We start from the raw sequence: 56,307 nt of genomic DNA, 5'->3' as shown, positions 1-56,307 counted from the left end.
TCGCTGGAAGTCAGCTGCGTCGGCCGCTCCCTGGGCATGCGCGTGGGCGAAACCCTGCGCAGCGCCCTGCCCGACTGGTGCGATCCCAGCGACCTGGGCATGGTGGTGCAGTCGGCCTGCCTGGCCCATGACATCGGCAACCCGCCGTTCGGGCACTCAGGCGAAGACGCTATCCGCCACTGGTTTCAACAAGCGGCCGGCCGCGGCTGGCTGGACGACATGAGCAGCGCCGAGCGCAATGACTTCCTCAACTTCGAAGGCAATGCCCAAGGCTTTCGCGTGCTCACTCAATTGGAATACCACCAGTTCGACGGCGGCACGCGGCTGACGTACGCCACCCTAGGCACCTACCTCAAATACCCCTGGACCGCCCGCCACGCCGACTCCCTGGGTTACAAGAAGCACAAGTTCGGCTGCTACCAGAGCGAGCTGCCGATCCTGGAACAGATCGCCCACAAACTCGGGCTGCCGCAACTGGAGGACCAACGGTGGGCGCGTCACCCGCTGGTTTATCTGATGGAGGCCGCGGATGACATCTGCTACGCCTTGATCGACCTGGAAGACGGCCTGGAAATGGACTTGCTGGAGTACGCCGAAGTCGAGTCGTTGCTGCTCGATCTGGTCGGCGACGACCTGCCGCAAACCTACCGTCAATTGGGGCCGCAGGACTCACGCCGGCGCAAACTGGCGATCCTGCGCGGCAAAGCCATCGAGCACCTGACCAACGCCGCAGCGCGCGCGTTCGTCGATCAGCAGGATGCTTTGCTGGCCGGCACCCTGCCCGGCGACCTGGTCGAACATATGCACGGTCCGGCCAAACGCTGCGTGTTGGACGCCAAAGACATGGCGCGCAAGAAGATCTTCCAGGACAAGCGCAAGACGCTGCACGAAATCGGCGCTTACACCACCCTGGAAATTCTCCTGAATGCGTTCTGCGGCGCCGCACTGGAGCAACATGGCGGGCGCACGCCGTCCTTCAAGAACCGGCGCATTCTCGATTTGCTCGGCAACAACGCACCGGACCCGGCATGGCCGCTGCACACGTCGTTCCTGCGCATGATCGACTTCATCGCCGGCATGACCGACAGCTATGCCACTGAAATGGCACGAGAGATGACCGGTCGCTCCAGCCCTCAATAACCGCCCCGATCAAGCCGCCTGCCGATTGAGCAGAATCTGCCTACACACGGAACAGAGCGGCCTGATCGAATTCGCACAGATACACGGGGAATAATCGCGCACGCTCCGGGCACAGTCATCGAACAGCTCCTACATGCCCCCCTTCGACGCTTGAATCATCGTGTACTTTTTATGCCCAGTAACCCTCTTTGCATCCTGTTGGTGGAGGACCATCCCTTTCAACTGCTCGCCACTCAGTGCCTGCTTCGCAGCTTCGGCTTCGAGCGACTGACACCATGCGAAAACGCCGCGCAGGCCGTCCATCTGATGACCCAGGCGGACATGCCTTTCGACATCCTTCTGTGTGATCAATGCCTACCCGATCTACCCGGTCTGGAGCTGATTGAAATCGCCAGCCGTCAACGCTTTATCAACGCCGCCATCCTGCTCAGCGGGCTGCCCATCGCAGAGCTGTCGGCGTTGCATGTTCAGGCGCTGGAGCGTGGATTACCCATGCTCGGTTACTTGTCAAAGCCGTTGAACAAAGAAGAACTTTCACAGTTGCTCTTCCCATTACCTGCCTTGTAAAAACAAGACTTGGAACCCTATATATCGACCAAGATCATGCCGCCTGCTCCTTCTCAGCACCTGATGCATGGATTAAACCTACAGAACGGCGAAACGTTGTCATCTCGCTTCACAATTCCTTAGCAACCAGTAGGCTTTTACCTTTTTTGATGTAGGAACTTTCCTGTTTTATATTTGTTCCCCCTCCGCTTCATGCTCCTGCATCCGCTTCTGAGCTAATGTGCCCGCTTTATTTGCACTTGCACGGAAATGTAAACATGAACACAGTTTTTATAATTGATGATCATCCGGTTATAAGGCTCGCCATCCGAATGTTGTTGGAACACGAGGGCTACAAAGTAGTCGGCGAAACCGATAATGGATGCGATGCCATACAAATGGTCCGTGAGTGCCAACCGGACCTGATCATTCTGGATATCAGCATTCCAAAACTCGACGGGCTTGAAGTGCTCTGCCGCTTCAATGCCATGAGCACTTCAATGAAGACCTTGGTGCTGACGGCTCAATCCCCAACTCTATTCGCCACCCGCTGCATGCGCTCGGGCGCCGATGGCTATGTGTGCAAAGAAGGGGACCTGAGCGAGTTGCTCAGCGCCATCCGTGCCGTGTTATCAGGTTACAACTACTTTCCCAGCCAGGCTCTGAATGCCAATGGAGTGGACACCACGATTTCAAAGGAACTTGAACTATTCAAAGCGGTAAACGATCGCGAACTGATGGTATTGCAACTTTTTGCACAAGGGCGGACTAACAAGGAAATCGCCAAAGGTATGTTCTTGAGTAACAAAACAGTAAGCACCTATAAAAAACGGCTCATGCAAAAACTTCAAGCCAAGTCCTTGGTAGAACTTATCGAGATGGCAAAACGAAACGCGCTAGTGTGAGAAAGCGGATGCCCAGGCGTATAAAGGACTATCTGATTTTATTGAGTGCCGGTTTGTGCTTCAGCATTGCCGTGCCTGCCGCCCCTCCAACGGGCCCGGAATATTTCAATTTATTGAGTCGTGCAGGCTCGGTACAACTGGAAACCCACCTGAACAAGGCTCAACGCCAATGGCTGCAGAACAAACGCGAACTGGTACTGGGCACTGCGGCCCCTGACTACCCCCCTTTTGATCTCACCTCCAGCGGCCGCGATTACGAGGGCCTCACCGCCGACTACGCCGGGCTGCTGGCCAAGGCGCTGGCATTGCCGATCAAAGTGGTGCGCTACCCCTCCCGAGAGGCGGCCATTCGCGCCCTTGAGTCCGGGGAGATCGACTTGCTGGGCTCTTCCAACGGGTTCGAAGCCGCCAACCCCAACCTCACCCTGTCAGAACCCTACGCGGTGGATCAACCGGTGCTGGTCACCCGCGAGGGCGAAACACGCAGCCTCAGCGAGGGCTTGGCGGGGATGCGCCTGGCCCTGGTCTATCACTACCTGCCTCTGGGCGAAGTGGAAAAGCTCTACCCCAACGCGATCATCCGCGCCTATCCCTCTTACCAGAATGCGTTGAATGCAGTGGCGTTCGAACAGGCGGACGTGTTTCTCGGCGATACCATTTCCACCCATTACCTGATCAACAAGGGCTACCTGAAAAACGTGCGCATGGCCAACTTCGGTAAGCACGAAGCCTACGGCTTCAGCTTTGCCCTGCCGCAGCACCAGCACATCCTGCTGAGCATCGTCGACTCCGTCCTGATGGCTGTGCCCATCTCCGAGCGAGAAACCATTGCCAAGCGCTGGAGTGCCGGCAGTGACATTCTGTTGACCGATCAGAAGCTGCAACTGACCCCGCGCGAGGAGCGTTGGCTGAAAGACAACCCAGTGGTCAAAGTCATCGCGAACGAAACCTTCGCACCGCTGACATTCTTCGATGCAGACGGCAACTTCCGCGGCATCACCGCCGACCTGCTGGAACTGATTCGCCTGCGCACCGGCTTACGCTTCGAGATCCAGCGCGGACGCAATGTGAACGAGATGATCGAGCAGGTGGAGGCCGGTGAAGCAGATGTCATCGGCGCGATCGCCCCCAGCCTGCAACGCGAAGGACAGTTGAACTTTACCCGCCCCTACCTGGAAAACTCCTACGTAATGTTGACGCGCAAGGAAGACCAGGCGCCCACCAGTCTGGAACAAATGGCTGGCAAACGCGTGGCGGTAACTCAAGGCAGCCCGCCGATCAAATTCCTGCGCGAGCACTTTCCGCAGATTCAACTGGTAGAAACGGGGGACACGTTCAAGGCAACCGAACTCCTTGCACAAGGCCATGTGGAGGGTGCGGTCAATACCCTGGTGGTCGCCAACTATTTCCTGTCTTCACCGATATTCCAAGATAAGGTCCAGACCAGTTTCAGCATTGGCACCACGCCGGCCACCTTTGCCTTGGCAACGTCCCGGGGGGCCACCGAACTCAGCTCGATTCTCGACAAGGCCCTGCTCAGCATCGCTCCGGACGAGCTGGGGGTGATCAACAGTCGCTGGCGCGGCTATACCGCCGCCTCCGACAGCTACTGGCGCAATTATCATCAATTGATTGCGCGCATCATCATCGGCACCGGCCTGTTGCTGCTGATTTCCCTGACCTGGAACGCCTACATGCAGCGCCAGATCAAGCACCGCAAAATGGCTGAGCGCGCTCTCAATGACCAGTTCGAATTCATGCGCGCCCTGGTCAACGAAACGCCGCACCCGATTTACGTGCGCGACCGCAAGGGCCTGCTGCAGACCTGCAACGACAGCTACCTGCAGGCGTTCGACGTCAAGCGCGAAGAGGTGATCGGCAGGAGTGCGATGCAAATCAGCACCGCCATGGCAGAAGAGGCCGCGCAATACCACGCCGATTATCAGCGTGTGGTGGCTGAGGGCAACCCGCTGATCCTGGATCGCACCCTGCACATACGCGGCAAAAAACTCACGATCTATCACTGGATCTTGCCGTATCGCGATTCCGTGGGCGAAGTCCAGGGCATCATCGGCGGCTGGATCGATATCAGCGAGCGCCGCCAATTGTTCGATGAGCTGCGTGCCGCCAAGGAACGCGCGGACGAGGCCAATCGCGCCAAAAGTACGTTCCTGGCCACCATGAGCCATGAAATCCGTACGCCCATGAACGCAGTGATCGGCATGCTCGAATTGACGCTCAAGCGCGCGGACCAGGGCCACCTCGACCGCCCCGCCATCGAAGTGGCCTATAACTCGGCCAAGGACTTGCTGGAGTTGATCGGCGACATCCTCGATATCGCGCGGATCGAATCCGGCCGCCTGAGCCTGGCGCCGGAACGTGTGAACCTGCGGGAAGTGATCGAATCGGTGGTACGTGTGTTCGACGGCCTGGCCCGCCAGAAAACCCTCAGCCTGATACTGGAGTTCAAGACTGACCTGGACGACACCGAAGTGTTGATCGACCCGCTGCGCTTCAAGCAGGTGCTGTCGAACCTGATCAGTAACGCGATCAAGTTCACCGAGCGCGGTCAGGTCAAAATAAAGGTGGACGTGCTGCCCACCGATCTTGCCCAGCAAGTCGAGATGAAACTGGTAGTGGAAGACACCGGCATCGGCATCAGCCGCGACGATCAGATGCGCCTGTTCGAACCCTTTGCCCAAGCCGACAACTCCGGGCAACTGGCCAGGAGCGGCGCCGGCCTGGGGTTGGTGATCTGCCGCAGCCTGTGCGCCATGATGGGTGGGCAATTGAGCCTCAGCAGCGTGCCCATGGTCGGCACCCAGGTGCATGTCAACCTCAAGATGACACGCCTGCAGCCTGAGCTGGCCGAGGACGAACACCAACCCGAAAGGCCGACCACCGCGCCAGTGCTCAATGTACTGGTGGTGGACGATCATCCGGCGAACCGCCTGTTGATGTGCCAGCAACTCGGCTATCTAGGCCATCAGTTCACCGCAGCGCAAAACGGCGCGGCGGGTTTCCAGGCCTGGCGTCAGGAGCGTTTCGACCTGGTGATCGCCGACTGCAATATGCCCATCATGAATGGCTATGAACTGAGTCGTTCGATCCGCGAATACGAACAGCGTGAAGGCCTGACGCCCTGTGTGGTACTGGGCTTTACCGCCAACGCCCAACCCGAGGAGAAGCAACGCTGCGCACAGGCAGGCATGAACGATTGCCTGTTCAAGCCCATCAGCCTCACGGCCCTGGAACGGCATTTGGCGCAGATCGGCACGCACCCTGCCGACCAGATCCTAGACCTCGGTAATTTCGAAGCCCTGACCGGCGGCGATCCACAGATGAGCCGACGCCTGCTGGAAGAACTGCTCAATAGCAGCCGCCAGGACCGTCAGGAGCTGATCGCCCTGATGAACGCGCAGGCCTCCTATGAGCAGATCACCGAACAGGCCCACAAGATCAAGGGCGCCGCCCGCATCGTTCAGGCCAATGCGCTGGCGTCACAGTGTGAAACCCTCGAACAGGCCTGCGGCCGCGATGATGATCGGTCTTCGATTGACGCCGGTGTGAAGGCCCTGGAAAAGCTGATGCTGGAGTTTGAGAGGATGCTGCAAGTGCAGCTTCACGCGCTGGATAACCCATAAGGGGGCGGGTCCGCCCCCTCTGGCATCAGCAGTCGGTCAAGCGCAGAAAAATCGCAGCCAATTGCTCGATGCCCTGCTGGTCTTGTTGGGTAAAACGGGCCATCAAAGGGCTGTCGAGGTCAAGAACACCAATCAATTGGCCGTTCTTGACCAGCGGGACCACCAGCTCACTGTTGGAGGCGCTGTCACAGGCAATATGCCCAGGGAAGGCATGCACATCCTCGACGCGCTGGGTTTGGCGCGAGGCTGCTGCAGCACCGCAGACGCCCTTTCCGAACGGAATACGTACACAGGCGATCTGCCCCTGGAACGGGCCGAGCACCAGTTCTTCATTGCGATTGAGGTAAAAACCGGCCCAGTTCAGGTCATCCAGTTGGTTGAACAGGAACGCAGAAAACTGGGCACTGTTGGCGATAAAGTCGCGCTCATCGGCCAACAGCGACTCCAGCTGCGCGCAGAGCATGGCATAGCCATCCAGGCCTGTACCGGCGTGTTGCAAATCGATCATGGTTGACGCTCCAGCAATTTGAGGCCCACCCAGTAACGGGCGAACTGATACGCGCAACGTCCGTTGCGGTTGCCGCGCCCGGTGGCCCAGCGCACGGCGAGAATATCGAGCGCTTCGTCACGCTGCCATTGCAAACCGGCTTTGCCTGCCAGTTCGCCGATCCAATGCTCCACCACATCCAAGAAATGTTCCTGGGTGAACGGGTAGAACGACAGCCACAAGCCAAAGCGGTCGGACAAGGCAATCTTGTCCTCCACGGCTTCGCTGGGGTGCAGTTCGCCGTCCACGCGCTTCCAGTTATCGTTGTCGCTCTGGTTTTCCGGCACCAAATGGCGACGGTTGGAGGTGGCATAGAGCAGCACATTTTCCGGCGCCTGTTCCAGGGAACCGTCCAGCACGCTTTTAAGCACGCGGTAGTCGCCCTCACCGGCTTCGAACGACAGATCATCACAGAACAGGATAAAGCGCTGTGGCAGTTTGAGCAGTTGCTCGACCACACGTGGCAGATCGGCCAAGTGATCACGCTCGATTTCGATCAGGCGCAAACCGGCGTTGGCATGCTGGGCCAGCAGGGCACGCACCATGGACGACTTGCCGGTGCCGCGCGAACCCCACAGCAGCGCATGGTTGGCGGGCAGGCCGTCGAGAAACTGCTGAGTATTGCGCGCCAGTTGCTCGCGCTGCTTGTCGACACCGATCAAGTCGGACAGGCGCATGTCCAGACTGACCTCCAGCGGCAACAGAAACCCGGTGCGCCCCTCGCGTTGCCAGCGCGCAGCCAGGCACTGGTTCCAGTCGATGGCCTGTCGGGGCGCTGGCAGCAGGGGTTCCAGGCGAGCAAGTACTGCATCGGCCCGCTCAAGAAAGGCATTCAATCGAGAATCCACGGATATTCCTCTGGCAAGTTCTTGCAAAAGATGGCGTATTGGCAACCCTGCGACAGACCGCAAGGGGCTGCGTATAAAACGATTCATGCCGGGCAGGCCAGAGCCTGTGGATGTTCAGCTATGCTTGCCGGGCGAAGGGAAACGTGAAGTGGTTCAACACTCGATGGATATCAAGTTCGCCCACCGCTTGTCTTATAAACAAGCCCGATTGACTGTGCTGGTAGGTTTCGTCTTGGGAACCTTGCTCAGTCTGATCCAAATCGGCATTGATTATGCCAGCGAAGACGCATCCATCAACCGTGAAATTCGCTCGCTGATCGAAATCAGCCATAACCCGGCATCACGTATTGCCTACAACATCGACGCCGAGCTGGCACAGGAACTGACCTTGGGCCTGCTGCACTCCCCCGCCATCATTCGCGCGCAGTTGATCGACAACAATGGCCTGGTGCTGGCCGATGTACAGCGGCCGCGCAAGGAAAGCACCTACCGCGCCCTCAGCGACCTGATGTTTGGCGCCAATCGCCAATTTGAGGACCGGCTCTACCTGAGCCATATGCCCAACGACTCCTTGGGTGTGCTGCGTCTGGACGTCGATACCTACGCCTTCGGCAGCCGCTTCCTGCGGCGCGCCGAGATCACACTGCTCAATGGCTTTGTGCGCAGCCTGCTGCTGACCGGCATCCTGCTGGGGCTGTTCTATGTGATGCTGACCAAACCACTGGTACGCATCATTGGCGAATTGAGCACGCGCAAACACACGCGTCTGGACTACCCGCCCGGGCACGAGAACGACGAAATCGGCGTACTGGTCACCGTGGCCAACCAGCAATTCGAAAACATGCAAACTGAAATCCAGCAGCGCCGCCACGCCGAAGACCGGCTGACCGAATACCTGGGCCAACTGGAAGATATCGTCTCCGCTCGTACCCTGGAACTCAAGGCCAGTAACCAGCGGCTGAGCCAGTCCAACGACGAGTTGGAGGCGGCCAAGATGAATGCCCTGGGCATGGCTCAGGCCCGCGCGGCGTTCCTGGCGAACATGAGCCATGAGATCCGCACCCCGCTCAACGGCTTGCTGGGCATGATCGCGCTGTCGCTGGACAGCAGCTTGAACGCCGAGCAGCGTCAGCAACTGTCCATCGCCCACGATTCGGGCAAAGTGCTGGTGGAGTTGCTCAACGATATCCTCGACCTGTCCAAATTCGATGCCGGCCAGTTGGAACTGGAGCGCATTCCATTCGATTTGGGCGCGCTGGTGGAAGACACCGCCAACCTGCTGTCGCAGAACGCCGCGCCAAGCGTGGAGCTGACCTGCTTGATCGACCCGAGGTTTCCGGCCCAAGTGCTGGGCGACCCGACGCGCGTGCGGCAGATCGTCAGTAACTTGCTGTCCAACGCCCTCAAGTTCACCCGCTTCGGGCGCGTGGATGTGCGTCTCAGCGTTCAGGAGGGCAAGGTCCACATTGAAGTCTGCGACACCGGCATCGGCATTGCGCAGGAAGCCCAAGCGAAAATCTTCCAACCGTTTACCCAGGCTGGCGCCGGCATAACCCGCCAGTTTGGCGGTACGGGCCTGGGCCTGGCACTGACGCGAAACCTGTGTGAAGCCATGCAGGGGCGCTTGAGCATCAGCTCGGAGGTCGGCTTTGGCAGCCAGTTCCGCGCCGAGCTACCGCTGCCGGCTCATTCGCCGGCGGTGCAGCCGCCGCCGCTCAGCGGTGACGTGATCGCCATCACCAACGCCAGCAGCGGCCTCACAGAACTGCTGACCACGCTCCTGCCCTACTGGGGGCTGACGCCGCGCTGTTACGCCCAGGACCATGATTTGAGCGGAGAAACCCCAGACCTGCTGATCACTGATTGCCCGGAGTGCCTGTTCCGACTGCGGCCGGGCATTACCGCACCGATTCTGGTGGTGACGGCCTACGGCAACTTTATGCCCAGCGAAGAAGTGGCCGCACTCGCGCCATTGCAGCAACAGGCCCGCCCCCTGAGCCGCAACGCGCTGTATCAGATTCTGCGACGCACCTTGCGCAGCGATGGGCACTTGATCCTCGATCCGATCCAAGTGGAAGCCGCGCCTGTAGCGCACCGCGCGCGCATCCTGTTGGTGGAGGACAATCCGGTCAACCAACTGGTGGCCAAGGGCATGCTCAGCAAGTTGGGCTGTGAGGTGGTCGTGGCCGGCCATGGTGGCGAAGCGCTTAAGTGTCTGGAAGAGCAACACTTCGATATGGTGCTGATGGATTGCAATATGCCGGTGATGGATGGCTACGAGGCCAGTCGGCAGATACGCAGCAGTGGACGCTGGCCGGACCTGCCGATCGTGGCGTTGACCGCCAATGCTATGTCCGAAGAGCGCGAACGCTGCCGCGCCGCCGGGATGAACGACTACCTGGCCAAGCCTTTCCGTCGCGAAGAACTCAATGCCCTGCTGGATCTGTGGGTGCCGAAGACGACAGCGCTCTGATCTGCCCCAGCAATTGGTCCAGGCCATCGCGCAGGTCGTCCGCCTGGTTCAGGTCGATGCCGCTGTCGCACAACAGTCGCGTCTTCATCCGGTAAGTCCGCTCGCGCAGATGCACGCCGGCCTCACTCAAGCTCAAATGCACTTCCCGCTCATCCCTGGTACTGCGCCGCCGCTGCACCCAAGCCAGTTGTTCAAGACGTTTGAGCAACGGCGTGAGGGTGCCCGAGTCGAGCATCAGACGGTCCCCCAGCGCCTTGACCGTAGGCTGCGCCGGAGGGGCGTCATGCCACTCCCACAACACCAGCATCACCAGGTATTGCGGATAGGTCAGGCCCAATGGATCCAGCATCGGCTTGTAGGCACGGGTTACCGCCCGCGAAGCCGCGTAGAGCTTGAAACACAATTGGTTGTCCAGGGCCAGGGACACAACGGGTGGGTTAGTCATTTGAGCAGGGCTTCGATCTCTTGGGTCAAGTCCTGAGGTTTGGTGGTCGGGCCGAAGCGCTTGACCACCTGACCATTGCGACCGATCAGGAACTTGGTGAAGTTCCATTTGATGCCCTTGGAACCCAGCAAACCGGGGGCCTGCTGTTTCAATTGCACAAATAAAGGATGGGCATCGCTGCCATTGACGTCGATTTTCTTGAACAGCGGAAAGCTGACACCGTAGTTCAGCTCACAGAATTCAGAAATCGCCCCTTCGTCACCTGGCTCCTGCTTGCCGAACTGGTTGCAAGGGAACCCCAATACCACCAGCCCCTGGTCTTTGTACTGCTGCCAGAGTTGCTCAAGGCCCTTGTACTGCGGGGTAAAGCCGCATTTGCTGGCGGTGTTGACCACCAGCACGGCCTTGCCGGCGAAATCGGCCAAGGTCTTTTGCTCACCCTTGATGGTGGTGCAGGGAATACTCAGCAGGTTGTCGCTCATGGCTGTGCCTCGTGTCGGGGGAAGAGCCCACAACATAGCGAGCGATTCAATTGCACACAACTTAATTGAGCGCATTGATCATGCTCGATCACGTTTATGACTGGGAGCGAGCCATCTCGCCACTCACTCCCGACGCGCTACCTACTCACTTCAACGAGGCACCAGATCCAGGCACACCGAATTGATGCAGTAGCGCAAACCGGTCGGTGGCGGACCATCGGGGAACACATGCCCCAGGTGCGCATCGCACTTGGCGCAGGTGACTTCGGTACGGATCATGCCATGGCTGACGTCCCGGATCTCGATCATGGCGCTGTCGGCGATCGGCTCGTAGAAGCTGGGCCAGCCGCAGCCCGAGTCAAACTTGGCCTTGGAATCGAACAGCGGCTCATTGCAGCAAATACAGTGGTACACGCCGTCCGTTTTGGTGTCGTTGTACTTGCCGCTGAAAGGTCGCTCGGTACCTTTGAGGCGACATACGTTGTACTGCTCCGGATCGAGCATCGCTTTCCATTCTTCAACGGTTTTCTGCAACTTATCCATCGATACACCTCGGCAACTGAAAAACCCTGATCTGTGTCTTTTCCATGGATCAGGCGGCACGTATGATTGCGCCTCTTCAAAACGCCAGTCTGGCACCCGCGCTACCGGCATTCAAACGTATTTCTGGGTGCGGGCCTCGCAGCCTTCACAGTACGGTAGTGCCCACACCGTCTGGATCGTTCATTTTCAGGATCACATCGCCATGCAGGTCAGCAAATCGAACAAGCTCGCCAACGTCTGCTACGACATTCGCGGCCCAGTGCTCAAGCACGCCAAACGCCTGGAAGAGGAAGGCCATCGCATCCTCAAGCTGAACATTGGCAACCCGGCGCCGTTTGGTTTCGAAGCGCCGGACGAAATCCTCCAGGACGTGATCCGCAACCTGCCCACCGCCCAAGGCTACAGCGACTCCAAAGGCCTGTTCAGCGCGCGCAAGGCGGTGATGCAGTACTACCAGCAGAAGCAGGTGGAAGGCGTCGGCATCGAGGACATCTACCTGGGCAACGGCGTGTCCGAGCTGATCGTGATGTCTATGCAGGCCTTGCTCAACAACGGCGACGAAGTGCTGGTACCTGCGCCCGATTACCCATTGTGGACCGCCGCCGTGACCCTGGCCGGCGGCCACCCCGTTCACTACCTGTGTGACGAAGGCGCCGACTGGTTTCCGGACCTGGCCGACATCAAGGCCAAGATCACCCCGAACACCAAGGCACTGGTGATCATCAACCCGAACAACCCGACCGGCGCGGTGTATTCCAAGGAAGTGCTGCTGGGCATGCTCGAATTGGCGCGCCAGCACAACCTGGTAGTGTTCTCCGACGAAATCTACGACAAGATCCTGTACGACGATGCCGTACATGTGTGCACCGCCTCCCTGGCGCCGGACCTGCTGTGCCTGACCTTCAACGGCCTGTCCAAGTCCTACCGCGTGGCGGGTTTCCGCTCCGGCTGGATCGCCATCTCCGGCCCCAAGCACAACGCCCAGAGCTACATTGAAGGCATCGACATACTGGCCAATATGCGCCTGTGTGCCAACGTACCGAGCCAGCATGCGATCCAGACCGCCCTGGGCGGCTATCAAAGCATTAACGACCTGGTACTGCCACAAGGCCGGCTGCTGGAACAGCGCAACCGCACCTGGGAGCTGCTCAACGCCATCCCTGGCGTCAGTTGCGTCAAACCCATGGGCGCGCTGTACGCCTTCCCACGGATCGATCCGAAAGTCTGCCCGATTCTCAACGACGAGAAATTCGTGCTCGACCTGCTGCTGTCGGAAAAACTGCTGGTCGTACAGGGCACGGCATTCAACTGGCCGTGGCCGGATCACTTCCGCGTCGTCACCTTGCCGCGCGTGGATGACCTGGAGATGGCCATCGGTCGCATCGGCAACTTCCTGAAGTCTTATCGCCAGTAGTGAAACGTCGCTGTACGGCCGAGATCCGGTCGTACAGCGAGCATCTGGCAACACTTCTATACCGCCGCCCTCCCCGCTCAGTGCTTTAACCTGTTATTTGCCCCATCGCCCTGTAATCACGGGGAAATACGGCAACGAAAGACAGATATCGAGCGGTATTTCATGTGGGAAAATCCCTTCAAGGCTCTACATTCATGCTGTAGGACACAGTTTGAAATAGTCGCTCGGTTGAATCGCCCCATGGCGCACCATATATACCCCGCAGTACGCAACATATTAAGCATGAGGAGAACTCTACAACCATGATGCGCATCCTGCTGTTTTTGGCCACTAACCTGGCGGTCGTGCTGATTGCCAGCGTCACCCTGAGCCTTTTTGGCTTCAACGGGTTCATGGCGGCCAATGGGGTTGACCTGAACCTCAATCAGCTGCTGATTTTCTGTGCGGTCTTTGGTTTTGCCGGCTCGCTCTTCTCGCTGTTCATCTCCAAGTGGATGGCGAAGATGAGTACCAGCACCCAGGTCATCACTCAGCCCCGTACCCGCCACGAACAATGGTTACTGCAAACCGTTGAACAGCTGTCCCGCGAGGCGGGCATCAAGATGCCTGAAGTCGGAATTTTCCCGGCCTATGAAGCCAACGCCTTCGCGACCGGCTGGAACAAGAACGACGCGCTCGTTGCCGTGAGTCAGGGCATGCTCGAACGCTTCTCGTACGATGAAGTGAAGGCTGTGCTGGCCCACGAGATCGGTCACGTGGCCAACGGTGACATGGTCACCCTGGCACTGGTCCAGGGCGTGGTGAACACCTTCGTGATGTTCTTCGCACGGATCATCGGTAACTTCGTCGACAAGGTGATTTTCAAGAACGAAGAAGGCCGTGGCATTGCCTACTTCGTGGCGACCATCTTCGCGGAAGTGGTACTCGGCTTCCTGGCCAGCGCCATCGTGATGTGGTTCTCGCGCAAACGCGAATTCCGCGCGGACGAAGCCGGTGCGCGCCTGGCCGGCACCGGGGCGATGATCGCAGCACTGCAACACTTGCGTTCCGAACAGGGCCTGCCGGTGCATATGCCGGACAGCCTGACCGCCTTCGGCATCAACGGCGGCATCAAACAGGGCCTGGCTCGCATGTTTATGAGCCACCCACCGCTGGAAGAGCGCATCGACGCCTTGCGTCGTCGCGGCTGACGCCAACCGGCAATACCGAAAGGGGCGAGCTGATCGCCCCTTTTTAGTGGGCGCGATTTACACCCTGGTCAGTCGGTATGCGCGTTCGTCCAGGCGCGGCACGCCGTCCTGCACGAATTTCCAGCTTTCGTCCAGAATGTCTCGCTCCTCCAGCACTTGCAGCGTCCAGTGCGACGCGAGCAACACCCTCACCTCATCCTGCGTGACCGCAAAGGGCGGACCGGCTTTCAGCGTCTGGTCGTAATCCAAGGTGATCAACAGGCCCTCACAGCCCGCACGCAGGCAACGATTCAAGTGCGCTGCATAGCGTGCCCGCATCAACGGCGGTAAAGCGATCAACGCGGCACGGTCATACAACGCCGCGCAGTCGGCCAACACCTCGGCGTCCAATGCAAAGAAGTCACCGCACCACACCTCGATCAATCCAGCCTGATACACCGTGAACACGCCATGCTGATGAATTCGCGGGTGCAGCCCCTGCTCACTGAAGAACGTCTGCACAGCCTGTTCCGATAGTTCCACCCCAAGCACCCGATGCCCCAGACTGGCCAGCCATATCAAGTCCAGGCTCTTGCCGCACAGCGGCACCAACACCTGAGCACCGTGAGCCAGGGTCAGTGAGGGCCAATGCCGCAGCAAATAAGGATTGATGTCGGACTGATGGAAGCCGATCTGGTTGTTCGCCCAACGGTCATGCCAAAACTCAGGTTCCATAGATCACCCCGAAAATTCGATCAAATACTGCTAAAACTTATATTAGATTTAGATCAATGATCTGATTGAAGATGGGCCCATGTTAACGCTCAGGACCCTTCAAATGCTCCCTAGCCTGTTTATCTCCCATGGCTCACCCATGCTGGCCCTGCAACCCGGCGCCAGCGGTCCTGCTCTGCAGCGCCTCGCCGAGCAATTGCCCAGACCGAAGGCCATTGTAGTTGTGTCGGCCCACTGGGAAAGCGAGGAATTGCTGGTCAGCGGCAGTGCCGCCCCGGAAACCTGGCACGACTTCGGCGGTTTTCCCCGCGAGCTGTTCGCCGTGCAGTACCCAGCGCCAGGGAACCCGCAGTTGGCCAGCGAAGTTGTCGCATTGCTCCACGCCGACGGCTTGAATGCGAGCATCGATGAGCGCCGCCCTTTTGATCATGGCACTTGGGTGCCGCTCTCGCTGATGTACCCGGCAGCCGACATCCCCGTGGTGCAAGTTTCCCTGCCCAGCCGTATGGGCCCTGCCCTGCAAACTCGCATTGGCCACGCCCTTGCCGGCCTGCGCAGCCAAGGCGTGTTGCTGATCGGTTCCGGCAGCATCACCCATAACCTGGGTGAACTGGACTGGCACGCGGGACCGGAGAGCATCGAGCCCTGGGCGCGGGAGTTCCGCGATTGGGTGGTGGATAAACTGGCGGCCAATGATGAAGCGGCCCTGCACGACTATCGTCGCCAGGCGCCCTATGCCGTGCGCAGCCATCCGAGCGACGAACACCTGTTGCCGTTGTTCTTCGCGCGTGGCGCCGGCGGCACGTTCGGTGTGGCGCACCAAGGCTTCACGATGGGCGCGCTCGGCATGGACATCTACCGATTCGACTAACCGTAAAGTCAGGCAAAAAAAATCCCCGAACCAGTCGGGGATTTTTTTATTTTCGATCAATCAGCCCAAGGGCCGATCAATCTTCGCGGTAGCGACGCAGCTTCAGCTGCTTACCGGCAACGCGAGTGTCTTTCAGTTTGGCCAGCAGTTTTTCCAGACCGTCTTCCGGCAGCTCCACCAGGGAGAAGCTGTCACGGACCTGAATGCGACCGATAGCCTCACGCGCCAGGCCACCCTCGTTGAGGATAGCGCCCAGCAGGTTCTTGGCAGCGATACCGTCACGCGCACCCAGCGCGGTACGGCAACGGGCACGGCCTTCGGCCAATGGCACCGGAGCGCGACGCTCACGATCACCACGGTCCGGACGGTCGCCGGAACGCTCTGGACGATCACCGCGCGGGGCGCTGTTCGGAACCAGTGGGCGTTCTTTCTCGATGGCGGCCAGGGTCAGCGCCTGACCGTTGGTGGCCTTGCGCAGCAGTGCGGCGGCCAGAGCACGCGGGGTGCAACCGATATCGGCGGTCAGGCGGTCCAGCAAGTCGCCGTGGGTCGATTCAGCGTCAGCCACCAGGGGTGCCAGGCTGTTGGTCAGTTTCTTGATGCGGGCATCGAGAACGGCCTGGGCATCCGGCAGGCGTACTTCGGCCACCTTCTGACCGGTCACACGCTCGATCACTTGCAGCATGCGGCGCTCACGCGGCGTCACCAGCAACAAGGCACGACCTTCGCGACCGGCACGGCCGGTACGGCCGATACGGTGAACGTAGGATTCCGGATCGTACGGCATGTCAACGTTGAACACGTGAGTGATACGTGGAACGTCGAGGCCGCGAGCAGCAACGTCGGTCGCCACAACGATGTCCAGACGGCCATCCTTGAGGGAGTCGATCACGCGCTCACGCTGGTTCTGGGCGATGTCACCGTTCAGCGCAGCGGCCTTGTAGCCTTTGGCTTCCAGGGCACTGGCCAGATCCAGGGTCGCTTGCTTGGTGCGCACGAACATGATCAGGGCATCGAAGTCTTCGACTTCCAGCAGGCTCAATACAGCCGAGGTCTTCTGGTCAGCGTGAACCAACAGGTGAGCCTGTTCGATCGCGGTAACGGTCTGAGTCTTGGTCTGGATCTTCACGTGCTCCGGATCGCGCAGGTGGCGTTCGGCGATGGCACGGATCGACTGAGGCAGCGTGGCCGAAAACAGTACGGTCTGACGGGTCGCTGGCAGAGCCTTGAAGATGACTTCCAGGTCGTCCATGAAGCCCAGCTTCAACATTTCGTCGGCTTCGTCGAGCACCAGATGGTTCACGGTCGACAGGACTTTCTCGTCACGACGCAGGTGGTCGCACAGACGGCCCGGGGTAGCGACAACAATCTGTGCGCCATTACGGATGGCTTTCAGTTGCGGGCCCATCGGCGCGCCGCCGTAAACGGCCACAACGGTTACACCAGGCATTTGCTTGGCGTAGGTTTCGAAAGCGGTTGCTACTTGCAGCGCCAACTCACGGGTTGGCGCCAGGATCAGGGCTTGCGGTTCGCGCTTGGCAGGATCGATGCACTGCAGGATAGGCAGGGCGAACGCGGCGGTTTTACCGGTACCGGTTTGCGCCTGGCCAATCATGTCCTTACCGGCCATGATGATTGGGATCGATTGCTGCTGAATAGCCGAAGGTTCTTCATAGCCGGTCGCTGCGACGGCTGCAAGAATGTTCGGATTAAGATTAAAAGCGGCGAAGCCGCCGGTTTCCTGGGTCATGGGTCTGCCTCTGAGTGCATCCGCAAAGACCCATGCTCCAAAGCTGCGCATGCCGTGTTGAGACTCAAGAGTCGCCCTGGCTGCTTTGTCGGCGGGGATTTGCGAAAACGAATGAATGAAAAAGATTCGTCAAGGGAGAGTCCGCTGTGCGGACGTGCAGCCGAAGCTGACTTCGGGGAATTGCGCTACCTAAACGCGGCCCGGTTAAAGGCCGGCGCGCACTATACCGGAAATAGCTGAAAAAGGGAGCTTTTTTTATCGGAGAACACCGATAAACCGCAGTGCCTCACCACTTTTGCAGATCACACCGGCAGGGTCTATTTTTCAGAGGCCCGGTCCTGCTGGTCAGAACGCTTAAACGGTTCACCTGACCTTCAGGCCCCTTCGGTCTGAAACCTTCCTCCACACCCGAGGGTTCGTCCCATGAATCAAGCCAGCAGTAGCCGCGTCAGTCGTGAACTTCTGGGACATGTCCTGCTGCTGGGGCTTGACCGGGTGGCCAAGCGCAACGCCTTTGATCTGGATCTGCTCAATGAGTTGAGCCTGGCCTATGGCGAATTTGATCGAAACGACCAGGCACGAGTGGCGGTAGTGTTTGCCCACGGCGAGCACTTCACCGCCGGCCTGGACCTGGCCAATGTCAGGGCGGTGATGGCCGGCGGCTGGCAACCTCCGTTGGGCGGCTGCGATCCCTGGGGCGTGTTCGCCGGCCCCAGGGTGAGTAAACCGGTCATCGTCGCAGCACAAGGCTACTGCCTGACCATAGGCATCGAGCTGATGCTGGCGGCGGATATCAACCTGTGCGCAAGCAACACGCGCTTTGCGCAAATGGAAGTGCAACGTGGGATCTTTCCGTTCGGCGGTGCGACATTACGCTTCCATCAGATCGCCGGCTGGGGCAACGCGATGCGCTGGTTGCTCACTGGCGATGAATTCGACGCCCACGAGGCCCTGCGCCTGGGTCTGGTGCAGGAGGTCATGGCCAGCGAAGACCTATTGCCCCGCGCCATCGAGCTGGCCAACCGCATCGCACGCCAGGCACCGCTGGGTGTGCAGGCCACCTTGATGTCGGCACGCCAGGCGCGCATCGAGGGCGAAACCGCTGCCGCCGCCGCGTTACCACCGCTGGTCGACCAGTTGCTCAACAGCGAGGACGCCAGGGAAGGCGTGCGCGCCATGCTCGAAAAGCGCCCCGGCGTGTTCAAAGGTATGTAGACGACTAAGTAGCCGGCCGAATCGCCTTGATCAGCGGCTGCAACGAGTACCCCAATCGCACTGCCAGCGCTTCGGCGCGAGCCGAGAGTGCTTGCATGTCCAGCTCTTGATCCAATTCCGACGGCACCAACAGGATGACGTTGCCCTCCTTCACCGGCAATTCCCAGTAATGCCGGTGATACAAACCGCGCAGCAACGCCGCGCCCAGCGGTTTGCCGTCGTCGGTGGCCCACTGGTTGATCACCAGCCAGCCGCCGGGGTTGAGTTTCTTCTGGCAGTTCTCCAGAAAGGCCCACGCCAGGTGCCCAACGCCGGGGCCCACATCGGTATACAGGTCGACGAACACCAGATCGGCCGGTTCGGCGCTTTCCAGCAACTCCAGGGCATCGCCGATGCGGATATACAGGCGCGGATCGTCGTCCAAACCCATGTATTCGATGGCCAGGCGCGGCACATCGGGGCGCAGTTCGATGGCTTCGACATCCTCCAACGGCAGGAACTTGAGGCATGCCTGGGTCAGCGTACCGGCGCCCAGGCCAAGGAACAGCGCGCTCTCGGGCTGCTCGTGGCACAACGCGCCGATCAGCATGGCGCGGGTGTAGTCGTACTCCAGCCAGCTCGGGTCGGCGGTGAACACACAGCTTTGCTCGATGGCATCGCCGAATTCGAGAAACCGGTAGTCGGCCACTTCGAGCACTCGGATCATGCCGAAGTCATCATGGACCTCGGCCAGCACGCGCTCGACACGCTCCTCTGTCATCACTGCTCCTAAAGGGTTTACCGCTGGGCAAAGGCGCGATTGTCGGCCAACCGGCGGCAACAGGTCACGCACTAATTGCTGATAACATTGGCGCCCGACCGCCAATCAGCCAATCGAGTTCAAGATGAGCCAACCGTGGAGCCCCGAGAGCTGGCGCGCCCTGCCGATCCAGCAACAACCCCAGTACCCGGATGCAGCGCACCTGTTGCAAGTGGAGCAAAGCCTGTCCAGCTACCCGCCGCTGGTGTTCGCCGGGGAAGCCCGCGAGTTGCGCCGTCAGTTTGCCGAAGTGACCCAAGGCCGCGCCTTCCTGTTGCAGGGCGGTGACTGCGCCGAAAGTTTTGCCGAGTTCTCCGCCGCGAAAATCCGCGACACCTTCAAGGTGCTGCTGCAGATGGCCATCGTCATGACCTTCGCTGCCGGTTGCCCGGTGGTGAAAGTCGGGCGTATGGCCGGTCAATTCGCCAAGCCGCGCTCGGCCAACGATGAAACCATCGATGGCATCACCCTGCCCGCCTACCGAGGCGATATCGTCAACGGCATTGGCTTCGACGAAAAAAGCCGCGTGCCGGACCCGGAGCGGCTGCTGCAGTCCTACCACCAGTCCACCGCCACCCTCAACCTGCTGCGCGCCTTCGCCCAGGGCGGGTTTGCCGACCTGCACCAAGTGCACAAGTGGAACCTGGACTTCATCGCCAACTCCGCGCTGGCCGACAAATACAGCCAACTGGCCGACCGCATCGACGAAACGTTGGCGTTCATGCGCGCCTGCGGCATGGACAGTTCGCCGCAACTGCGCGAGACCAGCTTCTTCACCGCCCACGAAGCGCTGCTGCTCAATTACGAACAAGCCTTCGTGCGCCGTGACAGCCTGACCAACGATTACTACGACTGCTCGGCCCATATGCTGTGGATCGGTGACCGCACCCGTCAGTTGGATGGCGCCCACGTCGAGTTCCTACGCGGGGTGAATAACCCGATCGGCGTCAAGGTCGGCCCAAGCATGGACCCGGACGATCTGATCCGCCTGATCGACATCCTCAACCCGGACAACGACCCCGGCCGCCTCAACCTGATTGCGCGCATGGGCGCCGGCAAGGTCGGCGACCACCTGCCCAATCTGATCCGCGCCGTACAGCGCGAGGGCAAGCAAGTGCTGTGGAGTTCCGACCCGATGCACGGCAACACCATCAAGGCCAGCAGCGGCTACAAGACCCGGGACTTTGCGCAGATCCTGGCGGAGGTGAAGGCATTCTTCCAGGTGCATCAGGCCGAGGGCACCTATGCCGGCGGGATTCATATCGAGATGACCGGGCAGAACGTCACCGAATGCATCGGCGGCGCCCGGCCGATCACCGAGGATGGTTTGTCAGACCGCTACCACACCCACTGCGACCCACGGATGAATGCCGATCAGTCGCTGGAGCTGGCGTTCCTGATTGCCGAGACGTTGAAGCAGGTCAAACGCTGAGACTGGGCCGACGCCCTCGTGGGCAAGCCCACTCCCACAGGGAATGCACTGCAATCGAACCTGCATTCCAATGTGGGAGTGGGCTTGCCCACGATGAGGCCCTAACGGCCAACATCCAAGCCGATCATCGCACTGCGCAATCGGTCGGCACTGGGCCTCTGGCAATTGAGTTGTACCTGCTGCAACCCCAGCCAGTCGGCCATCTGGCGCAAATTCACGGCCAACGCCTGCATCCCCTCCTCGTCCAGACCTGGCGCTTCTTCGTGCACTGCATGCACCGCCAGGCGTGAGTGGGCGCGTTCGGCGCGCAGGTCAACCCGGGCGGCGATGCATTCATTGTGCAGAAACGGCAGCACGTAGTAGCCGTACACGCGCTTGTGTTGCGGCGTGTAGATCTCCAGGCGGTAACGGAAATCGAACAGCCGCTCGGTGCGGCTGCGCTCCCAGATCAGCGAGTCGAACGGCGACAGCAAGGCACTGGCCGGTACTTTGCGCGGCACGGTTGGGGCTGGCAGGCAGTACGCCGGTTGCTTCCAATCCTGCACCCGACAATTGAGCAACTGGCCCGCTTCCACCAGTTCGGCAACGCGAATGCGGCTGTCGGCGGGGTCCAGACGAAAGTAATCGCGCAGGTCTTTTTCAGTACCTACCCCCAGCGCGGTGGCGCTGTGCAACAACAGGCCACGTTGCGCCTCGGCTTCACTCACCTGGGTGTTCAGGATGGCGTCGGGGATCACCCGTTCAGGCAAATCGTAAAGGCGCTCGAACCCACGCCGACCGGCAACGGTGACCAGGCCCGCAGCAAACAGCCATTCCAGCGCGTGCTTTTCGTCACTCCAGTCCCACCACGGGCCGGCACGTTCCTCGCGGGTCGACAGACTGCCGGCACCCAGCGCGCCCTGTTGTACCACCGTCTTCAGCACGCGCTGGATAACGGCTTGCTGTTCGCGGCCAAAGCGCGCCATCTGCGCATAAATGCCCTGCCCCTGCTGCGCCCGAGCCATGCGCCAGCGCAGCAACGGATACAACGCCATGGGCAGCAGTGAGGCTTCGTGCCCCCAATATTCGAACAGCGAACGTCGCCGCCCCTGGCTCCAGGCGGCGTGCTCCAGCAACACCGGTGAGTACTGGCCTAGCCTGGAAAACAATGGCAGGTAATGGGAACGCACCAGCGCATTGACCGAGTCGATCTGCAACACCCCGAGTCGCTCGATCAAGCGATTGACATGGGAGGCCTTGACCAACGTCGGCGGCTGACGCCCGGAAAACCCTTGGGCAGCCAGCGCCAGGCGTCGCGCTTGTTTGAGGGAAAAACACAGGTCGGCAGGCATGGCAGTCTCCGTGGAGCTCGCCGCCTACCCTACTGCATCCATGGTTATTTTCGCAGCGGGTCCTGCCAGAAATGCTGATGACGCTCGCGCTCCACATCGGCGCGGTTGAGGCCGATGTCCTTCAATGCGTCATCGCTCAAGCTCGCCAGCAACCGACGCTCCTGATGCAGTACCTGCCAACGGCTCAGCACCTGAAATAGCCCGGCAAACGGGCGTTTCGCCAACAGCACAAAACCTTTCTGACCTTTCATCTCGTCACCCTCCCTTGGGGATGACGCCAGTGTGTGCTTGGCCCTATGATCAATCCAACGAATGTTTCTTATGCAATCCATCTCGGAGATTGATCAATTGTCCGGTTACCCAAGCATTGATACGGATGTGCTGCGCACCTTCGTCGCCATCGCCGATCACGGCGGGTTCACCCGCGCTGGAGAGCTGGTCAACCGCACGCAGTCGGCGGTGAGCATGCAGATGAAGCGCCTGGAGGAAGACGTGCTGCAGCGCAAACTGTTCGAGCGCGATGGCCGCCAGGTGCGCTTGACGCCCGAGGGCCAGGTGTTGCTGGGGTATGCGCGACGCATCCTCAAGCTGCACAGCGAAGTGTTCAACACCTTGCGCGAGCCGCATATGGTGGGGCTGGTGCGCATCGGCACGCCCGACGACTACGTAATGCGGTTCCTGCCGGGCATTCTCAAGCCGTTTTCCAAGGCATACCCGTTGATCCAGATCGAGATGCACTGCGAGTCGTCCACGGTGTTGATGCAGCGCCGGGACCTGGCATTGACCGTGGTCAGCCGCGAGCCGGGCCATGAAATCGGCGAGCTGCTGCGTACCGAACGCATGGTGTGGGCGGCATCGCCGTGCTTTTGCGTGGACGAACATGATGCGCTGCCGCTGGCGGTCTCCGGCACCGATTGCGTCTATACCCAATGGACCTGCGCCGCGCTGGAGGCGGCCGGACGGGACTACCGCCTGGCGTATCACAGCTCCAACGTCGCGGCGATTCAGGCGGTAGTGAATGCCGGGCTGGCGGTGATGATCTGCATGGAAAGCCTGGTGACCGAGGAACTGCGCGTACTGGGCAGCGACGAAGGCTTCCCGCCGCTGCCGTCGATGAACCTGCACCTGTTACGCAACGCCAGCATGACCTCGCCGATCACCGAGTGCCTGGCCGATTACATCCGAGAGGGATTCAGACTTTAAACGTCAACATCACCGCGCACACCACCAAGAAGGCGCAGAACAGGCCGCGTAGCAGGCGTTCCGGCATGGCATGGGCGACCTTCACGCCCCAACTGATGCTGAGCAGGCCGCCGATGGCCAGCGGCAAGCCGATCATCCAGTCCACTTCGTGGTGCCAGGCGTAGGTCACCAGGGTCACGCCAGTGCTGGGCAGCGCCAGCGCCAGGGACAATCCTTGGGCGACCACCTGCGTGGTGCCGAACACGCTGGTCAGCACCGGCGTGGCGACCACGGCGCCGCCCACTCCAAACAAGCCCCCCATGGACCCGGAAGCCGCGCCCAGCACGCCAAGCCAAGGCCAGCCGTAGCGCATCTGCGCCGTTGCTGGTGCGTTGCGCGTGAACATTCGCACCAGGTTGTAGGCCGACAGCACCAGCAAAAACACGATAAAGCCGATGCGCATCGCTCCGGCGTCCAGGCCGACCGCCCAGATCGATCCCAGCCAGGCGAAGATAAAACCCATTACGCCCAAGGGTAAGGCGTGGCGTAATTCGATGCGATTGCGCTGATGATAGCGCCACAGCGCCAGCATCACATTGGGCACCACCATGACCAGCGCGGTGCCCTGGGCAATCTGTTGATCCAGGCCGAACAGCACGCCGAGCACCGGAATAGCAATCAGCCCACCGCCAATGCCGAACAACCCGCCGACCGTGCCGAGGGCTGCGCCCAATACCAGATAAATCGCTAAATCCCACACCGCGCATTACTCCACCAACCCAAGACCTCGCATGCTACGCAGTCGCGCCTGGCGCGGAAACGCACAGCAACGCACAATGGCTGTGCCAATCTCGCACAAGCAGCCGCCATGAACCCGAACATCTTGACCGACCAACTGAGCCTGTTTCTCGACGTATTGGAGACCGGCAGCTTCTCCGCCGCGGCGCGTCGCCATCCGCTGACGCCGTCGGCCGTGGCCCGGCGTATCGACAGCCTGGAAAATTCGGTGGGCAGTCGTCTGTTCCAGCGCAGCACCCACGCGGTGGTGCCGACACCGGCGGGCCTGGCCTTTGCCGAACGGGCGCGGCGGATTGTCAGCGAGCTGCAACTGGCAAGAGCCGAAGCGGTGTCCCTAAGCCATGCGCCGGAAGGCTTGATACGGGTGGATGCGCCGGCCGCTTTTGGGCGACGCCACCTGGCACCGGTGATTGCCGACTTCCTAAACGTATACCCCGGGCTGGATGTGCACCTGCATCTGATCGATAGCTTCGTGGACATGCAGGGCGCGCACCTGGGCAAAGTCGATCTGGTGTTGCGCGCCGGGCATATCGTCGATACGCGGCTGATCGCCACCCCATTGGCCAGCATCGTGCGCATCGCCTGCGCCAGCCCGGCCTATCTGAAGGGCCGCGGCACGCCGACCCATCCTCGGGAACTGAGCGACCACGATGGCTTGGACTGGGACGGACTGGCGCCTATGTTTGCCTGGCGCTTCGAGCTGGATGGGCGTCGCGCCACCTACCGCCCGCAGCGCATCCGCATGAGCGCCAATAACGCCGAAGCCTTGCTTTGCGGAGCGCTCGCCGGGCTGGGTATCGCCCATCTGCCGACATGGTTGGCCAGTGAGTACCTAGTGCGCGGCGAACTGTTACCGCTGTTTTGCGAAAACGGTTTGCCCAGTCCGGAAACCACCGGGATCTACGCCTTGCGCCTGGAGCAACAACCCAACGCCCGCAGTCGTCTGCTGCTCGAATACTTGAAAACGCGTTTCAGCCCAGTGCCACCGTGGGATCTGGCACTGCAGAGCGGCTTGATCTGACCGTTAGGGCAGAATTACCTGGCGCATTAAAGATTTGCCCGCTAGATTCCAGGGCAGACACGTTTTTAAGGCGCCACCATGAGCAAGAACCCTGCCCCCTGCGAATCCCTGATGCTGGACAATCAGCTGTGTTTCGCCCTGCATTCCACCTCACTGCTGATGACCAAGGTCTACAAGCCGCTGCTGCAAGCGCTGGGCCTGACCTACCCGCAGTACCTGGCCATGATGGTGTTGTGGGAAGAGGACGGTTTAACCGTCGGTGAAATCAGTAGCCGACTGTTGACCGATCCCGGCTCCCTCACTCCCCTGCTCAAGCGTCTGGAAGCCGAAGGTCTGCTCAGCCGCACCCGCAGCCGCGAAGACGAGCGCGTGGTGGTGGTGGAGTTGACCGATGCTGGCCGCGCCTTGCAAGACAAGGCCATGGGGATCCCTCAATGCATTCTCGGCGCCAGCGGTCTGGAGCTGGACCAATTGCGCAAGCTGCAAGCGGATCTGCTCGCGTTGCGCGGCAACTTGCAAAGCGCGATCTGAACACAGCAAAGACATGAGGGAGGGGTTTGCCCCCGATTGCGGCAGCTCGGTCAAAAATTTGTCGACTGATAAACCGCCATCGGGGGCAAGCCCCCTCCCACAGCGATTTAGAGCGGGACGAAAATATTTTTAACTTTTATCTTGCACGCTAAACATTAGCGCTATACATTTGCCCTCACCAACTACTTAGCGCACAAAACTTTAGCGCTAAACAAAACGAGGGTTCCACCATGCAAACGCTCTATACCGCAGTAGCCACCGCCACCGGCGGCCGTGATGGTCGCGCTGTTTCCAGCGATAACATCCTCGACGTCAAGCTCTCCACCCCGAAAGAACTCGGCGGTGCCGGCGGCCAGGCCACCAACCCGGAACAACTGTTCGCCGCCGGTTACTCGGCCTGCTTTATCGGCGCACTGAAGTTCGTCGCCAGCCAGACCAAACGCAAAATCCCGGATAACGCCGCGATAACCGCTCACGTCGGTATCGGCCAGATCCCCGGCGGGTTCGGCTTGGATATCGACCTGCACATCAGCCTGCCAGGCCTGACCCAGGAGGATGCGCAAAGCCTAGTCGACGCCGCTCACCAGGTCTGCCCGTACTCCAACGCCACCCGTGGCAACGTCGACGTACGTCTGCATGTAACCGTCTGATCAACGCTGTCGCCTAAGGAGAAGCACATGAACACCATTGGTAAAGCACTCACCGGCACCCTGCTCGCCCTGTCCATCGGCAGCGCCTTCGCGGCGACCGGCGAGGTGGAGCACAACACCCAGGCTTTTCTGGATGCGTTGAATGCCGGTACCGGCAAACCCATCGAACAACTGACGCCGAAAGACGCCCGCGCGGTGCTGGCCGGCGCTCAGGCCGGGGTGAAGCTGACGCTGCCCCAGGCGGACGTGAGCCACAAGACCATCCAGGTCGATGGCCAGCCGCTGGAGCTGACCATCGTGCGTCCAGCCGGGGTCAAAGGCACATTGCCGGTGTTTATGTTCTTCCACGGTGGCGGCTGGGTGCTGGGGGATTACCCTACCCATGAACGCTTGGTACGGGATCTGGTGGCGGGTTCGGGAGCGGCGGCAGTGTTCGTCAACTACACGCCTTCACCCGAGGCCCATTACCCGGTGGCGATCAATCAGGCCTATGCCGCCACGAAGTGGGTGGCCGAGCATGGCAAAGAGATCAACGTCGACGGCAAGCGCCTGGCGGTGGCCGGTAACAGCGTCGGCGGCAACATGGCCGCAGTGGTCAGCCTGATGGCCAAAGACAAGGGTACGCCGGCAATCAAGTTCCAGTTGCTGTTATGGCCGGTAACGAACGCCAACTTCGAGACGGCTTCCTACAACCAGTACGCCGAAGGGCACTTCCTTACCAAAAACATGATGAAGTGGTTCTGGGACAACTACACCACCGACGCCAAGCAACGCGCCGAGATCTACGCCTCACCGCTGCGCGCCACCACCGCGCAACTCAAGGGCCTACCACCAGCAATGGTGCAGACCGCCGGCGCCGACGTGCTGCGCGACGAAGGCGAGGCGTACGCGCGCAAACTGGACGAGGCCGGTGTGCCGGTGACGGCGGTGCGTTACAACGGCATGATCCACGACTACGGGTTGCTTAACGTGGTCAGCCAAGTGCCGGCGGTGCGTTCGGCACTGTTACAGGCGTCCGATGAGCTCAAGCAACACCTGAAGTAACCCACCGCCCACGAAAAAGCCCGACGCTAGGTCGGGCTTTTTTTCGTATCGGCGAAGCCAGAATTACTTCTTGGCGCGACCTTTGTACGAACCACCTTCACGGGTGTCGATTTCGATCAAGTCGTCGATTTCGATGAAATCGGCTACTTGCAGTTCGGTGCCGTTGCTCAGCTTGGCAGGCTTCATCACCTTGCCGGAAGTGTCGCCACGGGCGGAACCTTCGGTGTAGGCAACCTTACGCACGATAGTGGTCGGCAGCTCTACGGAAACCAGGCGCTCTTCGAAGAAAATCGCTTCGCAGACGTCTTCCATGCCTTCTTCGATGAACGGCAGAACGGCTTCGATATCTTCAGCGTTCAGCTCGTACATGGTGTAGTCGGTGGTGTCCATGAACGTGTAGGTGTCGCCGCTGATGAAGGACAGGGTCGCTTCTTTGCGGTCGAGGATCACGTCGTCCAGTTTGTCGTCGGCGCTGTAGACGATCTCGGTCTTGTAACCGGTCAGCAGGTTCTTCAGCTTGGTCTTCATGATTGCGCTGTTACGACCAGACTTGGTGAACTCAGCTTTCTGAACCAGCCAAGGGTCGTTTTCGAGACGGATCACTGTACCGGGTTTCAGTTCTTTACCAGTTTTCATTACGTATATCCGAAATTTGGATGGGATTTACAAAAATCAAGGTCGCGTATCATATCCAACTTTCATAAAACTGTACCAGCGCCGTCGCAAGATCGTCCTGCAATGCCTGTTCCAGACACCACGACTCGGCATGCCGGGCTACCTCGGACCAGTGTTCCAGCAGCATTTTCCAAGCGCTGGCCATATCACCCTCGGTGTTCCAGGCTTGCCAGAGAGCCACGAGCGCAGTTTTCGCCGCCGGAGAAAGCGCGGCGGTGTAGAGGTTTAGAAACGCGTCGAGTTTGTCCAGATGAATGTCTTCGTCCTGGCGATAGATGTGCCACAACAGCGGCCGGCCAGCCCACTGGGCGCGCACGAACGAGTCTTCGCCGCGCACGGCATTGAAGTCGCAGCACCAGAGCAGACGGTCGTATTGCTCCTGGCGCACGAACGGCAGCACCTGCACGGTCAGGGCTTGGCGCCGATGAATATCCCCGGCGGCCAGCCCATCCACGCCGAGCCAGCGCTGCACATCGCCGAGTATGCGCCCCTCGGGCACCAACAGATGAGTGGCGGTCCCGTCCGTCGATAACACGTCCAGCCATGGGGCCAGCCCAGGGTTTTCGTAAGCAAACAGTGAGATCAAACGCGTGCCAATGGTCGGAAATACGCCCATCGCATGCAGGAATTGTCGCTGCGCCTCGGCGTCTTGCTGAAAAGCCTGACGTTGCTCCAGCAACCCCGCCTCTCGCAATAACCCTCCAGTGCCTTCACGGAACCCCGGAAAGAAGAAGTACTTCTGCACGCCCTTGAACTTCACCGACGGCAAACGATGGCAACCCACCACCCACTCTTCGGCGCTGAGGTAATCCAGGTTCATCCACAGCGGAGTCCGTTCGCACGCGGCCATGGCTTCCATATAGTCCGGCGGCAACTGACAGGCGAACGCTGCGATCACAACATCCGCCGCCGAAGCCTGTGCCCACTCGGCCGGCCAGTGGCGCACGTCGACGCCCTCTTGCCATTGCTGGTCGAGCTGAGTGTCAATGTCCGGGCACATACGTTCGAAGGCGCGCAGGTCATCGACCCACAAGCGCACGGCGCAAGCGTGCTCCACCACCAATTGCCGGGCCAGGCGCCAGGTCACGCCGATGTCGCCGTAGTTATCGACGACGCTGCAAAAAATATCCCAGCGGGCTTTCATTCCGGGCTCCATCGATCAAAGGGGCGATTGTCCGCATAAATGCACGGATGCAGAAGGCTTGATCGTGATTATTCTGCACAGGGGCTGTGCGACAATCGCCGCCATGCCGTCAATGCCCGCCAGGAGGCCGCCATGTCTGACCGTCCGTTATCGCTGCCCAAACTTATGCTCGCCATCGCCCTGGGCCTATGGCTGGGGTTCGTCGCCATTGTGCTGACCACTTGGCTGGCCTCGCGCTACCTCTTCCCTCAAGCCTTGGCTCCAGTGGCCCAGGCCGTCCAGCAATGGGGCACGCCCGCCGCCGCTGTAGCGCCGGAACCGCCCAACCGAATGTTCGAGCAGTACCAGCAGAACTTGCAAAAACAGGAGCAGCAACAAGCCCTGGATCAGGCGCGCAACAATGCGCGCAACCTGTCCAACCCCAAATGCCAGTTCTGGCTGCAACAGGACCAGAACGCCCCGACCGAGAAGTCCCGCGCCAACGTCCTGCAATTCTGCGATTGATGAACATGAATAAATACGCTGTCCACACGCTCATCCTGGAAAAACTCGGCGTCGATCTCGACATCGCTCAACGTGCCGCGCAGACCGCCTACGAAACCGCAACCCATGAAGAAAACATCGCCGAGAACAAATACGACACCCTCGGGCTGGAAGCCTCTTACCTGGCGACCGGGCAAGCCAGGCGCGTAGAGGAAATCAAGCAGGCCCTGACACTGTGCCAGAACCTGCCAGTGCGGCCCTACGATGAGCAGCGTGGTATAGAAGTCGGTGCGTTACTGGGCCTGGAAGATCAGAACGGCCGCCAGCAGTGGCTGTTCCTGGCGCCCGATGCGGCCGGATTGAAAGTGGATGTGGTGGGCCAGCCGGTGACCGTCATCACCCCGCGCTCGCCCCTGGGCAAAAGCCTGCTGGGCAAGTTCGAAGGCGATGAGGTGGAAGTGCTGGTGGCTGGCGCCCGGCAGTACTTCACGGTTACCGACGCCAAATAATCGGTAGGCGCGCTTGTTCGTATAGGACGCCCTGTTCACCCTGGCGCCCTGGGTGATCCCTGAGTACGAACGCCTAAGGTCAGTGAACCGGCAGTTCCACGCCGTCGAACAGTTCTTCCAGCTCCTGCTTGTTATGGCACTGGATGGCCTTGGCCATCACTTCGCGGGTCAGGTGTGGGGCGAACTTCTCGATGAAATCGCACATGAACCCGCGCAGGAACGTACCGCGACGGAAGCCGATCTTGGTCACGCTGGACTCGAACAATTCGCTGGCATCCAGCACAACCAAGTCTTTATCGAGGTTGGTGTCCACCGCCATCTTGGCGACGATACCCACCCCCAGTCCCAGGCGCACGTAAGTCTTGATTACGTCGGCGTCGGCCGCGGTAAACACCACTTTCGGCGTGAGGCCACGATGACTGAAGGCTTCATCAAGCTTGGAACGGCCGGTGAACCCGAACACGTAGGTGACGATCGGGTATTCCGCCAAGGCTTCGAGGGTCAGTTTCGGCAGCTTGGCCAACGGGTGGCCCTGAGGCACCACCACGCAACGGTTCCAGCGATAGCACGGCATCATCACCAGATCGCCGAACAGCTCCAGCGCCTCGGTGGCGATGGCGAAATCGACGGTGCCGTCGGCGGCCATCTCGGCGATCTGCATCGGCGACCCTTGGTGCATGTGCAACGCCACGTCCGGGTACTGTTTGATGAAATCGCGAATCACCGGTGGCAGTGCATAACGGGCCTGGGTGTGGGTGGTGGCGATCGACAAGGTGCCTTTTTTCTCGTTGGAAAATTCCTGGGCGATCTGTTTGATGCTTTCGACTTTACGCAGGATCTCGCCGGCGGTGGTGATGATGCGCTCACCGGCCGGTGTCACGCGGGTGAGGTGCTTGCCGCTGCGCGCGAACACTTCGACGCCCAACTCGTCTTCGAGCAGGCGGATCTGCTTGCTGATACCGGGTTGCGAGGTGTAAAGGCTTTGAGCGGTAGCGGAAACGTTGAGGTCGTGGTGCGCCACTTCCCAGATGTAGCGCAGTTGTTGAAGCTTCATATGTGTCCCTCAAAGCAGATAGACGCCACGGGTATCAGCAGCGATATATAACTATATTAAAGGTCAGAAGGATAAATCTAGAACTTTTTATCCCATCTCCCATTTACACGTCATCACTGCGTCGACGTTGTAGCGACGGCACCAGGTAAACCGGCACCGTAGACAGCTGCACTACCCGCGTGGCAGTACGCCCCAATGGCGTGGCCTGCGCACTGGTAGAGCTATGACTTCCTACGATCAACAAGTCGACGGAAAGTTTACGCAGTTGGTCGAGAATCACCTCGCACGGGTCGCCCTGAATCACGCGCACCGAGCGGATCCACTTCAAGTCCTGCTCGCCCTCCCCCAACTCCTCACGAAAACTCTCCAGTACACGCTGCTCGATCGTTGCGATCATGGTACTCAGGCCCTGGCTCTGCCATTCAATCAAGGCCTTTTCATCAAGGTAGCTCTGCAACACCGATTCGGCGAACAGACCGATAGGTTCAACCACATGAATCACGTACAGGTCAGCCTTGAACGTCCGCGCCAGCGCCAAGGCATGTTGCATCACATACGGCGCATACAGGCCGAGGTCCGTGGCGTACAGCATCGAACGAATCATAAAAACCTCCTGGACAGCCAGGATGGCGGAGATCAAAACAGCTTAGCAGCGCCGTGCGGAGTTGGATTGGCTCAGACCGGGCTCTTCAGTTCATTGCTAATGCCATGAGGCACATGCCCGGTGGCGACTACCTCCCTGGCTTTCTCGCAATGACCGGCCTGATCATCGAAAAACACATCGGCGGCGAATGCCTCAAGAAACGCGGATTTCTCCAACCCGCCGAGAAACAGCGACTCGTCCAGCCGGATGTCCCACTCTCGCAAAGTGCGGATCACCCGCTCATGGGACGGCGCCGAACGCGCGGTCACCAGTGCGGTACGGATTGGACATGCCTCGTCCGGAAACTCACGTTGCAGCAAGTTGAGCGCCGCCAGAAACCCTTTGAAAGGCCCACCATGCAAAGGCTGGCGTGCCGATTCGCGCTCGCTGGCCTGGAATGCTTCAAGCCCTCCGGCCTGGTACACACGCTCGGATTCATCGGAGAACAGCACCGCGTCGCCGTCGAAGGCGATGCGCAATTCCTCGCTGCCGGCCCGGCGCGCACCGCCGGACAAAATCGTCGCCGCCGCGAAACCGGCATCCAGGGCGCTGCGCACATCTTCGGCATGGGTGGACAAAAACAGATGGCAACCAAATGCCGCCAAATAAGGATAAGGACTACGCCCACCAACGAACGCGGCGCGAGAAATATCCAGGCCGTAATGCTGGATGGAATTGAACACGCGTAGGCCGGTGTCGGCGCTGTTGCGCGACACCAGCACCACCTCGACACGGGCACGGCCCAGGCTGGCGTTGAGGCTCAGCAGTTTCTTGACCAGCGGGAAGGCATCGCCGGGTTCCAAGATCTCTTCTTCATGTTCGATCTGGTATTTGCGATAAGTCTCCACGCCTTCGGCCAGGTAGATTTTGTGACTTTCGCTGAGGTCGAACAGCGCCCGCGACGAAATCGCCAGCACCAGTTTGTCACCCAATCCCTTTGCCATCTGTGCTCCTCCCGATCAGCGATTGTGCCGATCAATAAAACTCAAAGCCTGGTGCAGTGCCTGCATACGCGGCAGCTCGCACCCGGCGGCCTTGGCGGCGGATAACGGCCGTGCATAGATCGCCGCCAGTTCCAGCGGGCGCTTGTGCATATAGTCGTGATACATGCTCGGCAGGTAGTCGTCCATGGTCTCGGTCATGGCGAACATCTGCTCGGCATAGCTGGCCGGGATTTCGTGGCCACACGCATGGGCGCCCTGTATCACTTCGGCCATCAGCGCCTGGATCAGCTCGCGGCTGGAGGTGTCGGCCATCAGGTTAGTGGTGCCAGCCTTCAATAAAACCGAGAGGCCGTTGAAAGGCACGTTCCACACCAATTTATGCCAGCGCGCCTGATGCACATTGGCCATGGCCTGTGACTCGATACCGGCCTGATGAAACAACGCGGCGCCGGCCTCGACAATCTCCTTCTGACGGTTTTCATCGCTGGCGGCCGAGCCGCTGTGATAGCCGAGGTTGACCCGCCCCAGGGCCTGGTGCTCGACCACACCGGGGCCGGAACGGTGTACGCCGATGTAGCACAAGCCGCCCAGCAGGTGCAGCGATGCCGGCAAGTGTTCACGCAGGCTGTCCTCAACATCGAGGCCGTTTTGCAACAACACCACTTTGGCATCCGGCGCCGCAACCTGGGCCAGGGTCGGTGCCAGCTCAACATTGCCGGTGGACTTGGTGCCTACCAGCAACCAATCGCAGGGCGGCATATCGGCTGCCTGGGCGTAAGCCTGCACGGGGTGCAGATGCAAAGCACCATGCACACTGCTGTTCACGCGCAACCCCTGCTCGCTGACCGCCGCATATTCGCTGCGCAGCAGAAAGTGCACATCAAACCCGGCGCGCGCCAGCATCAAGCCATAAAAACCGCCAATGGCGCCGGTGCCGATGATGCCAATGCGAGGCGACTGGGGTGTAACTGTGGTCATGGCAACTCCTCCGGTGTGCGGGTAAGCGCTTCATTTACTGCCTCGACAACGGCCGCAGGTGTAAGACGTGTCTGCAATTGCCCAAGGAATTGACCCTCGCACACCACGAACAACGCCGGCAAATGAAAGATCTGGTAACGTTCGACCGCACCGCCGTTATGCCCAGCATCCACCCAGCACACGCGGTCTACCGGCAAGCGCCAGCCCGGCATTTGCTGACGCGCCCAGCGGCAACTGGAACAGCCGGTGCTGACAAATACCACCAGCGAAATCCCTGGCAATCCCAGCAATTGCTGGTCAATATCCAGGTCGGTCAATTCCAGTTCCTTCACTATACTGCTGCCACCGCCGTCAACTGGACGGTGCTCGGAGTCCGTGTACATGGGTCGTTTTTTACCTCACCCTGATGATGTCGCTGTCGAGTTAATCCAACGCCCCTCTCCCGCCATTCCCCGTCAACGCCTCCTCACTGCCGGCTTGGGCGGCATTGCTTGTCATTGGCCGCGCGCCTGGCGGCAAGGCACGGCGGTGGAACTGCACATCCCATCCTTGGGCGCCAGCGCCCGCTATCCGGGGTACGTGGCCTGGTGCCGCAAGGTTGAAGGTGGCTATCGTGTGGGCATCTCGTTCACCGATGAACATGCCCTGTTCGGCGCGCGCATGGGCGAGCAAGCATGCCGGATAGAACGCTACTGCCGCCAGCACGAAGATGCCGAGCCGTCCCCTCAGCAGTTCGAGGCCCTGGCCAGGGAATGGGTTGCGCGGCACGCGTTAGAGTTCTCCCACGACGCGTTTGTGCAGCCCGTGCGGGATTAAACCCGCGCCGCCCATTGTCGCGGGCCCGTAATACGCGCTAAGGTTCCTCCCCCCTGCATCCAAATCATGCTGTGCACCGCCGCACGGGAACGGCTGGCGGCCGGCACCCGTGACCCTGACGAGTAACACGATGGCTGATTTACCGATCAATGACCTTAACGTCGAATCCAACGAGACTCTGATCACCCCCGATCAGCTCAAGCGCGAAATCCCTTTGAGCGAGACTGCCCTGCAGACCGTTACCAAAGGCCGCGAAGTCATTCGTAATATCCTCGACGGCACCGACCATCGCCTCTTCGTGGTGATCGGCCCTTGCTCGATCCACGACCTCAAGGCGGCTCACGAATACGCCGAGCGCCTCAAGGTATTGGCGGCAGAAGTCTCCGATACCCTGTATCTGGTCATGCGTGTCTACTTTGAAAAGCCGCGCACCACCGTCGGCTGGAAAGGTCTGATCAACGACCCGTACCTGGACGACTCGTTCAAGATCCAGGACGGTTTGCACATCGGTCGTCAATTGCTGCTGGATCTGGCCGAAATGGGCCTGCCCACCGCCACCGAAGCACTGGACCCGATCTCCCCGCAATACCTGCAGGATCTGATCAGTTGGTCGGCCATTGGCGCACGCACCACCGAATCCCAGACCCACCGCGAAATGGCGTCCGGCCTGTCGTCGGCCGTGGGCTTCAAGAATGGCACCGACGGCGGCCTGACCGTAGCGATCAACGCACTGCAATCGGTCTCCAGCCCTCACCGTTTCCTGGGTATCAACCCGGAAGGCGGCGTCTCCATCGTCACCACCAAAGGCAATGCCTACGGCCATGTGGTGCTGCGTGGCGGCAACGGTAAGCCCAACTATGATTCGGTCAGTGTCGCATTGTGCGAACAGGCGCTGAACAAGGCCAAGATCAAGCCGAACATCATGGTCGACTGCAGCCACGCCAACTCCAACAAGGACCCGGCCCTGCAACCGCTGGTGATGGAAAACGTTGCCAACCAGATCCTGGAAGGCAACCAGTCGATCATCGGCTTGATGGTCGAGAGCCATTTGAACTGGGGTTGCCAGGCGATTCCCAAGGACCTGGCCGACTTGCAGTACGGCGTGTCGATCACCGATGCCTGCATCGATTGGGCGGCCACCGAGAACACCCTGCGCAGCATGCACGCCAAGCTCAAGGATGTATTGCCCAAGCGCCAACGCGGCTGAACCCGGCTCGGGTTTACGCACACAAAAACGCCGGGCTGAGCCCGGCGTTTTTTATGCTGATCTGGGTGCCTTACAACTTGGCGGCATGGCGCTGGTGGCGCTCCATATAACGCTCTACATAAGAGCAGGACGGGATCACCGTGTAGCCCGCCGCCTCGGCGAACTTCAAGGCCTCCTCGGTCAGCGCTGCCGCAATACCACGCCCTCTCAACGCGTTAGGCACGAAGGTGCGATAGATATCCAGGGTCTGTTTGCCAAGGTCCATATAGGTCAAGTAGGCACGATGACCGTCCACAGTGGTCTCGAACTGATGACCCGTCTGGTCATGGTGGATGGACAACGCCTCGCTCATCACTACTCCTCGCGGGTCTTGGTTTCTGACCCCTACCTTACCGATGTTTTTCCGGCGAAGGAACATCTACGCCAACCCGTGCCGGTTTCGACAACGAGAATACCTCTAGCGCTCGCAACCAGCCCGTAGGGAATAGTAGGCACCAATCCTGCAATTGCTCAAGGCGCATGCACCATCCCCCGCCGCTGGTGGATACAGAAAGGGCTTCGACCCATCGATGATCGAAAGCCTGAACATTGCCGGCAGTTGAACCTTGAGACGAACAGGCGCTCTTAAAGTCACCTCTACATGCTTAAAAAGATGCCAGACCATGCACCGCCAAGCGCAACGGAAGTGCTCGGATAGTTATATAAATTTTCATCTATGTACAAGACCCAACACAGGCAGGCTGGCGCTTTCAGCCAGGCTCGATGCGGGCCCAGTGAAAAAAACTGGACAATTTTTATACAAACCCACGCAAGGTTAGCCAAAACAGATTCGCCGCAAGAATTTTTTTTGCTTCTTGCGCTACGTCAGTTTACTTACTACAAGTAATGGGTAGTATGTACGCCGGCTATAAGCTCAATCTGAGAAGTAGCCATTTAATAGAAAGTCCTTGAAGGGGAACACGATGAACAACGTTCTGAAATTCTCTGCTCTGGCTCTGGCCGCAGTTCTGGCTACCGGTTGCAGCAGCGTCTCCAAAGAAACCGAAGCTCGTCTGACTGCAACTGAAGACGCAGCAGCTCGCTCCCAGGCTCGTGCAGACGAAGCCTACCGTAAAGCTGATGAAGCTCTGGCTGCTGCTCAAAAAGCACAACAGACTGCTGACGAAGCTAACGAGCGCGCTCTGCGCATGCTTGAAAAAGCTAGCCGCAAGTAATAACCCCTCGGGGTTGTTATCAAGCCGATCCATTTTTGGATCGGCTTTTTATTGCCTGGGATTCACCCGTAACCCCGGCCAATAAAAAACCCGCCGCGGCACGAGGCCGGGGCGGGCTTGGCAGGTTGCAGGCTTACTGCTGCAGATCGATCGGCGTACTGGATACCATGGGCGCCGCGCCTGGCACACCGATTTCAGTGGGCAGACCGTCTTCCGCCGCCACCACGTCACGCACCTGATCCCAATTGACCCGCAGGTTATTGGCCAAGTCTTCGCGCTTGAGCAAGGCGTTGATCACCGCCGTATGTTTGTCCACTACCGATGGCGTGCCGTCATCGTTCAGGGGCGTATGCGCCTCCAGGTACACCTTGCCGCCACTGCTGCCGAACTTATAGGCATCGTTGATGATGCGCACCGATGTGCCGACCGGCACCATATCGGCCATCTCCAACACATTGTTGTTGAACATGCGGAAGCAGCCATGGCTGGTACGCGTGCCGATGCCGAACTTCATGTTGGAGCCGTGGATCAGGTACCCCGGCGTTCCCAGCGTGAACTTGAACGGCCCCAAGGGATTGTTCGGCCCTGCCGGCACCACGTTGGGCAGCGGGTCGCCATTGGCGGCGTGCTCGGCCTTGATCGAGGCCGGCGGTGTCCAGGTCGGGTTGGGCGTCTTGGCGATAATGCTGGTGTGGGCAATCGGGGAGCCCCAGCCTTCTCGACCGATCCCCAACGGGAACGTGTAAACCACGTTCTGGCCTTTGGGGTAGTAGTAGAGCCGGTATTCCGCGAGGTTGATCACAATGCCTTCGCGCGGCCCCGGCGGCAGGATGAAGCGCGTCGGCAGCACGATCTCGGTGCCCGCGCCCGGCAACCAGGCATCCACGCCCGGGTTGGCCGCGACCATCTCCGAGTAGCCCAGGTCATACGCAGTGCCAAGATCGGCAAAGGTGTCTTCGTACTTGGCCTTGATCACTTGGACTTGGCCGACGATGTCTTCCCCCGGGGGTGGCAAGGGCAACTGCAGGGCCGCTGCCGAACCGGCCGCACACAGGGCAGCAAGCGACAGGCAGCAGGTAACGACGGAAAGGCGCGACAACATCCGAAAAATCCTTCGCAGAACGACGGGTAAGTTAAAGCCAATTGCTAGCTTACAGCTTATAGCTTGACGCTTGCAGCTGCTTCTAGAGTTCAAAGCGCAGTTCCGGCCAGATCGGCGGTGTGCCGCGCTTCTGAGACTCAAGGATAGCCCGGCACAGAGGGCACAAACGCTGGTCCTGGAAAATCGACCGATCCACCAGCGACCAACGCGGCTGCGCCGGCAATAACGTGCCGCACAGCGTGCGATCGATGGAGCCGCCCAGTTCCAATTGACGCGTCACCAGATGCACCCGCACTTCCTGGCAGGCGAACAGATCCAGCTGCTCGTCCGGCTCGATCAGTTGGTAGTTAAACAGGGACCAGGCAGGACGCGACATCGAGGGCTCCAAATCAAGGGGGCGCCACCTTAGCCGAAAGCCTGCCGGTAGAAAAGCGTCATAACAGCGGTTTGAGCGATGGCCAGACATTTTCCAGCAACTTGTCCTGAGCACCGACCGCCGGGTGCAGACCGTCGGCCTGCATCAGCTCGGGATGCCCTCCCACGCCCTCCAGGAAAAACGGCACCAGCGGCACCTTTTTTTCCTGCGCCACATCGCCGAACACCTTATTAAAGGCTTCGACATAGCGTTTTCCATAATTGGGTGGGATCTGCATGCCGAGCAGCAACACCTTCGCTCCACTGTCCCGAGACTGCTGAATCATCGAAGCAAGATTTTGTTGCAATTGCGCCGGCGGCTGACCGCGCAGCCCGTCGTTGCCCCCCAGCTCAATGATCACCACCTCCGGCTTATGCGCTGCAAGCGCCGCCGGCAGCCGCGCAAGCCCTCCCGCACTGGTATCGCCACTGATGGAAGCGTTGACCACGGTATCGTCAAACCCTTCGTTCTTGAGCCGTTGCTCCAGCAGCGCCACCCACCCTTTGCGGGTATCCAGGCCGAAACCGGCACTGATACTATCGCCAACGATCAGGACTGTACCCGCCGCTGCGTTCTGGGCCATGCACATCAAGGCCAGGCCAGCACTCAAAAACCACATTCGCATCGGATTCTCCATGGGCGCAAGCATTCTCACCGCGCGGAACCTTAGCAAAGTGGTTCCCAGCGCGGAAGGTGAACTGACTATCCTGCACGAACTGAGCCTGGAACTGAACAAGGGCGACAGCCTGGCTATCGTCGGCAGTTCCGGTTCCGGCAAATCCACACTCTTGGGCCTGCTGGCCGGCCTCGACCTGCCCAGCGGCGGCGAAGTCACCCTCGCCGGGCAAGCCCTGAGCCGCCTGGACGAAGACCAACGGGCGCGCATCCGCGCCGAGCATGTGGGCTTCGTCTTCCAATCCTTTCAATTGCTCGACAGCCTCAATGCGCTGGAAAACGTCATGCTGCCGCTGGAACTGGACGGCCGCAAAGACGCCCGCGAACGCGCCAGGCACTTGCTTGAGCGCGTGGGCCTGGGGCAACGCCTGACCCACTCTCCCCGTCAGTTGTCCGGTGGCGAACAGCAACGGGTGGCGATTGCTCGAGCGTTCGCCGCCGAGCCCGACGTGCTGTTCGCCGATGAACCTACCGGCAACCTCGACAGCCACACCGGCGAGCGCATCAGCGATCTGCTGTTCGAACTCAATAAAGAGAGCGGCACGACCCTGGTGCTGGTCACCCACGACGAGCGCCTGGCCCACCGTTGCCGACGCTTGATCCGCCTTGAAGCCGGCCTGATGGTCGCGCCCCTGGAGCCTTGATGGCACGTTTGCCGCTGTTGCGTCTGTTCAGCCTTGCCCTGCGCCAATTACTGCGCGATGCCCGTGCCGGCGAATTGCGCGTGCTGTTCTTCGCCCTGCTGGTCGCCGTGGCCGCCAGCACCGCCATCGGCTACTTCGGCGCCCGCCTCAACGGCGCCATGCTACTGCGCGCCACCGAGTTCCTCGGTGCCGATCTGGTGCTGGAAGGCAGCTCGCCCGCCCGCCCTGAGCAAATCAAGTCCGGTACCGAGCTGGGCCTGGATCATGCCCGGGTGGTGGAATTTTCCAGCGTGATTGCCACCGACAATGGTATCCAGCTCTCCAGCATCAAGGCGGTCAACGAGCAGTACCCGCTGCGTGGCGCGCTCAAGAGTGCCGCCGCGCCCTTTGCCGAGGAAACCCCAGGCGGCGGCCCGAAACCCGGCGAAGCCTGGGTAGAAGCGCGGCTGCTGACGGCCCTCGACCTAAAAGTCGGCGACAGCATCGACGTGGGCATGAAAACCCTGCGCCTGGCGCGGGTGCTCACCTATGAACCGGACCGCGCCGGCAATTTCTACAGCCTCACCCCCAGGGTGATGATCAACCTCGCCGACCTGCAAGCCACCGGCGTGGTACAGCCCGGCAGCCGCGTCAGCTACCGCGAACTGTGGCGCGCGCCCCAGGGCGGTACGGCGCTGCAAACCTATCGTGACCTGATCAAGCCCGGCCTCGCCGCCAACCAGCGCTTGCAGGATTCCCGCGATGGCAACCAGCAGATCGGCGGCGCCCTGGGCAAGGCCGAACGCTACCTGAACATGGCCAGCCTGGTGGCCGTTCTATTGGCGGGGGTGGCGGTGGCCTTGTCGGCCAACCGCTTTGCCACGCGACGCTTTGACGCCAGCGCGCTGTTGCGTTGCCTGGGATTGTCGCGCCGCGAAGCCATGTTGTTGTTCAGTCTGCAATTGAGCGTACTGGGCCTGCTGGCCAGTCTCGCTGGCGCTCTCCTCGGCTGGCTGGCGCAGTTCGGTCTGTTTTATTTTCTGCGGGATCTGCTGCCGGCGGATGTGCCACCTGGCGGGCTGTTGCCGGCCGTGGCAGGAATCGGCACCGGGCTGGTCGCGCTCGCGGGCTTCGCCTTGCCGCCGTTGGCCGCGCTAGGGCGCGTCCCGCCGCTGCGGGTATTGCGCCGCGATCTGCTGCCCATCCCGTCCAGTACCTGGATGGTCTACGGTGCTGCGCTGTTCGCCTTGGGCCTGATCATGTGGCGTCTGAGCCTCGACCTGGTGCTCACCTTCGCCTTGCTGGGAGGTGGCGTGGTGGCCGCATTGGTGCTCGGCGGCTTGCTCTTGCTGCTGTTGCAAAGTCTGCATCGGCTGTTGGCCGGTGCGACTCTGCCCTGGCGCCTGGGCCTGGGCCAATTGCTGCGCCACCCGCTGGCCGCAGCCGGTCAGGCCCTGGCATTCGGTCTGATCCTGCTGTCCATGGGCTTGATCGCCCTGCTGCGCGGCGAGTTGCTCGACACCTGGCAAAACCAGTTGCCCAAAGATGCACCCAATTATTTTGCCTTGAACATCCTGCCGGCCGACAAAGATGCTTTCGGCGCACGCCTGCTGGAAGTCCAGGCGCAATCGGCACCGCTGTACCCGGTGGTGCCGGGGCGGCTGATCAGCATCAACGGCGAACCGGTGCAGGAGATCGTCAGCAAGGACTCCAGTGGCGACCGCGCCGTGCAACGCGACCTCAGCCTGACATGGGCCGCCGACGTGCCGCCGGGCAATGCCCTGACGGCGGGCGCTTGGTGGTCCCAGCAACCCTCCGATGGTATTCCCGGCGTCTCGGTCGAGGCCAAGGTGGCCGAAAGCCTCAAGCTCAAACTCAACGACCACTTGGTCTTTACGATAGGTGGGGAAAATCGCGAAGCGCGGGTCACCAGTCTGCGCACCATCAACTGGGATAACTTCCAGCCCAACTTCTTCATGATCTTCCAGCCTGGCACATTGAAGAATCTGCCGACCACGTACCTGACCAGCTTCTACCTGCCCCCCGGTCATGATCAGCAGATCGTCGACCTGGCCCGCGCCTTCCCGGCCGTGACCATCCTGCAGGTGGAGGCGCTGCTGGAGCAATTGCGCAGCATCCTTGCGCAAGTGACGCTGGCCGTGGAGTACGTGCTGTTGTTTGTATTGGCCGCCGGGATGGCCGTGCTGTTCTCCGGCCTGCAAGCGACGCTGGATGAGCGCATCCGCCAGGGTGCGCTGCTGCGCGCGTTGGGAGCCGAACGCAAGTTACTGGTCAAAGCCAGGCGCATCGAATTCGGGTTACTGGGCGCCGCGAGCGGACTGTTGGCGGCACTGGGCACTGAACTGGTGACCTGGGCGCTATACCGCTATGCATTCGACCTGGTCTGGCAGCCTCATCCGTGGCTGTTGCTGCTGCCCGTCATCGGTGCCGTGTTGATTGGCGGCGCAGGCGTCTTCGGCACCCGCCGCGCACTCAATGCCAGCCCGCTGACGGTGCTGCGCGAAGGCTGAGACAACTCAGGCCCGCTCGGCGGGCCTGTTATTTTCACTTCTCATACTCGATCGCGGTGATCCACCAGCACACCTCGCCCGTTGGCGTCTGCACGATGGCCTCATCGTCGACTTGCTTGCGCAACAGAGCACGGGCCATCGGCGAATCGATGGAGATGTAATCCATCCGCTCATAAATTTCGTCATAGCCGACAATGCGAAAACGCTTGGTTTCGCCCTGCTCGTTTTCAATCTCAACCCAAGCACCGAAGAACACCTTGCCTTCCTGCTCCGGTGCGTATTCCACCACGCGCATGTCTTCAAGACGCTTGCGCAGGTAGCGCACACGGCGATCGATCTCACGCAGCAGTTTTTTGTTGTACTGATAATCGGCGTTTTCGCTGCGGTCCCCCAGCGACGCCGCCCATGTCACTTTGCGCGTGGTATCCGGGCGCTTCTCGCGCCACAGGTAATCCAGCTCTTTTTTCAGCGCCTCATGACCTTCTTTGGTGATCAGCTTGGTACTCAAACGCTCGCATCCCCAGGCAATATCCATAAACACCGATGCACCAGGGGGTGGCCCTGGCGTCGGCGGGCTGCGCTTGATGATAAATGAACCGAAGAAAGTAGCCAGGGCCGTTCACTCCTAGCTATCCAACGCCTGATCCAATTCATGCAACATGCCCCGCAGCGTATGACGCAGGCCCGACAATTGCGACTTCAACGCGGCCAGCGTCTCGGTCTTGCGTTGGATGTCCTGCGACTGATCACGCAGTTGAAATGTGCGCTGCTCCAGATCCTTGACCTGCTCGCCGATCTGGTTCTGCTCCTGCAACAATCGATTCTGCCACTGCTCCAACGCGGTCTCTCGCTCAGCCGCGGCGAGCTTCTGTTGAGTCAACTCATGGGCGACCCGGGCCAGACTGGACAATGTGCTGTCCACTTCAAACAGTGCGCTTTGCTCCATCGGCGCAGGCAGTTTCGAAGGCGGCGGCGACGACGGCTCAGGTTCTTTCGCGTTGGCGATGGGCGCCTCAGCCTGAACGACTGTTTCGGGAGGCTCGACAGGCAGCGGTCGAGGTTCTTCAACAGAATGTTCAAGCACCGATTGAGCATCCGCTTCGGATGAGCTTGCCGCTTTGGGCGGGGAGATCATTTGGGAGGAAAAGCGAATGGAGGGCACGATCAATGAGGTGCTTTCGATCGCCGGCAGTGTGGAGGCATTCATGCCTAAAGTGATCACCTTCATCACCAGCGCCTTCTTGATGGTCACCGAATGATGGTCTTCAGGCCGCGCGGGCGGCAATTTACACCCCCTCAGATCGACAAAATGATAAGGCACCTGGGTTTCGGTGACCCCGGCCGCTTTCGTACCTGACGCCGCAGCCAACATAAGAATCTGCTTGAACACATGCATGGCTATTTGCAAGTCTTCCTTGGATTCAACACCGCTGAGGAAATACCGTTCGAGTTTCTTGCGCAGCGCCGCGATATAAACCCTGGAGCTCCCAGGTTCAACTTCCTCATCCAGACTATACACAAGGAAGTTAGAGGCGATCTGCCCTACCGCGAACCCACAGAGCAGCGCGCCGTTGACCGGAGCATCCTGACCGTTGCGCTCAAGAACAAGGGTACGTAGAAGCATCATAGTAATCGGACCTCATTTAAAAAAGTCGGATGTTTATATAAACATCAAATAAACACCTACCAACACAAGCATCTAAAACACAAAACAATTGTTTCAGTGACTCACCTGGCACGCACGTAGGACTTTTCTTATTAACGCGGACCGTCGTTCCCAAGGACGAGTATTAACCGTACCCTTTTTGAATCCTAGCCCTACGTCACGCCAAACTTATTCGGTAAAAAAATGATCGAAATAAGCAATCTGACAAAAACCCTGAACAAGAAAAATATCATCAGCGATTTTTCATTCAACGCCCGTCAGCAAGAGTGCCTAGGATTATTTGGCGAGGGGCCTGATGTTAAGACCATGCTTTTGAACCTGCTATCCGGTTCGACGCAACCCACCGGCGGGCACATACACATCGACGGCATCAACGCGCAAACCTATCCACATAAAGCCAAGCAAGTTATCGGCTACCAACGTTTTAAGGACCTCAGTCACCCGACGATGTCCGTTAAAGCATTTCTCAACTATATCGCCGCCATACGTGGTTACCACGGAGCCGAAAAACGCGCTCGGGTGGAACAAGCGGTGACACGACTGGATTTGTACCCAGCCCTCAATGCACCCCTCGACGCGCTCTGCGCATGCACCAAACGTAGGGTGTCCGTCGCCCAGGCCATCCTGCATTCGCCCGCAGTGCTGCTATTGGACGAGCCGACTGCGGGACTTGCGGCGGATCAGGCACTATCACTCAAGGCGTTTATCCGTTCGCTCGTGCAGGAGATGACGGTCATCATCTCCTCTCGCAACAGTGAAGAGTTGGCCGAACTCTGTACGCGAGCATTGCTCATCGCTGATAGTCGCTTGGTAGCCGACACGCCCCTGCCCGATTTGCAACGCAGTTCCCGTCACTTCCAGGCCGTCACCCTCTCGGCCGACACCCCTTTGGACTTACTGGCCTTGGCGGTATTACCCGGCGTCGCCGGCATTGAGGAACATCGCCACGCGCCTGGCACGGTCACCGTTCTGGCCATGCCTGGGCATGCCATCTATCCCCATATACACACGCTCATTGCCAACCGCCGTTGGAAAATCAACACATTGAACCTGGAGCCCGGTCGCGTGAACGATGTGGTTCAGCAACTGAGCCAGGAGAGGTCCCATTGAAGCTGCTGCCGGTTATTTTCAAGCGCCAACTCGCCAACTATGCCTCTTCGCCCGCGACCTATCTCAGCATTGCGCTGTTTCTAGCCCTGTCCACCATGGCGGGGTTGTATCTTCACCGCTGGGTGGAACAGGACAGTGGTGACCTGCTGGTGTTTTTCCAGTGGCACCCCTGGCTCTATCTATTGCTGATACCGGCGTTGACCATACGACTCTGGTCAGATGAGGCCGATCCCGGTTTTGCCGACCTTATGAGCGCATTACCCATCACGGCCGCCGAACGGGTGATCGGCAAGTTCATCGCCGCCTGGGTCGTGGCAGGCACGGCATTGATCCTCAGCTTCCCTCTGGTCGTCGCCGCCAATTACCTGGGTAGCGCCGATAATGGCCTCATCGCCTCGCAATTCGCGGCGAGCTGGTTATTGGCGGGAAGCTACCTATCCGTCGGTTGCTTTGTGTGTACGTTGGCACGTCAACGTGTGGTTATTTTTATATTGACGATAGGTTTATTACTGGCAGCCACTGCCCTTTCTTCATGGGTAGACGCTCTGGAGCGCCAAGCCCCTATTTGGATTATCGACAGTTTAAGCGCCCTTAATCCACAGTCGAGATTCAGCACAATCGACCATGGAAAGTTTACGCTTCATGACAGTCTTTATTTCGTCAGCATGATCGTTGCCTTTCTCACTGCGACGATTGTCACACTCAACTACAAACTCCGCTGAGAAGGAAAGCCCTGCATGCGTTCCACTCTGCGCACCGGCATGACACTCGTCGTCATTTTTTTGTTATTTCTTGCATTAAACCTTGTTTGGACAGCCAAACTTCCCGAGCTTCGCTGGGACTTTACGCAACACAAAATCCATACCCTATCGCCACCAACGCAGGATTTACTTGTGTCATTGGAGGTGCCGTTGGACTTGTATTATTTCAATGCACACAACAACCCCAAACGAACGTATGCGTTGAATCGTTACGGCAAGCGTATCGAAGACTTGCTCCGCGAATATGAAAAAGCCGCAAGAGGCATGATCAACCTGCACCTGATTGAGCCTGCGCCTTTTTCAGAAGACGCCTACAAAGCCGCATTATATGGTCTCGACGACCAAACTGGGTTTCTGGGGTTGATCGGCAACCGCGCGGGTCATGGCGCACAACGAATCGGAGCATTCAGCCTGGACCGTGAGCCATTGCTCGAATATGAAATCAACCACCTGATCTACCAGCTGCAGCATCCAGAGCCCCGGACAATCGGGCTGCTCAGCGGATTGGACATGGGCGAATCCGCAGGGCGTCTAATGGGGGAACTGCAGCGCCACTTCGACCTGATCAATCTGGAGCCGACCCTTGAACAGGTGCCTGCAAGCATCAAGACACTGATGGTGGTTCAACCCCGCGCGCTGTCTTACCGCACGCTGTATGCGATAGACCAATTTACGTTGAGGGGCGGCAGATTATTGATGTTTATCGACCCCATCAGCGAGTACGGCGCTGGTGCCCTGCCCACCAACTCTCGCCTGGACGAGATGCTCACGGCATGGGGCATTCAAGTATTCCCCGACAAACTGCTGATCGATCATCTCTATGCTTCCTCGGTGGTCACCGGCCCCGGGAAACCAGCCGTGCGCCATCCGGCTAGATTGAACCTGCCGCATGAGGCAATGAACCCCAGTGATTTCAGTAGCTGGAAACTCAATACGGTTACGGTATCGAGCAGCGGTGCCCTTTCGCCGCGTATGAAAAGTCGCACCACCTTCACCCCTCTCCTGCAAAGCTCCTGGCAGTCTGCATTGCTGGAAACCGAGCGATTCGCCTCGGCGCTCAAATTCGATGCACTGACCGACGAAATGTCTCAGCACGCCCAACGTCATACCCTTGCAGCACGTATCGAAGGTCCGGCCTATTCGGCATTTCCCAATGGCATCAAGGGACAACCACCCGGTTTGCAAAAAGCCGAGCGCATCCATGTGGTGGTGGTGGCGGACACCGATTTACTGATGGATGAGGTCAGCACGGCGCCTGGCGGCAACATGATGTTTATTTTGAATACGCTGGATAACTTGTCCATGCTTGAACCCCTCGCCAGCCTCCGCCCTCGGGTGGTGACGAACCCCGCGCCAAGTGCGTTGCACACGATGCGCGATAGGGCCGCACAGTCTTACCGCGAGAAAGCGACCGAATTGGAACGACGCCTTCAGCGAACCGAGCAGGAGTGGCAACTGCTGACCCCTCCCACAACCAGCCTCGGCACCCAAGCGGTGGACCCTAACACCCAGCTGCAAGCCCTCAACAAGGAGCGGCTGCGTCTACCCATGGAATTGCACGCGCTGAAAACCCAGGCATACGAGTCAGTGCATCGCCTGGAACTCATGATCAAGCTGGGGTTGATCGTTACGGTGCCCGTGACGCTATGTCTGATAGCGTGGGGTCTGTGGTTACGCCAACAGCGTCATCGCACTCAGCCACGCTCGCTGCTCTACTGACTACTTACCGCCGCGCAATCAACCCCTGACGGGCGATCCGAGTCAATTGACGGATGACTTCTTCAGCGTTATCGGCACTGGGGGCCTGAATGACCGCGAGATCGAAGCTGTCACTGGCAAACCTAGCGAGGGAGTCGCCGTCTTCAACGAACTGAATCAGGAAAGCGGAGGGCCGCCCAGTACGACGCGGCCAGCCGTCCAGATAACGCAATAATGTCGGCTGGTGCTTGCCACCTAGAAGGATTTTCGGATTGCGTTGCGTGAGGTCCGCAGTGATCGGAGCCAGGCGTATCAGAGGGCGTAGTGCATTCATCGTGTCGTGTCTCTGCCTCAAAAGTCTGCGGGCAGGTGAGAGGCAACACCGAACCAGCGCTTTAGCGGTATTTCGAAGGTATCTCGCAAGGGAGAACACGCTTCTGTCGGGCTGCATTGAGTCCCAGTGGCGCCCCGCAATTAGCTGTTTAAATCGGCGCATGAACGGCATCCTAGAGAAGCCGGTGGGGCGATGTCAAGAATCGCCGGCAACGAAAAGGCCCACGCATGCGTGGGCCTTTTCAGAGCGTTGCCAGTCAGTCAGTTGGCGATGGCGCGGTCGGCAGAGAGCTTGCCAGCACCTTCCAGCAACACCGCCAGTGTGCCGCCCAGCAAGGCCAAGGCAAATTCATAACCGTTGTTGGCCATGAACAGACCGTTATGGATATGCACCGAGAAGATCGCTACCAGCGTTAGGATGGTCAAGCCCAGCGCCGCCGGACGCACCAGCAAACCAATGATCAGCGCCAGGCCTGCGAAGAACTCAGTACCGCCCGACAGCAGTGCCATCAGCGTACCCGGCGCCAGGCCAATGCTTTCCATCCACTGGGCAGTGCCCGCCAGACCGTAGCCACCAAACCAGCCAAAGAGTTTTTGCGAACCGTGGGCGGCGAAGATGATGCCAACGACGATACGTAGAATCGTCAGGCCATAACCGGCGCGGGTGGACAGAAGGCTTTTGATAAGTGGGCTCATGGCGTACATCCTTTTCGAAGTAGAGGTTGGTTGGCCGCTATATTAATCAGTTTAGAGGATGATAAAAGCGCAAAAAATGCCTGATTAATATCTACAAAATCGATTACTTTCGTGACGCGATTTTGGTGGCCACTGGCTCCAGAGACTCTCGTTCGCGGTCGAATGCCAAATAGTACTTATTGACACTATTCACATAGCCGACTGCGCTCATCCCGACTTGCTCCATGGCGATGCGCTCCACCTGAAAAAACCACTGATTGGGGTTGAGCCCGCGGCGCTTGGCCTCGGTGCGCATGCCCTGAACGCGCTCGGGCCCCATGTTGTAGGCTGCCAGCACAAACGCCATGCGCTCGCGCTCGTTGAGCTTGGGGCTGGCGAAGAATTTGCGACGAATCATCGTCAGATACCGCGCACTGGCCTGCACGTTGCTGTCGAGCGTTTCGATATTGTTGACGCCCACACGCTGTGCCGCCGATGGCGTGATCTGCATCAGCCCGGTGGGGCCGCCGCTGTTTCGAGCGCTCGGGTCAAGGGCCGACTCTTTGAACGCCAACGCCGCCAAATTCAGCCAGTCCATGCCTTGCTCCTCAGCGTGCTTTTGCAGGACCGGGCGCAGTTTCTCCAGACGCTGGCGATCGATGCGGGCCAGCGGATTGCGCACCTGGTAGAGACGACGGTAGATGCGCTGGAACGCCACATCCCGGTCCGCAGGGGTGCGATAGGTCTTGAGGAATCGGTCGATACTGGCGCGCAGTATCGATGCATCCTGGCGCACAAACCAGAACTCGTCACCGAGCGACGTGATCGCGACCTGCTTATCGAAGCGCAACTTGGGCAGGATCTTCGACCAGCGCTCGGCTATGGGTTTTTCAACGATGGTCAGATGGAAAATCCCTGCCTGGACCATCTCCAACACATCCTCCACGGCCAGCGTTGGATCCACCCACTCCACCTTGATCGGTGGCTGTTTGTGCAGGGCCAGTTTTTGATTGACCTGGCTGACAGCATCCGCCGCCGCACTGCCAGTGGTCAGCGCCAGGGTGCGACCGGACAACTGCTCCAGCCTGGTAAACCGCCGTTCACCCTTGACCCCCACCAACCATAGCGGCACGTCGCTGATAATCGGGTCGCTGGTGACGATCTTGTGGGCCGTGTTTATATCCAGCAGTTCACCGGGGGCCACCAGATCGCCTTCACCACGGGCCAGCGCGGCGAGCAACTGATCCTTGGCTTTGGGAATGATCTTGAGATTGATCTCCTGACCATCGCGGGCATGGCCATTGAGGTATTGCTCGAACGCACGCAGGCGATGGTATTCGACACCAATGGCCTGCCCCTGCACTTCGCCGGAACTGTTACGGCTCTGGTTGACCAGTACGCGCAAGGTGCGACTTGAGCGAATCTCCGCCAGATCGCGGACTTTGCTGGGTTTGGTCACTTCCAGTGGCCCGTCCAGACGCGCGACCGCCGCCATCGGCAGCAGCGTGAGGCATAACATTAATAACGCCGAGGGTCGGATCATCCGCTCTCCGGAAAGAATACTGGTCAACACCCTCGGAAAAACGAGGAGCTGGGAGTCAGAAACAGAGCGCTTTCAGCGCAGGCTTCGCGCGCAACTCAAGCATGGACAAGGCATTTAGCCATCAGCCATGTCGGTCGCAACGTTCAAAGACAGCTATAAACCGTTGTAGTTCTTGGTTTTTCTTATAAATCTACAGCTCTGATATGCTTTCCGGCCGCAGGCGGAGATAGCACCATGCAGCTCATTGATATCGGCGTCAACCTGACCAATGCCAGTTTCGACGATAAACACCAGGCCGTTCTCGACCGCGCCTATGCCGCCGGCGTGCAGCAATTAGTGCTCACCGGCACCAGTGTCGAAGGTAGCGAACAGGCCCTGGACCTGTGCGTAAAACTCGATCAAAACGGCCAACGCCTCTTCAGCACGGCGGGCATTCACCCCCACTCCGCCAGTGACTGGAACGGTGACAGCGCTCAGCGTCTGCGTGCTTTGCTCAGTGAGCCCCGGGTGCGTGCCGTCGGCGAATGCGGGTTGGATTTCAATCGGGATTTCTCCCCGCGCCCGCAACAGGAAAAAGTGCTGGAAGCTCACCTGGCCCTGGCCGCAGAGCTGAAACTGCCAGTGTTCCTACATGAACGTGATGCTAACCAGCGCCTGTTGGAAATCCTCAAGGACTACCGCGACCACCTCACCGCCGCCGTGGTGCATTGCTTCACTGGCGAACAGCAGGCACTGTTCAGCTATCTCGACCTCGATTTGCACATTGGCGTTACCGGTTGGATCTGCGACGAACGCCGTGGGACCCATTTGCACCCGCTCGTCGGAGAAATCCCCCGAGGACGTCTGATGCTGGAGAGCGACGCGCCTTATCTGTTACCACGCACGCTGCGCCCCAAACCGAAAAATGGCCGCAACGAACCAGCCTATCTCGTGGAAGTGCTGCGTGAAGTCGCCCTGCACCGCCAGGAAAGCGTAGAGGACCTGGCCTTACACAGCACCGCCTGCGCCCGTCGGTTTTTTGGGTTGCCCAATCTGGATTGATGCGGCGCATTGACCCATGTCAAAAGGGTTTTTTATGATAAAGGCACAATACTGGCACCTTGCCAATGCTGCTTTCGCTATCAGAGAAAACCTTCCATGGGTGCCTGGCTTAGCAATATCTCGCTGAAATACAAATTCTGGGCCGTTAACGCGGTCGCCTTTGTCACCACCCTGCTGCTGGTGCTGTACGCCGTACACCTCGAACAGCAGGCCCGCACCGCGCAATCCTACGCGTCGGCGCAGGCCCAGGCGCAATTGCTCAGCGCCTGGCCGGCCGATAAGGCGTTGCCCAAGGGCGAGATGTGGCTGACGTTCCCGCGCGGCCAAGCCCCACAACTGGCCGACCAGGATCTGTCAGCCCTGAACAGCGCCAGCGGCTGGGTCGAACTCAATCCTATGCCGTTGTTCGGTGAGAATGTTCTGGCGGGGGCGCAAGTTGTCGCCCGCGCGGACGGCCAACAAATCGCCGCACTCGCCTACGCCCCCAGCTTCAGCCAGGTGTTCAGCGAGCGCTTTACCCAGTACGCCGCAGCGGTGTTGATCCTGATGCTGGCGATGCTGTGCGCCTCGCAGTTGTTGATCCGCTTCCTGCTAAGCCAGCTCAACACCCTCAAGGACGTGATGCTGCATGTGGAGAAAACCGGCGACCTGTCGGCCCGTGTGCCATTGGCGTGCAAAGATGAAGTCGGCCAGATGGCCAGCGCGTTCAACGCCATGCAGGCCGGCTACCAGCGGGTGGTCAACACTGTCGCGAGCACCGCCCGGTTGCTCGACGAAGGTGCCGCGCGCCTGGCCAGCAGCATGAACGATGTGCAGCACGGCATGCTCGGCCAGCAAAGCGAAACCGACCAGGCCGCCACCGCGATCAATGAAATGACCGCTACCGTGCACCACATTGCCCAGCACGCCGGCGCTACCCGCGACCTGTCCAAAACCGCCGATACCCTGGCCGGCAGCGGCCGCGAAGTAGTCACCCGTGTGCAACGCTCGATCGCCGGGCTGTCTACCGGTGTGCAGCAAACCGCGGAAATGATCCAGAAACTCGCCGAAGACAGCCAGAAAATCAACGGCGTGGTCAGCGTGATCCACAGCATCGCCGAACAGACCAACCTGCTGGCCCTCAACGCCGCCATCGAGGCCGCCCGCGCCGGTGAAATGGGCCGCGGTTTCGCCGTGGTCGCCGACGAAGTGCGCAACCTGGCCAAACGCGTGCAAAGCTCCACCGATGAAATCACCCGCATGGTTTCGGCCTTGCAGGCCGGCACCCGCGATGCGGTGGACTTTATGCAGGAAAGCTCATTCAAGGCCGACGACTGTGTGCAACAGGCCCAGGACGCCGCTGGCGCCCTTGCCGAAATCACCGACGCCGTGGCGCAGATGCGCGAGAGCAACACTCAGATCGCCGTCGCGGCCGAGCAGCAGAGCCACGTTGCTGAAGAGATGAACCGCGCGGTGGTCAGCATCCGTGACGTAACCGAAAACACCGTGCAACAGACAGTGGGCTCTGCCACCACCAGCAATGACCTGGCCACCTTGGCTGGGGAGTTGAGCAAGGCGATTGGGCAACTGAAGCTGTAGGACTGTTCAAGCTGTAATCCTATCCCTACAGCAACCCCACGGTTTGCCCGCGCTTTTGGCGAAACGTCCTCACCCTGCCGGCGAATAACGCCGACTTCTTTGCTCTGATAATCCCTCCAAAGTCTCTCGCCTGATCATTCAGTGCGAGGGATCGCTGATGCACTCCGCTTTTATGGCCCTGCTCGACAGGGCTGTCTCTTGATTCCGGTCATCGCCAGCTTCGTCCTGGCCCCCATGGACCCCAAGGCGCCTGACATCGAAGGCGTCCTGCGTGATTTTCGCGACTGCCTCAACACCTTCGACGACTGGGCCGAGAGTTTCTGGAGTGGCTCGGCCCTGCAGGTGGAGCAGGTCTTTAAAGTCGGCGATGACGTCGCGCTGGTCGAACCGGTTTCTTCAAAAAAGCCCAACGCGGTTGTTGCCCAGTGTGATGCCCAGGGCTCGTTAACCCTGGTGCACCTGTTCGAAAGCACCCGCTTCGTCCCCATCGGCAACACGCCGGTGATGCTTCAAGCCTTGGCCGCCGATGGCAGCACGATGGGCGCGCCCCAGCATCACACCATCGGCCCCAGCGGCATTCTTGAACTCAAGGAGTGCACCCGCGACCAGGCCTACCAGATCACCTTTTATCCCAACGTTTCCCAGGACCACGTCAAGGCGCTGTATGCGTCTTATCAGGCGGTGATCGCGGGGCTGGAAACGGACCTGCGCGATGAATGGGCAAAGACCTTCAAACCCCGCTGGGACGATTTTTCCCACGCCACCGCGCTTGAGCGCAGCGCCATGCAGGGCATGGCGTTTTCAAGTGGTTTGGCCAAGGCGCTGTACAACCTGTGGGACAACGTCACGCAGTTGTATGAGCTGCTATCGGACCTCAAGGCCCACAGCGAAAAGCTCTTGGCCTACATCTCCCAGGCCGAACTCGATGCGCTGCTGGCACTCGGCAGCGACGCGATTGCCCAGGGTTTGCTGGTGCTCAGCGATGAGCCGCTGCTGTTCATTTACTTGGCAGCCATGGTCAGTTGGATGCGCCTGCTACCGCCGCCCGAGATGTACGAACTGGTTGGCGAACTGACCGGGGAAGTGCTGATCAATCTGCTGCTGATCTGGGCCACAGCAGGCATGGGCGTGGCACTGCGCCTGGGTGCTCAGACGCTCAGCAGCATCAAATCCGCGCGGGCGCGAGCGTTGTTGGCGTTGCTCGCCAAGCACCTCAAGGGACCCAGGCTGGAACCCCATGTCGCAGAGGCCAGGCCATTGCTGCTGGGCAGCGCGGCGACGCCGATCAAGACAGTCCCGGTTGCGCCGTTGCAGGCTGGGGAGCAGGTGGTTACGAACGCGGTGCCGGCGGTTCGTCGCAAGGCTCAGCGAACGGTGTTGGTGCGGCAGGAGCCTGTAGACGACGCACCTGTTTCGGGGAAAAACCCGAACGGCGATGCGGCGGCTTCTGCGGATAAAACCGTCACCAATGGCTGCCCGGTGTCGATGGTTACCGGGGAGGAATTGCTGACCCTGACTGACGGTGTTCTGGATGGGGTGTTGCCGTTCGAGTGGACGCGGCTGTATCGCACCAGTGCGGTGGAAGTCGATGTAGGGCTAGGGGTTGGCTGGAGCCATGGGCTGGCGCAGCGGCTGCTGGTTTCAGGCGATTCGGTGGTCTGGACCGACCATGAAAATCGCTCTATCTCGTTTCCAATGCCCACCGTTGCGCGACCGGCAATCACCAATAGCCTGGCCGAAGCAGCGATCTATCTGGGCGCTTCGCCGGATGAGCTGGTGCTGGCCCAGGCATCGCGGTTCTACCACTTTCGCGACGGTGTGCTGACGGCGATCAGCGATGCGTATGACAACCGCCTGCGAATTTTCCGCGATGTGCTCGGGCGTATCGAGCGGGTGGATAACGGGGTGGGTCGCTCGTTGTTTCTGCGCTATGGGGCTGGGCGCATTGTCGCGGTGGATTATCAGATTCAGCGCGCTAAGGGTTATGAGCCTTACGAGTGGATTACTGAGCAGAACGTCGTTTCCTACACCTATGACGACCTGGGCCGACTGGTCTCAGCGACCAATGCCGTCGGCGAGAGCGAGGTCTACCGCTACGACGAGCAGCACGTCATTGTGGAACGCGGCCTGGCCGGTGGGGCGAGTTTCTTCTGGGCGTGGGAACGCTCCGGCAAGGCGGCGCGCTGTGTGCGGCACTGGGCCAGCTTCTCGCAGATGGACACGCGCTATGTGTGGGGCGATGACGGCCAGGTCACGGTGCACAACGCCGATGGCAGCCAGGAAATCTATGTCCACGACGACCGTGCGCGATTGGTGCAACGCATCGATCCGGATGGCGCGCAACACTTCAAATCCTACGACGAAAAAGGCCGGCTGACAGTCGAGCAAGACCCGCTGGGGGCGGTGACGGCGTATCAGTACGACGAAGCCGGACGCTTGGTGGCGTTGTTTCCTGGGGAAGATGAGCCCACTACCTACGAGCATGACCACGGTTTCGTACGCGTGGTGCGCCGGGGTCAAGCGGTCTGGAAATACGAGCGCAATGACCAGGGCGATATCACCCGTAGCATCGATCCCGATGGGCATGTCACGGACTACAGCTACAACAAACATGGGCAACTGACCGGGGTCTGGTACCCGGATCACAGCTGCCATCGCTTGGTGTGGAATGAGCGCGGGCAACTGGTTGAGGAGCAGTTGCCCAATGGCGGCATCAGGCGCTATCGCTACGACGACCTGGGCCGCGAGGTGGCGCGCGAAGATGAACACGGCGCGCTGACCCAGTATCAGTGGGACGCTGTGGGTCGGCTGACTCGTCTGACCCTGCCAGGCGGTGCCACCCGCGAATACAGCTACAACCCCTACGGAAAAATCACCGCCGAACGCGATGAACTCGGCCACGTCACCCGCTACGACTACGCCGACGGCCTGCACCTGATCAGCCGCCGCCTGAATGCCGATGGAACTCAGGTCCAGTACCGCTATGACAACGCCCGATTACTGCTCACCGAAATTGAAAACGAAGTCGGCGAGACCTACCGGCTCGACTACCACCCCAACGGCCTGATCCAACAGGAAGTCGGGTTTGATGGGCAGCGCACCGCTTACGTTTACGACCTCAACGGCCACCTGCAGGAAAAGACCGAATACGGCGACGACGGCAGTCAGCTCGTCACTCGTTACGAACGCGACCATGCCGGACGCCTGGTACGAAAAATCCTGCCCGATGACAGCGTCGTTGAATATACCTACGACCGCCAGGGCAATCTCCTCAGCGTCGACGACGGCCACTGGGCGTTGGCCTACGAGTACGACCGCCAAAACCGCCTCACCGCCGAACACCAGGGCTGGGGCACCCTGCGCTATGGCTACGA

General features: G+C 59.8%; 55 protein-coding genes (1 of these 55 only partly in view). 28 read left to right on the top strand and 27 right to left on the bottom strand.

Going from position 1 to position 56,307, the window contains the following annotated elements:
- The 4 genes from FIV35_RS12535 to FIV35_RS12520 all read left to right on the top strand — a co-directional run.
- A protein-coding gene (locus tag FIV35_RS12535) for a deoxyguanosinetriphosphate triphosphohydrolase (RefSeq protein WP_034096612.1) crosses the window boundary here: on the top strand, window positions 1-1,140 show its 3' portion. It extends 192 nt beyond the left edge of the window; only the last 1,140 of its 1,332 coding nucleotides appear in the window; the start codon falls outside the window, past its left edge; its stop codon occupies window positions 1,138-1,140.
- A 171-nt stretch (window positions 1,141-1,311) separates the two neighbouring features.
- Window positions 1,312-1,707: a response regulator gene (locus tag FIV35_RS12530; RefSeq protein WP_034137527.1), complete on the top strand. Its 396-nt coding sequence runs from the start codon at window positions 1,312-1,314 to the stop codon at window positions 1,705-1,707.
- 257 nt (window positions 1,708-1,964) lie between these two features.
- Complete coding sequence (locus tag FIV35_RS12525; RefSeq protein ID WP_034137526.1) at window positions 1,965-2,591, top strand: response regulator transcription factor; 627 nt, start codon at window positions 1,965-1,967, stop codon at window positions 2,589-2,591.
- Window positions 2,592-2,599: 8 nt separating this feature from the next.
- Window positions 2,600-6,235 carry a transporter substrate-binding domain-containing protein gene (locus tag FIV35_RS12520; protein ID WP_034137525.1) on the top strand — a complete coding sequence of 1,212 codons (3,636 nt, stop codon included), beginning with the start codon at window positions 2,600-2,602 and terminating at the stop codon, window positions 6,233-6,235.
- Window positions 6,236-6,260: 25 nt separating this feature from the next.
- Here FIV35_RS12520 and FIV35_RS12515 read toward each other — a convergent pair whose 3' ends face one another.
- Together FIV35_RS12515 and FIV35_RS12510 are read right to left on the bottom strand one after the other, a co-directional pair.
- The gene (locus FIV35_RS12515; RefSeq protein ID WP_034096608.1) at window positions 6,261-6,743 is read right to left on the bottom strand and encodes a GAF domain-containing protein; all 483 of its coding nucleotides are present in this window, start codon (window positions 6,741-6,743) and stop codon (window positions 6,261-6,263) included.
- Entirely contained in the window at window positions 6,740-7,630 is an 891-nt protein-coding gene (locus tag FIV35_RS12510) for an ATP-binding protein (RefSeq protein WP_034137524.1), read from the bottom strand. The genes FIV35_RS12515 and FIV35_RS12510 overlap by 4 nt, the downstream gene beginning before the upstream one ends.
- 163 nt (window positions 7,631-7,793) lie before the next feature.
- Here FIV35_RS12510 and FIV35_RS12505 point away from each other — a divergent pair, with 163 nt between their 5' ends.
- Window positions 7,794-10,103 carry an ATP-binding protein gene (locus tag FIV35_RS12505; protein WP_034137523.1) on the top strand — a complete coding sequence of 770 codons (2,310 nt, stop codon included), beginning with the start codon at window positions 7,794-7,796 and terminating at the stop codon, window positions 10,101-10,103.
- Here FIV35_RS12505 and FIV35_RS12500 read toward each other — a convergent pair.
- From FIV35_RS12500 to msrB, 3 genes are all read right to left on the bottom strand, one after another.
- The gene (locus FIV35_RS12500) at window positions 10,057-10,548 is read right to left on the bottom strand and encodes a MarR family winged helix-turn-helix transcriptional regulator (protein ID WP_034137522.1); all 492 of its coding nucleotides are present in this window, start codon (window positions 10,546-10,548) and stop codon (window positions 10,057-10,059) included. The two genes, FIV35_RS12505 and FIV35_RS12500, sit on opposite strands and share 47 nt — an antisense overlap.
- Entirely contained in the window at window positions 10,545-11,030 is a 486-nt protein-coding gene (locus FIV35_RS12495) for a glutathione peroxidase (RefSeq protein WP_034096604.1), read from the bottom strand. The genes FIV35_RS12500 and FIV35_RS12495 overlap by 4 nt, the downstream gene beginning before the upstream one ends.
- 150 nt (window positions 11,031-11,180) lie before the next feature.
- On the bottom strand, window positions 11,181-11,573 hold the full coding sequence (gene msrB, locus FIV35_RS12490; protein ID WP_034096603.1) for a peptide-methionine (R)-S-oxide reductase MsrB: 393 nt from the start codon (window positions 11,571-11,573) through the stop codon (window positions 11,181-11,183).
- 202 nt (window positions 11,574-11,775) lie between these two features.
- On the opposite strand from msrB, the gene FIV35_RS12485 reads away from it, so the two are divergent.
- Window positions 11,776-12,987 carry a pyridoxal phosphate-dependent aminotransferase gene (locus FIV35_RS12485; protein WP_034096602.1) on the top strand — a complete coding sequence of 404 codons (1,212 nt, stop codon included), beginning with the start codon at window positions 11,776-11,778 and terminating at the stop codon, window positions 12,985-12,987.
- Between the two features lie 302 nt (window positions 12,988-13,289).
- A complete protein-coding gene (htpX, locus tag FIV35_RS12480) occupies window positions 13,290-14,177 on the top strand; it encodes a protease HtpX (protein WP_034096601.1) in 888 nt (295 codons plus the stop codon).
- Between the two features lie 57 nt (window positions 14,178-14,234).
- Here htpX and FIV35_RS12475 read toward each other — a convergent pair whose 3' ends face one another.
- On the bottom strand, window positions 14,235-14,891 hold the full coding sequence (locus FIV35_RS12475) for a thiopurine S-methyltransferase (RefSeq protein WP_034137520.1): 657 nt from the start codon (window positions 14,889-14,891) through the stop codon (window positions 14,235-14,237).
- Window positions 14,892-14,994: 103 nt separating this feature from the next.
- Between FIV35_RS12475 and FIV35_RS12470 the strand changes: the two genes are divergently transcribed.
- Entirely contained in the window at window positions 14,995-15,762 is a 768-nt protein-coding gene (locus FIV35_RS12470; RefSeq protein WP_034137519.1) for a DODA-type extradiol aromatic ring-opening family dioxygenase, read from the top strand.
- A 76-nt stretch (window positions 15,763-15,838) separates the two neighbouring features.
- Here the strand turns inward: FIV35_RS12470 and FIV35_RS12465 are convergent, their stop codons facing one another.
- The gene (locus FIV35_RS12465; protein WP_034137518.1) at window positions 15,839-17,512 is read right to left on the bottom strand and encodes a DEAD/DEAH box helicase; all 1,674 of its coding nucleotides are present in this window, start codon (window positions 17,510-17,512) and stop codon (window positions 15,839-15,841) included.
- Between the two features lie 423 nt (window positions 17,513-17,935).
- Here FIV35_RS12465 and FIV35_RS12455 point away from each other — a divergent pair, with 423 nt between their 5' ends.
- Window positions 17,936-18,727 carry a crotonase/enoyl-CoA hydratase family protein gene (locus FIV35_RS12455; RefSeq protein ID WP_034137517.1) on the top strand — a complete coding sequence of 264 codons (792 nt, stop codon included), beginning with the start codon at window positions 17,936-17,938 and terminating at the stop codon, window positions 18,725-18,727.
- 4 nt (window positions 18,728-18,731) lie between these two features.
- Here the strand turns inward: FIV35_RS12455 and FIV35_RS12450 are convergent, their stop codons facing one another.
- A complete protein-coding gene (locus FIV35_RS12450; protein WP_034137516.1) occupies window positions 18,732-19,487 on the bottom strand; it encodes a spermidine synthase in 756 nt (251 codons plus the stop codon).
- 124 nt (window positions 19,488-19,611) lie between these two features.
- Here FIV35_RS12450 and FIV35_RS12445 point away from each other — a divergent pair, with 124 nt between their 5' ends.
- Window positions 19,612-20,958, top strand: a complete 1,347-nt coding sequence (locus FIV35_RS12445) for a class II 3-deoxy-7-phosphoheptulonate synthase (RefSeq protein WP_034137515.1) — start codon at window positions 19,612-19,614, stop codon at window positions 20,956-20,958.
- 101 nt (window positions 20,959-21,059) lie between these two features.
- Here FIV35_RS12445 and FIV35_RS12440 read toward each other — a convergent pair whose 3' ends face one another.
- Window positions 21,060-22,289 (bottom strand): winged helix-turn-helix domain-containing protein, encoded by a 1,230-nt coding sequence (locus tag FIV35_RS12440; protein WP_034137514.1) that lies wholly within the window; start codon window positions 22,287-22,289, stop codon window positions 21,060-21,062.
- Between the two features lie 44 nt (window positions 22,290-22,333).
- A complete protein-coding gene (locus FIV35_RS12435; protein ID WP_034137513.1) occupies window positions 22,334-22,540 on the bottom strand; it encodes a DUF1127 domain-containing protein in 207 nt (68 codons plus the stop codon).
- 70 nt (window positions 22,541-22,610) lie between these two features.
- Here FIV35_RS12435 and FIV35_RS12430 point away from each other — a divergent pair, with 70 nt between their 5' ends.
- Entirely contained in the window at window positions 22,611-23,492 is an 882-nt protein-coding gene (locus FIV35_RS12430; protein ID WP_034137512.1) for a LysR family transcriptional regulator, read from the top strand.
- Here FIV35_RS12430 and FIV35_RS12425 read toward each other — a convergent pair.
- Window positions 23,482-24,231: a sulfite exporter TauE/SafE family protein gene (locus FIV35_RS12425; RefSeq protein ID WP_034137511.1), complete on the bottom strand. Its 750-nt coding sequence runs from the start codon at window positions 24,229-24,231 to the stop codon at window positions 23,482-23,484. The two genes, FIV35_RS12430 and FIV35_RS12425, sit on opposite strands and share 11 nt — an antisense overlap.
- Before the next feature lie 108 nt (window positions 24,232-24,339).
- Between FIV35_RS12425 and FIV35_RS12420 the strand changes: the two genes are divergently transcribed.
- The 4 genes from FIV35_RS12420 (at window position 24,340) to FIV35_RS12405 (ending at window position 27,515) form a co-directional block, all read left to right on the top strand.
- Window positions 24,340-25,290 carry a LysR family transcriptional regulator gene (locus tag FIV35_RS12420; RefSeq protein WP_034137510.1) on the top strand — a complete coding sequence of 317 codons (951 nt, stop codon included), beginning with the start codon at window positions 24,340-24,342 and terminating at the stop codon, window positions 25,288-25,290.
- 78 nt (window positions 25,291-25,368) lie between these two features.
- Complete coding sequence (locus FIV35_RS12415) at window positions 25,369-25,821, top strand: MarR family winged helix-turn-helix transcriptional regulator (protein WP_034137509.1); 453 nt, start codon at window positions 25,369-25,371, stop codon at window positions 25,819-25,821.
- A gap of 230 nt (window positions 25,822-26,051) precedes the next feature.
- Window positions 26,052-26,471 carry an organic hydroperoxide resistance protein gene (locus FIV35_RS12410; RefSeq protein WP_034137508.1) on the top strand — a complete coding sequence of 140 codons (420 nt, stop codon included), beginning with the start codon at window positions 26,052-26,054 and terminating at the stop codon, window positions 26,469-26,471.
- Between the two features lie 27 nt (window positions 26,472-26,498).
- Window positions 26,499-27,515 (top strand): alpha/beta hydrolase, encoded by a 1,017-nt coding sequence (locus FIV35_RS12405; RefSeq protein ID WP_034137507.1) that lies wholly within the window; start codon window positions 26,499-26,501, stop codon window positions 27,513-27,515.
- Between the two features lie 63 nt (window positions 27,516-27,578).
- Here the strand turns inward: FIV35_RS12405 and FIV35_RS12400 are convergent, their stop codons facing one another.
- On the bottom strand, window positions 27,579-28,151 hold the full coding sequence (locus FIV35_RS12400) for an elongation factor P (RefSeq protein ID WP_003172723.1): 573 nt from the start codon (window positions 28,149-28,151) through the stop codon (window positions 27,579-27,581).
- Between the two features lie 49 nt (window positions 28,152-28,200).
- A complete protein-coding gene (gene earP, locus FIV35_RS12395) occupies window positions 28,201-29,334 on the bottom strand; it encodes an elongation factor P maturation arginine rhamnosyltransferase EarP (protein WP_034137506.1) in 1,134 nt (377 codons plus the stop codon).
- A 132-nt stretch (window positions 29,335-29,466) separates the two neighbouring features.
- On the opposite strand from earP, the gene FIV35_RS12390 reads away from it, so the two are divergent.
- Window positions 29,467-29,838: a hypothetical protein gene (locus FIV35_RS12390; RefSeq protein ID WP_034137505.1), complete on the top strand. Its 372-nt coding sequence runs from the start codon at window positions 29,467-29,469 to the stop codon at window positions 29,836-29,838.
- Window positions 29,839-29,843: 5 nt separating this feature from the next.
- On the top strand, window positions 29,844-30,326 hold the full coding sequence (locus FIV35_RS12385) for a GreA/GreB family elongation factor (RefSeq protein WP_034096791.1): 483 nt from the start codon (window positions 29,844-29,846) through the stop codon (window positions 30,324-30,326).
- 79 nt (window positions 30,327-30,405) lie between these two features.
- Here the strand turns inward: FIV35_RS12385 and cysB are convergent, their stop codons facing one another.
- From cysB to FIV35_RS12360, 5 genes are all read right to left on the bottom strand, one after another.
- Window positions 30,406-31,380 (bottom strand): HTH-type transcriptional regulator CysB, encoded by a 975-nt coding sequence (cysB, locus tag FIV35_RS12380; protein ID WP_003189876.1) that lies wholly within the window; start codon window positions 31,378-31,380, stop codon window positions 30,406-30,408.
- 103 nt (window positions 31,381-31,483) lie between these two features.
- Window positions 31,484-31,984 carry a universal stress protein gene (locus tag FIV35_RS12375; protein ID WP_034096586.1) on the bottom strand — a complete coding sequence of 167 codons (501 nt, stop codon included), beginning with the start codon at window positions 31,982-31,984 and terminating at the stop codon, window positions 31,484-31,486.
- A gap of 71 nt (window positions 31,985-32,055) precedes the next feature.
- On the bottom strand, window positions 32,056-32,967 hold the full coding sequence (locus FIV35_RS12370; protein ID WP_034137504.1) for a 5'-nucleotidase: 912 nt from the start codon (window positions 32,965-32,967) through the stop codon (window positions 32,056-32,058).
- A gap of 15 nt (window positions 32,968-32,982) precedes the next feature.
- On the bottom strand, window positions 32,983-33,945 hold the full coding sequence (locus FIV35_RS12365; protein ID WP_034137503.1) for a putative 2-dehydropantoate 2-reductase: 963 nt from the start codon (window positions 33,943-33,945) through the stop codon (window positions 32,983-32,985).
- Window positions 33,942-34,328 (bottom strand): YbbN family protein, encoded by a 387-nt coding sequence (locus FIV35_RS12360; protein ID WP_034137502.1) that lies wholly within the window; start codon window positions 34,326-34,328, stop codon window positions 33,942-33,944. The genes FIV35_RS12365 and FIV35_RS12360 overlap by 4 nt, the downstream gene beginning before the upstream one ends.
- Between FIV35_RS12360 and FIV35_RS12355 the strand changes: the two genes are divergently transcribed.
- On the top strand, window positions 34,327-34,761 hold the full coding sequence (locus FIV35_RS12355) for a PilZ domain-containing protein (protein WP_034137501.1): 435 nt from the start codon (window positions 34,327-34,329) through the stop codon (window positions 34,759-34,761). The two genes, FIV35_RS12360 and FIV35_RS12355, sit on opposite strands and share 2 nt — an antisense overlap.
- A gap of 130 nt (window positions 34,762-34,891) precedes the next feature.
- Window positions 34,892-35,968: a 3-deoxy-7-phosphoheptulonate synthase gene (locus FIV35_RS12350; protein WP_034096581.1), complete on the top strand. Its 1,077-nt coding sequence runs from the start codon at window positions 34,892-34,894 to the stop codon at window positions 35,966-35,968.
- A 70-nt stretch (window positions 35,969-36,038) separates the two neighbouring features.
- On the opposite strand, the gene FIV35_RS12345 is transcribed toward FIV35_RS12350, so the two are convergent.
- Window positions 36,039-36,320, bottom strand: coding sequence for a GNAT family N-acetyltransferase (locus FIV35_RS12345; protein WP_034096580.1), 282 nt, complete (start codon window positions 36,318-36,320; stop codon window positions 36,039-36,041).
- A 610-nt stretch (window positions 36,321-36,930) separates the two neighbouring features.
- Between FIV35_RS12345 and oprI the strand changes: the two genes are divergently transcribed.
- The gene (gene oprI / locus FIV35_RS12340; protein WP_003172710.1) at window positions 36,931-37,182 is read left to right on the top strand and encodes an outer membrane lipoprotei OprI; all 252 of its coding nucleotides are present in this window, start codon (window positions 36,931-36,933) and stop codon (window positions 37,180-37,182) included.
- Between the two features lie 133 nt (window positions 37,183-37,315).
- Here oprI and FIV35_RS12335 read toward each other — a convergent pair whose 3' ends face one another.
- The 3 genes from FIV35_RS12335 to FIV35_RS12325 all read right to left on the bottom strand — a co-directional run bounded on the left by FIV35_RS12335 (window position 37,316) and on the right by FIV35_RS12325 (window position 39,324).
- Window positions 37,316-38,284, bottom strand: a complete 969-nt coding sequence (locus tag FIV35_RS12335; protein ID WP_034096579.1) for a L,D-transpeptidase family protein — start codon at window positions 38,282-38,284, stop codon at window positions 37,316-37,318.
- Window positions 38,285-38,366: 82 nt separating this feature from the next.
- The gene (locus FIV35_RS12330) at window positions 38,367-38,660 is read right to left on the bottom strand and encodes a hypothetical protein (RefSeq protein ID WP_003172705.1); all 294 of its coding nucleotides are present in this window, start codon (window positions 38,658-38,660) and stop codon (window positions 38,367-38,369) included.
- A gap of 58 nt (window positions 38,661-38,718) precedes the next feature.
- Entirely contained in the window at window positions 38,719-39,324 is a 606-nt protein-coding gene (locus FIV35_RS12325; protein WP_034096578.1) for an arylesterase, read from the bottom strand.
- Between the two features lie 10 nt (window positions 39,325-39,334).
- Between FIV35_RS12325 and FIV35_RS12320 the strand changes: the two genes are divergently transcribed.
- Window positions 39,335-40,018 carry an ABC transporter ATP-binding protein gene (locus FIV35_RS12320; protein WP_034112578.1) on the top strand — a complete coding sequence of 228 codons (684 nt, stop codon included), beginning with the start codon at window positions 39,335-39,337 and terminating at the stop codon, window positions 40,016-40,018.
- Window positions 40,018-42,528, top strand: a complete 2,511-nt coding sequence (locus tag FIV35_RS12315; RefSeq protein WP_034137500.1) for an ABC transporter permease — start codon at window positions 40,018-40,020, stop codon at window positions 42,526-42,528. Before FIV35_RS12320 ends, FIV35_RS12315 begins: the two co-directional genes overlap by 1 nt.
- A 34-nt stretch (window positions 42,529-42,562) precedes the next feature.
- Here FIV35_RS12315 and greB read toward each other — a convergent pair whose 3' ends face one another.
- Together greB and FIV35_RS12305 are read right to left on the bottom strand one after the other, a co-directional pair.
- Window positions 42,563-43,036, bottom strand: a complete 474-nt coding sequence (gene greB / locus FIV35_RS12310; protein WP_034096790.1) for a transcription elongation factor GreB — start codon at window positions 43,034-43,036, stop codon at window positions 42,563-42,565.
- A gap of 117 nt (window positions 43,037-43,153) precedes the next feature.
- Complete coding sequence (locus tag FIV35_RS12305) at window positions 43,154-44,155, bottom strand: hypothetical protein (protein WP_034137499.1); 1,002 nt, start codon at window positions 44,153-44,155, stop codon at window positions 43,154-43,156.
- A 222-nt stretch (window positions 44,156-44,377) separates the two neighbouring features.
- Between FIV35_RS12305 and FIV35_RS12300 the strand changes: the two genes are divergently transcribed.
- From FIV35_RS12300 to FIV35_RS12290, 3 genes are read left to right on the top strand one after another with little or no spacing between them, the layout of a single operon-like run.
- On the top strand, window positions 44,378-45,304 hold the full coding sequence (locus FIV35_RS12300; protein WP_034137498.1) for an ATP-binding cassette domain-containing protein: 927 nt from the start codon (window positions 44,378-44,380) through the stop codon (window positions 45,302-45,304).
- Window positions 45,301-46,026: an ABC-2 transporter permease gene (locus FIV35_RS12295; RefSeq protein WP_034137497.1), complete on the top strand. Its 726-nt coding sequence runs from the start codon at window positions 45,301-45,303 to the stop codon at window positions 46,024-46,026. The genes FIV35_RS12300 and FIV35_RS12295 overlap by 4 nt, the downstream gene beginning before the upstream one ends.
- Window positions 46,027-46,041: 15 nt before the next feature.
- Entirely contained in the window at window positions 46,042-47,784 is a 1,743-nt protein-coding gene (locus FIV35_RS12290) for a Gldg family protein (protein WP_034137496.1), read from the top strand.
- A gap of 4 nt (window positions 47,785-47,788) precedes the next feature.
- Here FIV35_RS12290 and FIV35_RS12285 read toward each other — a convergent pair whose 3' ends face one another.
- The 3 genes from FIV35_RS12285 to FIV35_RS12275 form a co-directional block, all read right to left on the bottom strand.
- Complete coding sequence (locus tag FIV35_RS12285) at window positions 47,789-48,097, bottom strand: hypothetical protein (protein WP_034096789.1); 309 nt, start codon at window positions 48,095-48,097, stop codon at window positions 47,789-47,791.
- Between the two features lie 260 nt (window positions 48,098-48,357).
- The gene (locus FIV35_RS12280) at window positions 48,358-48,792 is read right to left on the bottom strand and encodes a DoxX family protein (RefSeq protein WP_034096571.1); all 435 of its coding nucleotides are present in this window, start codon (window positions 48,790-48,792) and stop codon (window positions 48,358-48,360) included.
- A gap of 103 nt (window positions 48,793-48,895) precedes the next feature.
- Entirely contained in the window at window positions 48,896-50,314 is a 1,419-nt protein-coding gene (locus FIV35_RS12275) for an MltF family protein (protein ID WP_034137495.1), read from the bottom strand.
- Window positions 50,315-50,548: 234 nt separating this feature from the next.
- Here FIV35_RS12275 and FIV35_RS12270 point away from each other — a divergent pair, with 234 nt between their 5' ends.
- The 3 genes from FIV35_RS12270 to FIV35_RS12260 all read left to right on the top strand — a co-directional run.
- Entirely contained in the window at window positions 50,549-51,355 is an 807-nt protein-coding gene (locus FIV35_RS12270) for a TatD family hydrolase (protein WP_034096569.1), read from the top strand.
- Window positions 51,356-51,451: 96 nt separating this feature from the next.
- Window positions 51,452-52,933 (top strand): methyl-accepting chemotaxis protein, encoded by a 1,482-nt coding sequence (locus FIV35_RS12265; protein ID WP_034137494.1) that lies wholly within the window; start codon window positions 51,452-51,454, stop codon window positions 52,931-52,933.
- 198 nt (window positions 52,934-53,131) lie between these two features.
- The coding region (locus tag FIV35_RS12260) for a DUF6531 domain-containing protein (RefSeq protein ID WP_146374983.1) at window positions 53,132-56,307 on the top strand (3,176 nt) is incomplete at its 3' end.

Source organism: Pseudomonas rhodesiae (assembly GCF_007858255.1).
Lineage (GTDB): Bacteria > Pseudomonadota > Gammaproteobacteria > Pseudomonadales > Pseudomonadaceae > Aquipseudomonas > Aquipseudomonas rhodesiae.
This window is presented reverse-complemented; position numbering and strand designations above follow the sequence as displayed.

Coding starts and splice junctions, on each gene's coding strand:
- FIV35_RS12530 (WP_034137527.1), top strand. CDS start 1,312: ATGCCCAGTAACCCTCTTTGCATCCTGTTGGTGGAGGACCATCCCTTT.
- FIV35_RS12525 (WP_034137526.1), top strand. CDS start 1,965: ATGAACACAGTTTTTATAATTGATGATCATCCGGTTATAAGGCTCGCC.
- FIV35_RS12520 (WP_034137525.1), top strand. CDS start 2,600: ATGCCCAGGCGTATAAAGGACTATCTGATTTTATTGAGTGCCGGTTTG.
- FIV35_RS12515 (WP_034096608.1), bottom strand. CDS start 6,743: ATGATCGATTTGCAACACGCCGGTACAGGCCTGGATGGCTATGCCATG.
- FIV35_RS12505 (WP_034137523.1), top strand. CDS start 7,794: ATGGATATCAAGTTCGCCCACCGCTTGTCTTATAAACAAGCCCGATTG.
- FIV35_RS12500 (WP_034137522.1), bottom strand. CDS start 10,548: ATGACTAACCCACCCGTTGTGTCCCTGGCCCTGGACAACCAATTGTGT.
- FIV35_RS12495 (WP_034096604.1), bottom strand. CDS start 11,030: ATGAGCGACAACCTGCTGAGTATTCCCTGCACCACCATCAAGGGTGAG.
- msrB (WP_034096603.1), bottom strand. CDS start 11,573: ATGGATAAGTTGCAGAAAACCGTTGAAGAATGGAAAGCGATGCTCGAT.
- FIV35_RS12485 (WP_034096602.1), top strand. CDS start 11,776: ATGCAGGTCAGCAAATCGAACAAGCTCGCCAACGTCTGCTACGACATT.
- htpX (WP_034096601.1), top strand. CDS start 13,290: ATGATGCGCATCCTGCTGTTTTTGGCCACTAACCTGGCGGTCGTGCTG.
- FIV35_RS12475 (WP_034137520.1), bottom strand. CDS start 14,891: ATGGAACCTGAGTTTTGGCATGACCGTTGGGCGAACAACCAGATCGGC.
- FIV35_RS12470 (WP_034137519.1), top strand. CDS start 14,995: ATGCTCCCTAGCCTGTTTATCTCCCATGGCTCACCCATGCTGGCCCTG.
- FIV35_RS12465 (WP_034137518.1), bottom strand. CDS start 17,512: ATGACCCAGGAAACCGGCGGCTTCGCCGCTTTTAATCTTAATCCGAAC.
- FIV35_RS12455 (WP_034137517.1), top strand. CDS start 17,936: ATGAATCAAGCCAGCAGTAGCCGCGTCAGTCGTGAACTTCTGGGACAT.
- FIV35_RS12450 (WP_034137516.1), bottom strand. CDS start 19,487: ATGACAGAGGAGCGTGTCGAGCGCGTGCTGGCCGAGGTCCATGATGAC.
- FIV35_RS12445 (WP_034137515.1), top strand. CDS start 19,612: ATGAGCCAACCGTGGAGCCCCGAGAGCTGGCGCGCCCTGCCGATCCAG.
- FIV35_RS12440 (WP_034137514.1), bottom strand. CDS start 22,289: ATGCCTGCCGACCTGTGTTTTTCCCTCAAACAAGCGCGACGCCTGGCG.
- FIV35_RS12435 (WP_034137513.1), bottom strand. CDS start 22,540: ATGAAAGGTCAGAAAGGTTTTGTGCTGTTGGCGAAACGCCCGTTTGCC.
- FIV35_RS12430 (WP_034137512.1), top strand. CDS start 22,611: ATGCAATCCATCTCGGAGATTGATCAATTGTCCGGTTACCCAAGCATT.
- FIV35_RS12420 (WP_034137510.1), top strand. CDS start 24,340: ATGAACCCGAACATCTTGACCGACCAACTGAGCCTGTTTCTCGACGTA.
- FIV35_RS12415 (WP_034137509.1), top strand. CDS start 25,369: ATGAGCAAGAACCCTGCCCCCTGCGAATCCCTGATGCTGGACAATCAG.
- FIV35_RS12410 (WP_034137508.1), top strand. CDS start 26,052: ATGCAAACGCTCTATACCGCAGTAGCCACCGCCACCGGCGGCCGTGAT.
- FIV35_RS12405 (WP_034137507.1), top strand. CDS start 26,499: ATGAACACCATTGGTAAAGCACTCACCGGCACCCTGCTCGCCCTGTCC.
- FIV35_RS12400 (WP_003172723.1), bottom strand. CDS start 28,151: ATGAAAACTGGTAAAGAACTGAAACCCGGTACAGTGATCCGTCTCGAA.
- earP (WP_034137506.1), bottom strand. CDS start 29,334: ATGAAAGCCCGCTGGGATATTTTTTGCAGCGTCGTCGATAACTACGGC.
- FIV35_RS12390 (WP_034137505.1), top strand. CDS start 29,467: ATGTCTGACCGTCCGTTATCGCTGCCCAAACTTATGCTCGCCATCGCC.
- FIV35_RS12385 (WP_034096791.1), top strand. CDS start 29,844: ATGAATAAATACGCTGTCCACACGCTCATCCTGGAAAAACTCGGCGTC.
- cysB (WP_003189876.1), bottom strand. CDS start 31,380: ATGAAGCTTCAACAACTGCGCTACATCTGGGAAGTGGCGCACCACGAC.
- FIV35_RS12375 (WP_034096586.1), bottom strand. CDS start 31,984: ATGATTCGTTCGATGCTGTACGCCACGGACCTCGGCCTGTATGCGCCG.
- FIV35_RS12370 (WP_034137504.1), bottom strand. CDS start 32,967: ATGGCAAAGGGATTGGGTGACAAACTGGTGCTGGCGATTTCGTCGCGG.
- FIV35_RS12365 (WP_034137503.1), bottom strand. CDS start 33,945: ATGACCACAGTTACACCCCAGTCGCCTCGCATTGGCATCATCGGCACC.
- FIV35_RS12355 (WP_034137501.1), top strand. CDS start 34,327: ATGGGTCGTTTTTTACCTCACCCTGATGATGTCGCTGTCGAGTTAATC.
- FIV35_RS12360 (WP_034137502.1), bottom strand. CDS start 34,328: ATGTACACGGACTCCGAGCACCGTCCAGTTGACGGCGGTGGCAGCAGT.
- FIV35_RS12350 (WP_034096581.1), top strand. CDS start 34,892: ATGGCTGATTTACCGATCAATGACCTTAACGTCGAATCCAACGAGACT.
- FIV35_RS12345 (WP_034096580.1), bottom strand. CDS start 36,320: ATGAGCGAGGCGTTGTCCATCCACCATGACCAGACGGGTCATCAGTTC.
- oprI (WP_003172710.1), top strand. CDS start 36,931: ATGAACAACGTTCTGAAATTCTCTGCTCTGGCTCTGGCCGCAGTTCTG.
- FIV35_RS12335 (WP_034096579.1), bottom strand. CDS start 38,284: ATGTTGTCGCGCCTTTCCGTCGTTACCTGCTGCCTGTCGCTTGCTGCC.
- FIV35_RS12330 (WP_003172705.1), bottom strand. CDS start 38,660: ATGTCGCGTCCTGCCTGGTCCCTGTTTAACTACCAACTGATCGAGCCG.
- FIV35_RS12325 (WP_034096578.1), bottom strand. CDS start 39,324: ATGCGAATGTGGTTTTTGAGTGCTGGCCTGGCCTTGATGTGCATGGCC.
- FIV35_RS12320 (WP_034112578.1), top strand. CDS start 39,335: ATGGGCGCAAGCATTCTCACCGCGCGGAACCTTAGCAAAGTGGTTCCC.
- FIV35_RS12315 (WP_034137500.1), top strand. CDS start 40,018: ATGGCACGTTTGCCGCTGTTGCGTCTGTTCAGCCTTGCCCTGCGCCAA.
- FIV35_RS12305 (WP_034137499.1), bottom strand. CDS start 44,155: ATGATGCTTCTACGTACCCTTGTTCTTGAGCGCAACGGTCAGGATGCT.
- FIV35_RS12300 (WP_034137498.1), top strand. CDS start 44,378: ATGATCGAAATAAGCAATCTGACAAAAACCCTGAACAAGAAAAATATC.
- FIV35_RS12290 (WP_034137496.1), top strand. CDS start 46,042: ATGCGTTCCACTCTGCGCACCGGCATGACACTCGTCGTCATTTTTTTG.
- FIV35_RS12285 (WP_034096789.1), bottom strand. CDS start 48,097: ATGAATGCACTACGCCCTCTGATACGCCTGGCTCCGATCACTGCGGAC.
- FIV35_RS12280 (WP_034096571.1), bottom strand. CDS start 48,792: ATGAGCCCACTTATCAAAAGCCTTCTGTCCACCCGCGCCGGTTATGGC.
- FIV35_RS12275 (WP_034137495.1), bottom strand. CDS start 50,314: ATGATCCGACCCTCGGCGTTATTAATGTTATGCCTCACGCTGCTGCCG.
- FIV35_RS12270 (WP_034096569.1), top strand. CDS start 50,549: ATGCAGCTCATTGATATCGGCGTCAACCTGACCAATGCCAGTTTCGAC.
- FIV35_RS12265 (WP_034137494.1), top strand. CDS start 51,452: ATGGGTGCCTGGCTTAGCAATATCTCGCTGAAATACAAATTCTGGGCC.